This window comes from Legionella longbeachae (assembly GCF_004283175.1).
GTDB classification, from domain to species: Bacteria; Pseudomonadota; Gammaproteobacteria; order Legionellales; family Legionellaceae; genus Legionella; species Legionella longbeachae.
In genome coordinates this window covers 115344-173014 of sequence record NZ_RXNW01000012.1, presented here as the reverse complement: position 1 = coordinate 173014, position 57671 = coordinate 115344, and the positions used below count along the sequence as shown (strand labels likewise).

Genomic DNA, 57671 nt, shown 5'->3' with positions numbered 1-57671 from the left:
CTCTATCCAGAGGCTTATCTGTTTTTTTATACTTCGGTACTTTGATTTTTAACTCTTTTAACCGCTTACTTATGCAACTGAAATTAGGGCAGGAAAGAGGAAACCCCATTAACCGAAATAGAGAATTTATAAATCCTTGGGGTTGCCGCAAAGGTAATCTATATACCTGGCGTATTTCATGACAGGCGATAATCGCAAAATCAGTGAAACGTCTTGGAGTACCTGTACCATCATAAACTCGCTCCCGTTCATACCACTGGGCGACCGCATCAGCAGACAACCGAATGGTGATATCGCCACGACGCATTAATGCGTCATTGTATTCAGACCAATTTCTTAATTTATATTTTTGCTTGGGTACATTCCACCCTTTTTTCTTGGCATATTTATCGGGCATTTACTTGGCACTATAGGGTGGTTTCTAATGGTCAACATAATAGTATTAATAATAAGTCGCCCCGAAAGTTGGTTATTTATTGGGTTAGGAAACAAAGCCGTACGGTTATTCGAGGAAAGAGCAATATTAAGGATAACCTATAAATCCAATCAAAATAATCCATCCATAAAATGATGGGTTTGTGGACGGAATATAGTAACGTCATTATTCCTATATTTTAGTTTCTAAATCGGTTCCAAATCTCTATCCTAAAATCAAAGTTTGTTTTGATTTAGAAGAATTAAGTAAATGAACTCTAACGAGAAGCGTTGAGTAGATAATAAGATATTAAAATTGTACATACAGTGATTTAAGCCTTAGTTATTGATGAGTTCAATTTGATAAATAATTATTTTCATAAGATGCTGTAAGAGTTTCTGAAATATTTAAATATTCATCTCGGACTCTTTATTTTTATAAGAGCTCCATTCATTAACGTATGTATACATTTGTTTATAGGGGGATGCCATTGATTCAACATCAGATTGAGGAGGTAAATCTTCAGTCCAGCCATAATGAATGGAGACTAAAGATTTATCGATTTCTTTTTTATTTGATAAATAATCACCCCTTACCCCATTAAAAATGAATAGAAATTGTAAAATACAGCCAATAACATTGGGTGAGATATTGCATAAGCATTTTCGAGATTCATTGTGCAAAATTTTCCCATCATATTTTTGGTAATTTTCTATACCATAAAAAAATCGATAATCGTCGATATTTTTCATTAAATTATATAATCCTAATGAAAAAGCATTAAGTTCCACACAATATAGCTGTCTAAATTCAAAATTACTTATTTTTATAGCAATATTATGAAAAGCAGCTAATTGTTCGATTAGAATACTCCAAGTAGATGCATCATTATTTTTGTTAAATGACAGTTCTGTAAGTTGTTTAATTATTTCTTTCATTTGAGGGATAACTTTTTGAAATAGCATTTCATCGGTTCTAATTTGTTCTGCTTTTTTCAAGTGCCAAAGGTTAAAAACCCCCAACCCTGCACTTATGAGAATTCCTACTGTTGTTATCCATTTATTATTAAAATGGGCTAAAAAAAAATTTTTAATCTCACCGAAAATATTTAAATCCATTAGTCAAAATTCCTTTTAATTAGCTTTCTGTTTGGATCTGGGTCATACCCAATTGATTATAAAATGAAAATATAAAACTTATTCTAAATAAATTTTTAATTCGATCTAGTCTGACCCATTGATTATAACTGATTGATTACTATTTATTTTCATTGTATTTTCAAAGGCACCATTGCGGCACGCAAAATTACATTACAAACAGTAAGGTATAACCACGCTTTTAATCAAGAAATGCTTTTGTCTTTTCCCAGTTGGGAACCACTTTGCTAGTCAGCAATTAGGTTGTTGGAAGCACAATCATATGCGCGAAATTGAATAATTGCCCATTAAAAACGTGCCCTCAAGCTAAAGAAATTTACATCATTTATTTTGAATATCTTTTATCCATGTCTTTGAGCAAAGCCAGATCTTTTTGTGATATTTGGGAGCTTACATTACATTTAGATAACTTATTTAACTGTCCATATTTCTTAGACAGTAGATTAAACTTTAATAAATCTATACTGATTTGATGTTTTAGATCGGTGTTAAAAAAAATAAGAATATTTTTAGTTTCTGTATTTAAATTTTTTTTGAGCAGAATTTCTTTTGCATTTTCAATTTGGTGTTTAATAATTGGCTGTACTTCTTTAATTGACTCATTATAAACCTTTGATAGACATTCTACATATTGTCTAACACATAATGTTAAATTGATATGAATTGAATCTGGAGGTAATATTGAGATTTTAAATTTTTTATTCAACCTCAATCGTTCAGTGTCAACAAAAGGCATGACTGTTGTTATTGAATTCCCGGAAATCGAGGCGCTATTGAATTTTAAAATATCGAGAGGATCATCTGAATGCTGGGTTGAATTTCTCAAAGCTTCTATAAGGCGATAACTAAAAAACTTATCGTAATAAAAATGAGTTCTTTTGGTAAAATAATCGTTATTTATTATTCGTTTTATTAATGAATGACCTTTATCTATAAAAGCCTTACTTGTAGAAAATAGATTAATTAATTTTAAATTTATTTTCCTAATGTTCTCTTCGATAACTGCTCTATCATAAGGATAAGTTTGATATAAAAGGGAAGCTTTATATAATTCCAATTCAAAATCAACGTAATTTTGTATTAAATAATCCATATTAAATAAGAACGACCTGTTCGAATTAATCAATCGACGAATTTTAATCAGTTCTTTTAGCTCCTTCTCAGATAGTGCTTCTACTTTTTGTTGATTAAAATAATTTTCATTAGTAGTTATCCAATACATAATAAATTCCCTTTAATGTTAATTTTAAGTATGGACTAAGAATAAAAACTATTTGTTCCATTTTTGTAATAAAAGATTATTCTAGGTAGGCTATGAATAATTTAATTATTTTAAAACCTGTTTTTATACAAATTGAGTACACTCTTTTGATAGAAAACATGAATCCATAAAACCGTTTCAATTAAGGGTATTTATAAAATATTTGGCGTAGGAAAGACCACACTTTATAAATATATTAATGGTTAGTGTTCGGCAAAAGAAGTTACAAATGATGTTTTTTGAGCCAGGTTTTAGAGGTTAAGGTTAGACTTCAGTTAAGCACCTAATCTCTTAACCATAACACTATCTGGTACAGCTAGCTTGATAGAATAGTATACAAGTCTATAATTTAACTACTTTCAAAGGACTTGAAAACAAGTTTGTGAAAAAATCATGGACATAGATACTGTAATTTTATCCCAAAGTGCTCAATTTTATAAACCTAGAGAAGGTGTATTTTTTAATGATCTTAATATTAAAGAAATTCTTGATACTGCTTCAAGCAATAAGAAATTGGAAGCTGATTTCCTGATTGATAAATTTAGGGCTGCACATAGATGTAATGGAATAAACTGTAAAGTTTCAATTCGGGTGTTTTTGACAGAAAAAAAAGTATTTTTTCTTGATGATTCTCAATTGAAGGATCAAATTTATGCTTTTATCGTACTGATAGAAGTTAACGATTATTTAGTTATTCTTAAAAAAAGCTGTTCTTCATTTAAGACAACTTTAGAACGGTATTTTAGAAATATCGAGTATAAAAAAATGGTAGATATGATTGGGAATACATCCTCTTTTAAAAAGCTGTCTTTACGTAATATGAGTATATCTAATAAGGCACTTCGATCCAGAAGTTATGAAGCGAGTGATCTAATAGGAGTATTGTCAACCCACTCAGCAGGTAGTTCGATTCCATATTATTTTAAAATAGCGGAAAAGGGTAGCGTAAAATCAGTTACAACTAGTTCAAGTAGAGTTACTGAGTATTCCACGAGAAAAACTTTGGATGAAATTGTTTTCTGGGCTAATGAACAAACGAAATTTTTGGATCAAGGAAGAACGAATAATTTTTTAAAAACCTTCGCCAAACCTATTGAAATTGCTCAAGTATTAGAGATTTCAAACCCTTCTGCGATTTTGATTGAAACGGATGCATTGTTTGATGCTCTGAGAGAGGAAGATAGTGAAATTTTTCATATTAACAAAGACTCTAAAGTTATCGCCAAAATCACTCCAAGATTATACGACATATTAAAGCGTAAATTAAGTAAGGTTTATGAAATCGAAAATGATGTCGTAAAAGGGGTTAGATCAACTAAAATCAACAGGAATAAAGGTACACTTTCATTTGATTCATTTCCATTGCATAGGTTTAAAATCAAGAAGGAAGATAAACTTGACTCATTACAGCGTTATATAATTAATAAAGGTTTATTTACAATTTGTTTTGATGACCCAAAATACATGTACTATATGAATTTTTGTTTTGAAAATGTATCTGGTATTTCTGAAATTAATAGTATATTAGAAATTTTTAGTCCTACCCAAGACCTTCAAAAAGCCACAACTGAAAAAGGTGAGGTAAAATCAAATTCTACATCCTTTGACGAAAACTCAGTCTTTTCGATTGTAGAGAACATATATATAAATGAAGATTATCTCTTTTGTGATGACCTCGGAACTGAGTGGGCTGATCACATTAGTTTTAACTCATCAAATCCTAGTATTAATTTCATACACTCAAAATATGGCAAAGAAAGTACTTCAGCCTCAAATCTTCATGAAGTGGTAGGCCAAGCAATAAAGAATCTTGGAAACATGTACTTTTCGCCCGAAGGTTTTATAAATCAAAAAAAGGCAAAATTTATTAAAAAATATAAAGATTCGAAATCATGTATCGCAAGAGTAAGACGTGGAGATTTAAAACTTGTAAAAGAATATTTGATAAATATTCAAAAACGCCCTCAATTATATAGGAATTGTATATTAGTTTGTTCTTTTTTATCCTATCAAGAACTAAAGACTAATTTTAATAAAATACAGAAAAAAGAAAAGGTTAGAGGGCACATCATGCAACTTTTGTGGATTATCTCTTCCTTTGTCCATGCAACTAAGGAAATGAATATTATCCCCAAAATAATTTGTAAACCATAAATGTAAAGACTCGCCTATAGCATCTTTTAATGTTAAAGAGCAACATGATACTGGATATATCGAGAAAGTAATACTTTGTTTGCGTTGTAGTTTTTGCAACCGAGTCTGTTATTCAATCTACACTCCCTAGTTCTGTTAGGCTCTAATTAGATTAATTTCGAAATTTATTTGATTTCCTTTTACTTGCAAATTTTCGGCACCAATCAACTCCAAATATTCTACGTTCACAGTCTCTGGACTACTAATATCTGCGTACATGAAGAGACTCGAAGGTGGTAGACTTAATTTGGAAATATCTAAATTAATACAAATATTATTGTCGTTATGGATTATTCTTGTTTCACCCAAGTTGAAATTTTGTATATAGGCTCCTTGCTCGCTGTTACTAGGATCTTTGTAAATCAAAACCTGTGGAATACGGAGTGGTAATTCTTCTAAGACTACAAGACAGTCAATATGTACTCTTTTCACCAATTTGCCGGATAGAATAAATTTCTCAATAGCTAAATTTGCTTGATAGTGAGTTGTTTTCCCTAGCTTTTCACGTAAAGTTAAACCGCTGTTATCTTTAATGTTAAAATGAGTTGTTAATAGATTATGAAGATATGGATGTTTTTTCAGTTCGTCCATTACAGTTAATTTATTTAGACTCTCTAAATCATTGCTATCGAAAAACAAATCTAGTTTAAAATTAATAAACCTCCAGTAAAATAATGAAAGTTTTATAGGCCTAGACCATGTAAGAATTTCATTGCTTGATAACTCATCAACGTTTCTTAAATTTATGCCAAATTGCTTTGCTTTGGCAATGGCCCCTTTTGTAAATCCAGACGATGAAACAGCAATTATTGCATGAGCCCTAAGACTTAGTTGTCTTCCAATAAGTTCTTCTATCCATTTGACATCCTGTGGAGCTTTATGCAAACGACATTCAATTAGGGTTTTAAGATTGTCCTTTCTTACTAAAACATCAATTTGGCGTTGCTGAGAAGGATTATCGGGATCAGCAATTTTTTCATTCCACGTGACTTCAGCTTTATCTCCTTCAAGAAGAGTGGTAATTTGGGACACCATTATTTCAAAGTTTTCAGCATCAGAATATTCATTATTTCTTTGATTCATTGATATTTATTACCCTATAAGTTGTTTCGATAATTTTATGTACTTATATAAAGTGGGTTTTGATATCCCCATTAAATCGCATATTTGTTTGATACTGTGATTTTTTTGATTATAGATTTCAATTGCTAGTTTAGCTTTGTCCATAGAAAGCTTTTTTGGTCGACCACCTTTTCTACCTCTTGCTCTTGCCGCTTGTAGTCCAGCATGAGTTCTTTCACGAATTAGATTTCGTTCAAATTCTGCTAATGCGCCAAATATATGAAAAATTAGTTTTCCTGAACTAGAGGATGTATCAATTGATTCATGTAGGCTTCTCAATCCAATTTTTTTAGAATCGAGTAAAGCGACCATTTCGATTAAGTCTTTCAGCGATCTACTTAGCCGGTCTAGACGCCAAACAACAATTACATCCCCACTGCGAGCAAATTGTAAAGTTGCATCTAAACCTGGGCGCTGAATTTTACTTCCTGTCATTTGATCATCAAAAATTCGTTCGCATCCGGCATTTTTTAAAGCATCATGCTGTAAGTTTAAATTTTGATCGTCAGTAGAAACTCGGGCATATCCGATTAGCATAATATGGTTTTGTAGTTAAATATCTCGATAAAATAAATAATAAATTAACATAGAATAATTTACCATATTTATTTACCATCATTAGTTCAAAAATATGAAGTTTTTTAGTGAAATTAGAAAAGTAAAATAAACCCCCGTTTTATTTCCTAAGAACTATAATTAAATTATTCAAATGATAACGGTCTTTCTATGGAATGGATTTTAGGAAAGGTAGAACCCCATCAATATCTCTTAGAGTATCCTAAAGATGAGCAATTATTGTTCAAAATTATGACGATTGAGAATTTTTACGCTCTGTGTTAGGAAGGTATTTATATTTTAATCGAGTTGATAATTATAAAGATTTTAAAGGGGCTGATTTAAGTGATGGTGAGCAGCTTTCAAATGACCGTGCTGTTAATGCCAATGGAATATTTGAAAATGACCCAACTTATACTGCTGAAAAATATTATGATACAGCACGTAGCAGAACATATGCTTGTTGCTTCTCCTTAGAAAATTCAGATTTTATTTGGAGAAATTATGGCAAACATGGGAAAAAAGGAAAAGTTTGCTTGGTTTTTATTTTTTTAAAATTAAGAGAACAATTAAATCAAATTTTTAAATCAGGAAAGATTTTGATAGGTGGAAAGAGTATTAAGCAAATATTTGATATAAATTATGGAATTATAAAATACATCAAAAAGTCTGAAATTATAAGTACAGAATCGCGTAACCCTATAGAATAGGGCTATTTTAAAGACCATAAATATAAGAAAGAAAAGGAATTAAGAGTTTCTTTGAGCGCATTAGGTTTGGGACATTATGTGCTAAATAGTGGAGAAAAGATAACTTTTCCTCCAGGGGTTCAGGTTGAGTTTGATTATAAAGCTGCCTTAGAGAATGGAGCAATCTTAAAGATTTTAACCTACAAAGAAAATGTATTTAACTGTATTCCTTGATCAATAAATTCATCGTTATGTTATCTATAATTGACAGTACACCCAAAAAGGTGTGCTATTTGAAATAAAAGAGATTTATTGTGATCACAGAAGTCCAAATTACAAAGAGTGCTTTGAAGGATTTAAAAAGGACTCCATTATATATTTTCGAGCATGGCTTGTTGCAGTAAATAAAGCGGGGCTTGAAGAAACAAGAAAACGTCCTGGCTGGCATGATGAACCTCTTTTAGGTAATCGCAAAGGGCAACGCTCTATTCGATTAAATAAACAATTGCGAGCTATTTATATAATTAAAAGTAATGGAACAATTGAATTTGTAGAAGTTATGGAGGTAATGCCACATGAATACTAAACCTAATGACGCATTAAATGCTTTAGATGCAACCAAAGATATTTGGAATGAGATGACCTTTGGTAGCTTGATTCATTCATTGCGTATAAGTGATGAAATAACGCAAGTTGAATTAGCAAAGAGAGTAGGGGTTTCTAAACAATTCTTAAGTGATGTGGAGCATAATAGGAAAGATGTTGGGATTGCATTTGCAAAAAAAATTTCTGATGCTCTTGGGTACTCTATAGAGCCTTTAATTGAGCTACTTATACGAGATCAGCTGAGACGCCAACATTTAAATTATATAGTTGAACTTAAACATGCATCTTGATTAAATAATTAATTAAAACTGCACAAGGGAATGAAAGTGGGTAAAAGAAACTGTATAAATGGTTCTAATTATTATTTATTTCACAAGCAGAAATCCTGACATGATAAATAATAATATGCAAGTAATGATAACAAACCAAAAATGTAAGGTTTCTGCAAGTTTGCAGAAACCTCACCGAAGATCTAATAATATAGCTTGGAAAGGGCTCGTATTGTTTTTCTCTATATAGAAATCCATATAAGTTATCTCAAGTGTCTATAATATTAATATATTAAGTTTGTTTTTAATGAAGCTGGCCATGAAAGCCCTTAATAATATGAAAGTGTATACTTCCTATTTAGGGAGTCTCTATCAACATATTTTCGTAAATACTCCTATATTTTGCTGGGGCTACTTCTACTATGATTTGAGTGGGCGTTGTCTGCAGTTAATGTCTGATAAGCCACTTTTAGAGGCATTCTTTAAAAATGATTTATTTATTAATCAAATTTTAAGTAATGATATCAATCCGAAAGAATTTTATGCCTCAGATATTATACATGATGAAATGTTGGAAAATTCAATCAAAAAGACTTTAGTTGATCAAAAATATACTTATTTTTTTGACATTGCCTATAATCATGAAAATTATACAGAAGTTTATACTTTTGCATCAATTTCCAGTGCCCATAAATCCAATAATTTTATTCTTAACAACATTGATATCCTAAAAGTTATTAGTCAAGATCTTGCAACGCGCAGCAGGCGATTATTAACTAAAGACAATACCCTAATATTGCCTCAAGATTTTATAATTGAAATAAATTCAAAAAAAGCAGCATCGCGTATACCCGATAATTCTTTAAATTTAAAAAAAATGATTTTAGAGCGACAAAGGAGTTCGTCAAAACTAAAAGAAATGGTAAATGATAACGTTTTCGATTTTAATAATCTGCCCTTTAACTTTATGTCGGCAAAACAATTGACCTTAAAAGAGAAAGAAGTTGTTTATCTCTATTATCATGGTTTTAATGTACATCGTATTGCTGATATATTGGATATATCGAAACGAACAGTGGATAAACATTTCGAAAATATCAAGAGAAAACTTGATTGTGATAGCATAGGCCAAATAATTCCTATATTGATGCGATCTAACATTTCTATAAATCAATTCATACAAAGTTCTTAAATTCAAAGGAGAAAACAAGCACTCCCCCCCTTAAAAGAAGTGAAATAACCTATTACATACCCTAAAGTAAATCGCAATCGGGGAAAATCTGCATACGTTCATTTTAATTATCCAGACAAATAGCACGATGGGAAACATTCAAACTTATTTTCTGACATCTCCAATACCAAAATCTATTCTATTGATTCTGTAAGTTCCGGAAATGCAATTTTGAGAAATACACCTTAATAATTGGTTAATATATGAACAATATAATTTCTCTTACCTGTTATTACAATTTGAATTAGGAGATTATCATGCCTAAGAGATCAAAACCCCAAATAGATCCAGCAATCTATGATCAAAAAGACTTTGAACTGATAAAAGCTCAAAGTACGCTCTTTAAAGCCAGTCAGGAGAAAGTTAGAGATTCTTTTCGCCGTTTCTTTACCTCCGGAAGCTCAGATCCCTACGAGCCTAAAAAACGAGGTTATGCGGGTGAGCACGCGGATACCGAGCTTGAGCAAATTAATAATGAAGTTAAAGCTATATCTAGAGCAGTCATGAGATACCCTAACGATGAAGTTAAAGAGCAACTCTATCGAATTCATGAAAAATTGAAATATCAGTTTGCAGGGCGTAGTGTTGAAGGAATTGAATGGCTTCTTGGTGGTGCAAGTGCAATGGCTCGTGGTGGATTTAAAAATGCCCAAAATTTTAAAAATTTTCTAAACACAGATCCTAAAAAAATCTCACCGAGCCGCCTTATTACAGGTATAGAAAGCGTACTCACAGCGATAGGATACCGAATGATAAATGCAGATTGGGCTATAGCACCCTTTGATCCTTTAAATGACCCGATGAGTACAGAAGAACAAAAACTTATGCAGCATACAGTGATAGGACTGAGAGATTACGTAAGCGCTATAAAGGATTTTGAGGATAAACACCATTTGGTTGACAGTATAAATGCCGTATATAAGAACCGCTGGTTTGATGATGTTGGACAGGCTACGATTTATGATGCTCAAGATATAATTCAGAATGCAGTAGATGTATCAGAGGCATCTGAAGCAGACCAAGAAGATTTATTGCCGCAAACTCCCTTACCTGAGCGGAAATTCCAAAGATATAATGACGGTACAAATTTATCCTGGATAGGTGCTGCAGATGAAAGCAATGTTCCTGTTCGAGCCCACACATCAGGAACAGCCCCGCTTACTCTTGCAGCAATGGATGCAGTACTGAGTTCCCAAGGAGGACCAGATTATTCCCATGACACACAAGACAGAGATAAGCTTCGGACTCTAGCTGGTGCATTGATTATTCCAACATTTCTTAGAGGAGATTTTCATTCTATTGCTGAAACCTACGCAGGAGTTGAATATTATGTTGAAGCAAGGAGTAAAAAAGCAACGGGTTCTACCGTTACAATTCAACCAATTCAACCTTCTGATGCTTTTAGAGGAGCATTGAAACTAATGGGAAATGCGTGTACAACAGACAAGGTAAATGGCTCGGCTATGCCTTTACAAGCAGCTGTTAAAATTGTATCAGAAGACGTAGAGCAGTTAATACACGATCACGATGCACAACTTACAGAACAAAAAAGATCCAAAAGAATCTAAAAATTCGAAAAAAACATGTTCCAATACCTGCCTCACATCAATCCATTTGAGCAATATTACACCATAACAGCTCAAATGGATTAAATTTTACACGTAATGATACCTAAATTTTATATTCGAAATTAGACTCATAAACAGTATCTTGGTGATTACAAGAGCTGGAATGAAACATACTATAAGTAGAATAGACTGGGTTTAAAGATTCTCTTTGAGTTAGATTCGACATATATTCTATCTGTTTTTTATTCAGCTGAATTTGATAATTTATTTTTCTAGAAGAATAATAATCAACTAAAAATAAAATTATCTGATCATGTTTTTGTTGAATAGCAACCTTTAAGCTTTGAAAATGATTAGCCGCTGGATCTATACGCTCGTCTTCCAGGAGCCGCTTAAGAATAGGTACACGGTTATAGCGGGCAGCATGCTCTATAACAATAGAATTTACATTTGCCGGATCAATTCGAGGATCTCGCAGTAATACTTCTACAACATCAAAATGTCCATGTATCACAGCAAGTTGTAACGCTTGATTTGTTGTTCTTGAAGGGTTAACGGCCCATTCTATTGCCTCTCTACTATATGCAGCCGGGTTCACCCTGGAATCATTCAATAAGTGTTTAACGAGTTGAATATTTCCTAATTGAGCAGCAAGTTGGAACCCCTCATTGCAATCCAGTATCGAAAGAGCATTTTCATTTTGTTCGGATAAAAGCTCATTTATTTTCATCCAATTATTGCTTTTAATTGCTTCTAAAAATTCTTTCATTAACGACTCCTCTTGAAAATAGTAAAAATTTTACGTTCATTTTAAAAATTTTCTCTTACTGAAAAAAAGTCTCACAACTCATCTCATTCAGATTCAATGTTGTAATTTTTATATCATTATGAGAAAAACTAATTTTTCCAGGGATCATTCTTTTCCAAGAGTTTTTTTAAAATCTTTAAATGAATGGTAATGGTTGGTAATTTTGTTGATTTTATCGGTGCAAATTCATTCATATTACTTACATAATCAATATCAATCTGTAGTGCCAGTTTTTTAATCAGGGGATAGGGGGTATTTGTGCATAGCCATCTTGTTGCACTCCTCCATCCAAAGCTCCCTCTAAAATAGAAGGTATCAATTTTATTTTTAAAGAATTAAGGTTCGCTTAAACTGCCTACGCAATTATTGCAACTGGGATACTTAGAGAATGTAATGACAAATCCCAATCGCGGACTTAAACAAGTTAAAAACCTGGCGCCCGAAGATTCTTCTATTGTCGATGAGGAAAGAAAATTATTGGCAGCGAAAAGATCATCCACCTCAAACACTATTTAGTAATCTAACCCCTATTGATGTCAATAAACCATCCCAGAATCAAATATAAAGCTTAAATAAAAGAGGCGAATTCTAACGCGTTTCAATCTTACTCAATAGTTTGGAATGGATTTAGCTAAGAAACATTGGATTACATTATGATTTTCAAGCGATCATTTTTAGCACGGCAGAACACTCGATTCTTATATTTAGGCTACCTAATATTTAGAAGACAGATAAAGACCAAATAGATCTATACTTACACTTTCAGTACTATAATAAATGTCAGGACGAATCCCAATATTATCGACAATAAAAAAGTTTCAGATGCACTGAATATTCATCGTGGTTTTGGAATCGGAAAGACGGGCTCTTACAAAGAAACCGTAAAGCAGATTAAAGAAGCCAATCTGCTATTAGAAAGAACAGATGAGTATCAAAGCATACTAAAGTTGGATTAGATATTGAGCATATCTTTTCTGTTGTTGCCAAATGCAAACAACAAAAGCGTGTCCGGGGATCTCAAGTCCCAGGAACTCACTCGCCAACGCGTTAATTAATACCTCAACTTCTCCAATATTAAATATTAATGCAACCACCTGAACATCTTGAGTTCTCTCTAGTTTTTATAACATGATTATAATCAATTTTTCCCTGTGCAAATTACTCGATATCCTCTCCAGCATCCATACTTAGGATCTCGTATATAATACCGGCTAAACTATCCTCTAGAAATTCGTGGAATCCTAATTGGCTGATTTTATAAAGCGGTTTTGCAAATGCTCACTTCGATGGAGGGATCACTTTTCCTGTAGGCTCCAATAATTTACATTATATCGCTAAACTCTGTTTCACTATCTCAAATATCATAGAATATACCAAAGAGAATAGAAGCTTTCTTTTGCGTTTAAAGCTTTTTTCACTAATGGCTACTTGGGATTGAAAGTATTGGCAATCAATTTTATCCCTCTTAATGTTTGTAAAAATAATTGACGTTGTTCTTTAATTCAAAATTAACCAATTGATATTTAATTCTTAATTTATTAAGTTAGCGCCATTACGTGAAATTTTACGTTAAAACTAATTAATTATAAAATTCAAAAATTATATGTAAAGGTGCCTTGAGCGACGCAGATAGTTAGCACGCCGCTTCTTTAGATCAATGGCTGATAAAATATACTTACTACAAGCTTAATGAATCTATGGGCTCATTAATCTCCTCTGAAACAATAGTCTTGCGGGCATTTTTCATTGTTAACCCCTGAGAGAGGAAAAAAGTAATCACCCGATGCCGTTCTTGATAATCCTTAAGTTGCAGTACTTTCTGGTATTCAGGTGTTTTTCTTATATTCTCAGTACAATACAATGACGCAGATAAATTTGAGCGTAAAGCGCGCAGGGATAGGTTAAGATCCCTTTGTTGACTAGGAATATGTTCCAATGCCAAACCATATTCTTCAACGGCAGATTGACGCATATCATAATTTTCTTTCAAACGTGGAGAAGCATACTGTATTGCCCAGCCCTGTTTATTCGCTATAGCTTTAAATACTACGTCACCATCATCTTGCATCAAAGGAGAGGCAAATGCCAACGCGTTACAATCGTCTTCTACCGCAGCCAATACTGTTTTCTTGTCATTTTGAAGGGGATATACCGCCCATTTTAGTTCACTACCGCGAAAAGATACCACATGGTAAACAAGCCGTTTATCGCTTCTTACAGCTTCCGAACGATTTTGCAACATAGACAATGAATTAATCCCATCACGGAAAATCTGTACGTAGGCATTACTAAAGGCATTATAAAAATTCGTATTTACCTCTGGCATTTCGGGAAAATAAAGTCGATATAAAACCTCCCAGCCCTGATGATTATGTTTTGCAGGAAGTGCCGGTAAATCCAAATCAATCAATTTGTGATTTAAAATTCTTTCGATAGTCGCATTTTTCAATAGTTTATTCCTTATTTTAGCTTATTAATTTTACAGCGAGGAAAAAATGCTTTTATTTCATTTAATTGTCAATAAGTGTTTAAGTATTTTTGCTATTTAAACGACGGTAGGCTTCAACAAGATACTCCATAAAAATTTTATGGTGGTAAGACATATATTGGTTACGGGGATGTATTAACCAGACAGTGAGAGGGGGGCAACGATAGTTTACTAAAACCTCCACTAACTCTCCATTATCTAAATGATTTTGAAAAAAATATTGTGGGAGTCGAGCAATGCCTATGCCTTCCATAACCGCTTCCAATGCTAAAGCAGAATTGTTGACGCGTAAATTTCCAGAGGCGGTAACAGAGATTAATTGATTATTATCATCAAAATCCCAGATTTCGCCCTCATATAAATTAATTTGATGAATAATACAATTATGATCAATTAAATCATGAGGATGCTCGGGCATCCCATGATGCTGGAGATAGTGAGGTGAAGCACAACAAATCAGCTGATGCTCAATAAGTTTTTGGGATTGTAATGTGCGTGTGTGAATTTCTTTATAACGAAAATAAAAATCAAAGGTATCCTCAATGAAGTCAGGATAAATATTGCTTTTGAAATAATTAATTTTAATCAGTGGGAATTTTTTAATGAATTCCGAAATAATGGGGATTAACTCCATGTAGCCTGAATAGGCAGCAATACTGAGATGAAGCGTACCTTTGGGTGATTTAATTTTATCAGCAATACTTTGGTGCAATTCTGACACTAGTCCGCTAATCATTTGACAGTGTTGATAACAATACTCGCCATAACTCGTTAATGAGAATCGTCTGGTGTTTCGGTTTAAAAGAGTGACACCCAGTGATGCTTCTAATCTGGCAATTTTTCGAGTGACCGATGCAGGCGACATCTTTAATACATTTGCCGCTTTATAAAAACTGTTGCTATCAACCACTTGTATAAAAACTTGAATCTCAGAAATCATACCACATTGATTATTGCAAATATGAAATAATATATTACTGAAATAACCTATTGATTACAAATAAAAAAAATAAAAAATAGTCTTGCTTTTAACAACAAAAGGACAAAAATGGATAGATTAAATGAGCAAATTTCCAAGCATACAAAAGAGGCGTTTTCACCTAAAAAAATACGCAAATTAAGTGAGACTTTCTTAAGACAAGGGATGATTAAAATACCTGATGTGGTTAACAATGAACTTAAATCCCTTGTTCATATTGAAATCCAACAATTATTAAAAAAATATGCCGAACGCCGTGATTTGATTTTAAAAACAACCGACAATACCCCACGATATTTAAGCGTAGTAAGAAGCGAACTCATTGCGGAGCATAGCACTTTATTAAGCGAAGTCAGGGAGTCTCCCGCATTATTGCAATTTTTGGCGATGCTTAGCCAAGAACCACTTTTCACTGACGTGAAAGAAGATGAAAAATTTGTTATCACAAAACAAGAGTTCAGTGGTGATACTCATGGGTGGCATTGGGGCGACTATGGCTATGCTTTAATTTGGATTGTAGAAATGCCTCCAGTAGATTGCGGTGGAATGTTGCAATGTATTCCTCATACCAGTTGGGATAAAGAACAACCTGATGTTTATCAATACCTTTGCGATCATCCTATTTATACCTATTCTTTTGTTCCTGGTGATGTGTATCTCTTAAAAGCTGATACTACTTTGCACCGCACAGTTCCCTTACGTTACGATGCAACGAGAATCATGTTAAATATGACTTGGGCCAGTATCCGTGATACAAACAAAAGCTCCCATGAGGTAGATGACCGTTGGTGGGATAATGCAAATGCAACGGCGGCTCGTCATGTCGCATAAAGTCCTCCTAGCTGATCCCGCTGTTTTACAGCGGGCAAAGCTGCAATTATCGAGTTATCCTACTTTTGCCGATAAGCGCCATCACTTTATAAAGACCATCCAATATAATCAAGAATGGCGAATGAATCGGTGTATCAATTTGGTAGCAGCAGAAGGCCCATTAAGCCCAATGGCGAGATCTTTATTGTCTGGTGATCTATGCATAAGGACAGCAGGAGGCCATATTGGCGCGAAGCAGCGTTATTTTGCCGCAACTCATTGGATTGATGAAATGGAAGCTTATACTTACGAAAGCCTCAAATCACTTTTTCAATGCCAATTTTGTGATTTTCGGCTTATTGGCGGTACGCAGGCATGTCAAGTGGTCTATTCCCTCCTTACGAAACCAGGCGATACGGTCATAGCTGTTATGCCGGAGCAGGGTGGGGATTCCAGTCATAGTGAACAAAGTATGCTAGGGTTATTGCAACTCAATGTAGTACCTATGCCTTTTTTGGAAGATAACCTTAGCATTGATCTAAAACGGCTGGAGCAATTGGTTTATCAGCACCATCCATCTCTGATTAGTCTTGGATTATCGGTATCTTTGTTTGAACTGCCATTGCAAACAATTCAAACCATCGCCCACCAGCACGGTGCCAGGGTTTTTTACGATGCAGCGCATGAATTAGGATTAATAGCAGGGGGCTGTTTTGCCAATCCTTTTTTACAAAAAATCGACGTGGTAAGTGGTTCCACAAGAAAAACATTCAGTGGTCCTCAAGGCGGGCTTTTGTTATGGAATGATCAAACGCTTAATGCGCGTTTTTCTTCATTGATTTTTCCTGGTTTTGTCGGTACGTACCAGTTAAATCGTGTTGCTGCATTAGGGTTAACTGCTCTGGAGTTTTTAGAGTATGGTCATGCGTACATGTCGCAAGTCATTAAAAATGCCCAGGCATTGGCCCAATCTTTGGATGCCTATGGGCTGACTGTTTGGGCAAAAAGCAAAGGGTTTACTCAATCCCATCAAGTCCTTCTTGATATGACCGCCTATGCAGGAGGGTGGGATGCTATCAGACGATTAGAACGCTGTGACATCATTGGAAACCCTGTTTTTATTCCTGGAGCAGCATCTACTTTACCCACAGGCTTAAGATTAGCGACAACCGAAATGACGCGCCGAGGCATGAAGGAATCTGAAATGAAAATCATTGCAAATCTTATCGCCAGAGCATTATGCACGGACGAGTCAAGCAGTCAAATTGCGCATGACTCAAATAAGCTGGCTTCCTTGTTTCAAGAAATCCATTACTGTTAAGGATAACAAAATGACTTACTTTTTTATGATGGCTGTTTTATTAAATATAATGCCTGGGCCAGCGATGTTCTACGTGATGCATCACAGTATTCAAAAAAATAATCGTAGGACACTATTATCGCTAATTGGAATTGAGTGCGGTACTTTTGTGCATACTATAGCGGCTACCCTTGGATTAACCGTTCTACTGATTAAAATTCCTTTCTTTTTGATAGGAAGCCAATATTTATGCGCCGTATTTTTAATTTATCTTGGAGCATCGGCCTTAAAAAAGGAAACATTAAAACCGGCAAATAATTTTTATTTAGTCAGTAAAGATTATTTTATATTTTGCAAAGGTGTAATTATTAATCTTTTGAATCCCAAAGTTCTTCTTTTTTTTATGGCAATTTTGCCGCAATGTATCACCATTGATGCACCTGATGTGAAATATCAAACTTTTTTACTCGGTTTCTTATTTTGTCTGTTTGGCATCATTATTCGGGGAGTTATTAGTATCATCCTAATGATTACATTGCCAAATCAGCTTAAAAATCCATCAGGAAAAATATCCTGGTTGGATAAAAGCATGCATTCTTTATTTATTTTATTTGGAGTTCTCTTATTAACCTGGCCTAAGTAATTTTACAAATTGGGCACTAAATATATAAGGGCATTATGAGACCAGGTAATATCGATCATTATTTAGCAGATGCAATCCATGAATCCATGGTTGATAACGTCTCGTTATGAAAAGAGAAAATGCCAAACCCACTTCTCACCAGACCAAGTGCTTCGGAACTTGCGCTCCGATGCAGACACATTATGTAACCTAACTTAATATGATTTTTTTTGGTCATCACAAGGTGTATCATGTAGTAATAATTCCATTTTTGTTTGCCAATACTCAATAATCTCAGCTGTTTCTTGAGCAAGTAACTTAGATTACCTTAATCCAGAAAGTTTATTAAAAGCTAATTTACAATGTTCATCGATACTATTGGAACCAATATCTGTAAGATCATTGATTAAAGTATTATGAGTAAGTTGCGGAGCCACTAAATTGACACGGATACATGCCTCAATTAGTTTCTCCATTATCAAACAGAGATAAGTAATATGTTAATTAGCTTCTTAATTTATAGCGTCTTTTAACTCAGCTAATTCATTATGATTAATTCTCTCTATTAAACATAAATGATAAACCAAACACAAGTTGTTGATTTATAAATAAAATTATCAATTTTATCCATAAGAATAGGATTTAATATAGTTGTTTGTCTGGATGAGAATGGCAACTCATTAATTTGTTTAATCTGCAAAAGATTGTCATCAAGAACTATCCATGTGACATCACATGTGCAGCTCCCCAGTGTGGTGACCAAATATAATTCATAATTTTGCCGCCCACACGACTATAATATTAAGTCTGATTATCGAAATAATCAGACTTAATAATTGAAGTTAAACGCGGACACTACTCTTTTCTCAGGAATTGATTTAAAATTAATTCAAGAAAACAAATTAATGGATCACTTAAATGATAAGGCATGTCGTTCTCTTGCCCTTTAAAAATGAACTTAATGATGATGAATGCTTGCAGTTATTAAAAGGACTAGGGGCACTAAAAGAAATAATCCCGGAAATAAAATCTTTTAGTTACGGAAAAAATAATAGTCCAGAAAATTTAGATAGAGGATATTTATTTGGATTTATTATGGAGTTTCGTACTGCAGAAGATAGAGAAGTGTATTTAAATCACCCTGCTCATATTAACTATGCAACTAATAAAATAATACCGAATTTGGTTCATGGTATCAATTCGCCTATTGTTTTTGATTATGATCTTTGATGAGGCAAAAATATATACAGTTGCAGAGGTAAAATTTAAGTCAAGTGGAACAATGGAGTCTACTTAAATTGATCCAGCGTGAGGCTCTTGATAGAAGTGAAATCCCTCCAAACTTTAAATTCGCTCATATTAAGGCTTCTTGCTGCACTGAGAATTTTCATCATTAATAGAACAGTGTTTTTTTAAAACGCCCACTTTTTTAAACAATTGTTGGCATTCAACGAATGCTAAGCTATTTGTTTTCTGTTGTAATATCGCTACTATAGATTGCATGAGGTTTATGGGAGTAGTAAGCCCAATAACGATCACCATAAGACCAATGCCAATATTCCGTAGGATAATTGACAAAACCCACACGACTTAATACCTCACTCATAATATGCCGGTAGTGTTTTGCCTCTTTTGAAATAACATCAGAATTTGTCAAAGATAATGTACCGTTTAAATCGGCCATCCAATCCTTTGGATGAATACCCATATCCACTTCTTCACCATTTCCATTAATTAAATAGACATCGATAGCCCCACCTGTTGAATGAGGTGGGACATTTTTTGAAGAATCCAAATTAATTACCGGTGAAACCAATTTAGTAGTTTCATGAAACAGCTGTGCTTGCGACCAGGCAGGATGTTGTTGTTTAACTTTTGCATATCGCGCATCAAATAACATTTCTTGCAGTTGTAAGCTTCGATACCCCTCATACAGACAAAAACGTAATCCTTCGGGCAATAATTTTTGTGCTTGTTTTAATTTCTCATAAACAGTCTTTCTAAGCTTTGTATAATCGGTATTATTCGGAATTTCAGGTGAAGGACCAAAAGCAATTTCATGTTGGCCTTTTAAATCAATCATCTTTTCATGATTATCTATGATGGGAATTGCTACTATTTTTGGATCGGCAATTAATAAAAATTTGTATTGATCAGCAATACTGGACACCATAACTCCCCATAGGACACTTACTATCACATATTTTATTGCACCAAATTTCATTTTTCTATTCTGTTGATTCATGATGAATGAATTGAATTCAAAAAAAATACACAATTATGAAATAGAGGAGTAGAATTATTCAAGGAATAATTTTTTAAAGAGTAGAGGGAAATGTACCTAGAACAACATACACTGATACTGAATACAACGGGACGCAGTACTTTTGATATTACAGACAAAATCAATCTATTAAGCGCAAATTTTCCCTCCCAAAACGGACTGTGTCACTTATTTTTACAGCATACAAGTGCATCATTAATGATATGCGAAAACTATGATGCACAAGTACGCGAAGATTTGGAAAACTTTCTGAAAAAGCTTATTCCAGATGGGGACACGTTATTTAAGCATACAATAGAAGGTAAAGATGATATGCCGGCACATATCAGAACCATATTAACTCAAACAAGTCTGAGCATCCCTATACAAAATAAGAAACTCGCATTAGGAAATTGGCAAGGAATATATTTGTATGAGCATCGTTATGCTCCACAACAACGGCATTTGCTTATAACATTGCTGGGATAAGGTACCGAGTATTTTAAGTGATATTAAATATTGCTATGCGTAATAGCTAAATGATTCTTATATAAACATATTGTTATTTTTATAGTAGATTATAAATAATTGCTATGTTAGTGCTACATCATCTTTTCAAGTTTCCCTGACTGATCCCCAAAATATCAATCAACCTATCCTTATCAGAGTAACAAAAATTATCTCGGAAATTTCAGGGATCAACGGCTAGACGCCTTATTTCATTTCATTAATATCATTAGTCGGATTATTTTTTTCAGAGTCTTCTTGAATCCTTTGAATATTATGCTGAAAAAAAGTTTCGGTGAATCTCTGCCTATCGCTAAATAATTCATCTCCGAATGTATTAGGTCTGGTATTAGAATGCTCCCTAGAGTTTTCTGTATTAATTTTATCTTGCCTTTTATTAAGTTTATATTTTATCCGTTTGATGCTTAAAAAGGGATTAGGCACACCATCAGGGTTAAAAGATTCAATAGAATTTTTATTTAAATATTACGATCGTCACCGGGTACAATTTGTTGCGTTTTACCACTGAATTTTGCACCTAAAGATAACAGGGCAGGAAACTGTTGTATGATAGGCAGTAACAATGCCCTACCCCAAGGTTTTAACATTGCCAAATGTGCTAAAAAAATTGAAGCGTAGATACGGTGAGCAAAATATTTACGCCATTGTTGTGTATAATATTTACCAGCATCGTTTAGATTATTATTCTGTTTCATGTTGAATTGAATCAAACTTTGTGAAAGAAGCCATGCCGATTGCATTGCCATGCTAATTCCCTCTGCCACAACAGGATGAGCCTCACCAGCAATATTACCCACAAAAAAAATACCATTTTTATAACAGGTGCGAATACCAGGTTGGATTGGACCCGCAGCCAACCATTTATCGTCAATATGTGCGAGCTCAAATACCTCACGAACCCCTCGACAATGTTCTTTAATATACTTAAATACTGCCTCACCTGCGGGTAAATCAGGGGATTTAAGCCGCAAATTTTTCAACGTATCACGCCGAATACAACATGAAAGAGCGACTTGTTGTGGGCTACTATGCACAAGACCTCCATATCCGCCAGGAAAAGCCAACAAGGGCATCATATTTTTTGATAAACTGCAGTTTTTGAAATGTGCTTTAAATGCTAAAAGATCGCAATCCTTGTGTATTTTGGCATCTGAAGAATCAATTTTTTTGCCCCAGGAACCATAGGCCATCACAACACGCAAAGAGCAAACAGTCTCAGAAATTTTAGCTTCTTTTTTAATAGTACAAAAAAATAAACCATTTTTATTCTGTAGATGTATTGCTTCACAAGGTTGCCATATAGTGACACCATTTAACTTAGCCTCATTTATTAAAGCAGTGTCTAAATATTCACGTCCCAGTGCCCTTCCATATGGGTTTGCTGAAGAATTCATGTGTGGCATATTAGCTGTCAAAATGACATCACCAGCATACAAGCCTACCCTGGTAACCTCGGGGCCCCCATTTTCAAAGTAAAATTTTTCCAATCCTAAGATTTGTAAGAGTGGCAAACTTGTGGCCGAAATAAATTCGCCACACACTTTTTTCCGTGGAAATTCTTTCTTTTCAATTAAACCTACTGACCAGCCCGCTTTAGCAAGTAAAATCGCGGTTGTAGCACCAGCAGGCCCTCCTCCAATAATCAGCACATCCAATGTCATTGATTTTAAACCTTATTATTTTAAAATAAGAATACTCCACCAAAATGGAAAGTGCCATTTTATACGGTAATTATGAATCTTTGCTTGTTTCACTATAGTTTTTAACTCTTTTCGAGTAAACCCTTTCTGAATCGAAATAAGCCCATCATGCGTAATCAATCGATTTTTAAAAAAAATTGGACTGATGATTTTATAAAACCAATAAGCGATAAAACTTCGCTGCAAATCATTAATGATTATCGCATGACGAACTGCTTTATTTGCTTTGTACAAAAACTGAACCAATTCATTATCATCTAAGTGGTGGCATACTAAATTGAGTACAATGATATCCACGCTATTTAAACTCAAATCTAACTCTGGTTGCTGCTGGATTTGAAACTCAATAAAATGGGTTTCATCAGAGGGGAGCCAATTATTAAGTTCATCTTGAGCCAGTTGTATCGCTTCTTTAGAAACATCTAAGCCTAATAGATGCATTCCAGGATAATATTTGTATAGATTTATCAAAAACAAACCGCCACCACAACCAACATCGACTAATACAGCATTAGGAGAAAATTGTTTTAACACATGGACCGTATGTTTAAAAATACCCATTAGCTTATTGATTTTAAAAAGTTGTTTTAATGAATGGATGTATTCTTGCGGTGTGTAATAATCTTGCCCAAGATCAATTAATTCTTTTTCTTTTGATCGTTTTGTAAGTTGAGTCATGATATTTTAACAATAGGGCAATTTTTTATTGTGCAATAAATAAATACTGCAATTAGTCTTCCTCCCTATAAATTATGGTATAAATTTGATTCTCTGCACGGAACTATTTTTAAAAAGGAAAAAATGCAATCAAAAATTACCGCTATTGGCATAGCAAATCCACCTTTTAAACGTACACAATTGGAAGTTGCTGAACTGCTCGTTGAAGCATTTCATCTTGATAAGCGCCAAGAAAAAATATTGAAAAAAATTTATAAATCATCAGGAATCAATACTCGATATAGCATCTTAAGTGATTATTGCAAATTACCTGGAGAATTCGAGTTTTTCCCCAATAATCCTGAGGATGCTTTTCCTTCAACAGCAAAACGGATGCATTTATATAAACAGCACGCTCTTCATTTAGCGATCACTGCTATTGAAAATTGCCTCAATTCGATTGAATTTGACAAAAAAAACATCACACATTTAATCACTGTAAGTTGTACGAGTATGTATGCTCCTGGAATTGATATTGAAATTGTTCAAAAACTGAATTTAAATCCCGCTGTAAAACGTACAGCAATTAATTTTATGGGATGTTATGGCGCGTTTAATGGATTAAAGGTAGCTAACGCATTTTGCCAAGCAGAACAAAACGCTAATGTATTGTTAGTTTGTGTTGAGTTATGCAGTATTCACTTTCAAAATAATTTTAATCTGGAAAATATGGTTTCAAATGCTCTTTTTGCTGATGGAGCTGCATCTGTGTTGATTCAAAATCACTCAAAACTAGATAAGTATTTCTGTATTCAATCATTTTATTGTGATCTGGTGCCACAAACTTCTCATGATATGGCATGGAGTATAGCAGATTATGGATTTGATATTGTGCTGAGTTCCTATGTCCCTGAGGCGATTAAATCTGGGATCTCCATGTTTACAGAAACCCTACTGAAACTGTCCCATTATTCAATTGATGATATTCATCACTATGCAATTCATCCTGGCGGTATTAAAATTTTGCATGCTTGTGAAGCAGCATTAAACATCCCTATTCAAAAGAATGAACATGCTTATGAGGTATTAAGAAATTATGGAAATATGTCTTCTGCAACCGTACTATTTGTTTTGAAAAAAATGTGGGATAAATTAGCTATTAAAAACAACCATCAAAACATTATTAGCTGCGCATTTGGGCCAGGCTTAACCCTGGAGGCCATGATATTAAAAATACACTGTAATTAAAAACCGATGTTTTTAACTATCTAATTGGACATTAATATCGCGAGCTGCAGATTGTCCATGGTCATCAACTGCTCTAACAACAAATTTACCAGGCTTAGCTTTCCATAAATATGATTCTCCTGCTTTAGTTTTTGCAATGAATGTTTCATTGATAAACCAATATACATAAGCAACGCCTGCATCTGTCACAGCAGTAAGTGGAATAGTATTATTTTGCTGAGAGTCAGCACGAATCACATAAGTAATTCCATTTTGAGGGGAAGTTATGTGTGGATTAATACTCGAATTTCCAGATAGTGCACAATCAGGTTCAAAAAAAGGTGGGGAATGTCTTTGAATTCCAGCTTTCTTAAAAATATTGAGTAAATCAGAAGGCCAAAATTCGAAAATTTCGAAACGTGTATTTGCATCAATATGACACGTCCGCAAACCTGTTTTACTATTAATGGCAACCTCCCGATAAATCGTATCGGTCTTTATAGGTGATTTCCCTGGTATAAACCAGCCCCATTCAGTATCTTGGCAATAGCGAGTTGGTAACATCCCGGAAGCTTTGCAGATTTCTATCTTTTTCAGATTCATTTGTTCTGGAGATTTTTCTAATGCTCGGACCGGTGCCCGTTCCTGTCTTAATGCATCAATAAGTTCAAAGAACAAAGGAGCAGCAATATCCTTACCAATAAACGCAGGGTTGGCTTTATTATCAAAGTTTCCTATCCATACAGCTAAAACATAAGGTCCGAATACGCCTACAGTCCATGCATCGCGATAACCAGACGATGTTCCTGTCTTCCAAGCCACTGGTAAATGTGTTCCTCCCCGAGGTTGATAATCCATTTGTGGCGTATTTTTTAGCATATCTAGTACAAGGTAGCTTGATTCAGGACTTAATAAACGAATACCTTTGGGCTTTTCTTCATCTCTAATGCTACGAAGGGGATACCAAATACCATCATTAACTAACATGGCATATAATCCAACCAATTCTTTCATGGTTAACTCAACACCACCCAAGCTTAAAGAAAGGCCGTAAAATGATTCCGATCGCAGCTGGCTTATTTGTGCTTTCTCTAATAATTGATGCAGCGTTGGATTTGTCAATTGACTTGCAAGATAAATTGCAGGAATATTTCGACTGAGAACCAAGGCATCTTTAGCCTTAATTGGCCCCATAAAATCATAATCAAAATTTTCTGGGTTATAGCCATTAAAGCTATGAGGTACATCTTTTAAAACAGTATTTGGGTGAATTAAACCTTGATCTAAAGCCAAACCATAAATAAATGGCTTAAGCGTTGACCCGGGTGATCGTTTGGTTTCTGTACCATTAATTTGACCGCTAATGCTTTGGTTAAAAAAGTCGGCAGACCCCAACATCCCTTTAATCCCCATATCTCGAGTATCTAAAAGTAAAATCGCCGCATTATTTACGCCCAGACTTTTTTTTCTCGCAAGGTAATGGCGTGTAATTCGCTCTATAATCCTTTGCGCACGGAAATCCAATGTCGTATCAATATCCTGTTGTTTGAGTGATATATCTTGTAATAGAGTATTCGTAAAATGAGGTGCATTAAACGGTAGCGTATGGATATTTTGCATGACTAAAGGCAAGTCAAACATCCCCTTTTTATTAACATCCTCAGGATGTTTATAGAACCAACGCGCTAATAAATGCGCTCTGATCTTGCTCAACTCTTTATTGTTAGGTGTTCTTTTTCCTGGGTTTTGAGGAATGATGCTCAACGTTAAAGCTTGTGGTAAAGTAATTTTATTTACCGAAGTTCCAAAATAAATCAAACTTGCGGCTCCCACTCCTTCGATATTGCCTCCATAAGGAGCCAAATTTAAATATGCTTCTAATATTTGCTCTTTGCTATAATGCATTTCGATCTGTATGGCACGTATAATTTGAATGAATTTACCCGTAATCTGTTTTGAATTTAAACCATATTGCATGCGTGCAACTTGCATCGTTATAGTTGAAGCGCCGACTCTACGTGATTGCACACCATAAGTTTGCCAAATTGCCTTTATCATAGCCCAAGGATTGACCCCATAATGCCAATAGAAATACTGATCCTCTTGCAACAGGGTCGCATCAATAAGTTGTTTTGAGATTTGTGATAGTGGTGTAAAAAGCCGAAATTTTTCGTCTTGACTTAATGTTAACCTTAATAACTGATGATGATCATCATAAACAGCACGTGAAAAACTGCTACCTTCCAATAACATTGGTTTTGGTAAAAAAAATATTATCAAATATGCACTGACAAATAACCCAACAAAGATTATGCTTAGGTATTTAAATGTTTTGTTCATAGTCGCTATTATGCACTAAAAAGTATAAAATAGATGCAAAAATTTTCAATCAGTTTTCACCACATGGGATAAACTATGACTAAAAGTCCACTCTCTTTAATTCTAAATGCATTTTCCTCTGTATTTGGCAAATTAAATTGGCGAAGCCCCCCATGGATGAATTATCTTTGCAATAAATCAAAATCATCCCCTAAAATGTTTTGGGGAAGTAGTGTTGTACTCATTCTTGTTTTAATTGCAGCAGGCTATACAGTGCATTGGTATAAAAACTTACCCAAACCCATTTATACTACCGCGCAAATTACAATACCTGATATTACACCAAATACTGAAGAACAATTAGTCCCTAATAATTTAATCATTGATTTTGGAATAAAAAATAATGGATTTATTAATCAATCTGTTGCTCCGCTGAGTGAAATAGGTAAAACAGTCTCTCATGGTATAGAAATGAGCCCTAATATTCCTGGAACATGGACTTGGAATACAGACAGCCAATTAGTCTTTACGCCCTCTGAAGATTGGCCTGCGGGACAGAAGTTTACAATTCATTTTGGATCCGATTTTTTCACATCCAATGCGAATATGGAGCGTCATGATTACTCTTTTAGCACAAAGCCATTCCAAGGAACAATTACTGAATTTAAACTTTATCAGGATCCAGTCCATGCCGAAATTAGAAATGCAGTAGCTACAATAGAGTTCAATTTTCCGGTAAATCCCAAAGCTTTAGAAAAAAATACATCGTTAATGTACCAGGCTCAGCCAGGCTCAACTGCTGCAAAACAGTCTTTCACATTAACTTACGATAAAAACAAGCGAGTTGCTTATCTGCACTCCGAAACAATAAAAATAGATAATTTAGCTCGTTATTTAAGGTTAACCATAAATAAGGATGTAACATCTTCAACCGATTCAGCTCATTTACAACATCAGCTCACTCAGAATCTTTTAATACCCAGTGCCCAAGATTTTTTAAAAATTATCTCTGCATCAGCCTCAATTGTTCGCAATGACAAAGACAGGCCTGAACAAGTTCTTACAATTGAAACATCTTTAGGGATCAATGAAAGTCAATTTAACAAATCAGTTCATATATTCTTACTTCCTAAAAATAAGCCTGCAACTGTCGCAGAAGAAGCTCAAGAAAATTATCAATGGCAAAATCCAGGCGAAGTGACCCAAGCAGTACTCTCTTTAGCAACTCCTTTAAATAGAGAAGCCCTTCCCACAGAACAGAATTATTCAACCCTACATAGTTTTAAATTTAAGGCCGAAACCCCAAGGTACATTTATATAAAAATAGATAAAGGAATGCTGGGATTTGGGAACTTTACTTTAGGAAATGAATACGCAGCAGTCATACCAGTTCCAGCTATTCCTAAAGAAATCAGTTTCCTACATAAAGGTTCATTATTAGCCTTGAGTAGTGAGAAAAAACTTTCAGTACTTATTCGCGGAGTACCTGCAGTAAAATTTGATTTTGCTCGGGTTTTACCTGAAAATGTGAATCAATTAATTACTCAAACTCAGGGCGACTTTAATAATCCTTACTTCATTAACCCCACCTTTAATCAACAAAACATCAGCCAAATCTCTTCAGAAATTCAAGAGTTTGATGCCACTGATTTAGCAAAGCAACAGTATACTGCTCTTGATTTTAATAAGTATCTTAACATGAGCACAAATACCATGGGCCCACAAGGACTCTTCTTACTACAAGCAACAGGATGGGATATTGCTAATAAGACTGCATTAGATGTAAAAGCCAGTCGCATGATACTCATTACAGACCTGGCTTTGTTGGTAAAAGATAATAATGATGGAAGCCATGATATTTTTGTTGATTCTATAACCCAAGGAACACCGGTTGCAAATGCAACTGTCACTGTTTTGGGTAAAAATGGTTTGCCTATCTTGTCTCGAGTAACAGATGCTCAAGGTAGAGCTACCTTTCCAACGTTAAAAGATTTTGTTGATGATAGAGAACCAACCGTTTATTTAGCACAGTTAAATAATGATGTTTCATTCATTCCCTATAATAATGCAAATCGACAATTAAACTTCTCTAAGTTTGATATTGGAGGACTTTATACCTACAACCAAGAGCTGCATAGTTTAAGTGCTTATCTGTTTTCTGACAGAGGTATCTATAGGCCAGGAGACTCTGTTCACATTGGAATGATAGTAAAGCAGGCATATGCACAACCTCAACCTGCAGGATTACCTTTGCAAGTTAGTGTAGTTGATTCAAGAGGAACCACAATAAAAGATGAAAAAATTACCCTCAATGATTTAGGGTATATGGATCTTGATTTTACAACCAATGCTAACTCTCCTACTGGTCAGTATATGGTTAATTTATATTTAGTCAAAGATGGTTATCCACAAAATCTTCTTGGTTCAACAACCATACGCGTTTCTGAATTCTTGCCTGATAGAATGAAAATTACTACACAGTTGTATCCAAAACCCTCTTCAGGTTGGAGTTCACCAACAGGATTAAAAGGTGAAGTCAATCTTTGGAATTTATATGGTGCTCCTGCTGCTCATCGAAGAATAAGCGCTAAAATTTTACTCGTACCACAAAAAGTTGAATTTGAACAATACCCTGATTACGTATTTGTTGATCCATTATTGGATCCTAAAAAACCTGCAAAAGTATTTACAGAAACACTATCTGACATTACAACAAACGATAAAGGTGAAGCAGAGTTCGATTTAAACCTAGATCGTTATGAGAAGGCAACCTATCAACTTACTTTCTTCGCTGAAGGTTTTGAATCAGAAGGTGGTCGTAGTGTAACAAGCCAGTCTAAAGCTTTAATTAGCCCCTTGCCCTATTTTGTTGGATACAAGCCGGATGGCGACTTATCATTTATTAAACAAAATAGTACGCGAGGGATTCATTATATTGCTGTAAACCCCCAATTGAATAAAGAAGAAGTAACGGATTTAAAAATCCAACTTATTTCGTTGCAACCTGTAACCACTTTAGTTAAAAAACCAGATGGAACTTATCAATATCAATCTGTTATTCAATCTAAAATATTGAGTACCTCCCCTTTTAACATTACAGAACAAGGCACTGACTATACTTTACCCACACAACAAATCGGCAATTTCTCCCTAAATGTTTTAGGTAAAGATGACACCGTCCTTAATCAATTAAAATTTAGTGTTGTTGGTGCAAGCCAACAACCCTTGGCCAGGAATGCAGAACTATCGATTAAATTAAATAAACCAGAATACCAGGTCAATGAGGACATCGAAATCCAAATCACATCTCCCTACACAGGATCAGGTTTGATAACCATTGAACGTGATAAAGTTTATGCTGCACAATGGTTTAAAACAGATACCACCAACTCAATACAAACCATTCATATTCCTGCTGATTTTCAAGGAGATGGTTACATTAATGTTGCCTTCATCCGCGATTGGAATTCACCTGAAATTTTTATCAGTCCACTCAGTTATAGTGTTGTTCCATTTACTGTCAATCATGATAATCACGATATAAAAATTGACTTACTCACTGAGAAAGTTGCACGTCCTGGTGAACCATTTACCATCAATTATCATACAGATAAACCAGGTAAAATTATTGTTTTTGCAGTAGATGAAGGCATTCTCCAAGTTGCGCGATATGAAACACCTGATCCATTAGCTTTCTTTTTTCAAAAACATGCACTTGAAGTTTTGACACAACAAACAGTAGATCAAATAATGCCGAAATTCATTCAAGATCGAGAACTTTCTGCAGTTGGTGGTGATAATGGCGAAGAAGGCATGGCAAGCCGTCTTAATCCGTTTAAAAGAAAGACTGAATTACCTGTCGCCTACTGGTCAGGCATCGTAGATACAGACCCCAGTAATCATCAATTAATCTATCAAATCCCTGATTATTTTAATGGCACATTACGAGTTATGGCTGTTGCCGTATCTTCTGACTCTGTCGGTTCACAAGAAACTTCTGCCGAAATACGAGGGGATTTTATTATTAATCCCAATGCCCCCACATTTGTCGCTCCAGGGGATGAATTCGAAGTATCTGCATCTATTGCTAATAATGTCAAGGACTCGGGGGATCATGCATCGATTCGTATTGATTTAAGTCCCTCACCTGAACTTAAAGTTATTGGCTCAGCAACACAAACTTTAGAAATAGCTGAAAACCATGAACAAACCGTTCATTTTAAACTAAAAGCAACATCTCAATTAGGTGGGACAAAGCTCAACTTTAAGGCGAGTATGGGTGATAAATCCAGCTCAATGAGTGCCACACTGAGCATCAGACCCGCAATGCCCCTTAGTACCTTTATAACGAGTGGCAAATCAGTAGAAAAGCAAAAAACAATAGATATCATGCAAACATTGTATCCTGAGTATCGAAAAGTGGATGCCAATATTTCGACAAGCCCAATGATACTTGTTTTTGGCTTACAGCGTTATCTTGATAATTATCCTTATGGCTGCACAGAACAATTAACCAGTAAAGCCTTACCCTTGTTAGCCATGAACAACCAAAATGGATTTGGTGAGGAAACAAAAAAAGTACATGAAAAAGTAAATGCTACAGTTCAAATGCTAAGCCAACGCCAGATGTCTAATGGGGCTTTTAGTTATTGGCCTGGTCTTGGCGACAATCATAGCAACGACTTTGCAAGTGTTTATGCAATGCACTTCCTGACAGAAGCAAGAACGCAAGGATTTAATGTCCCCAATGATTTATTTTTTAATGGTATTAACTTTCTTAAAACGTTAGCAAGTCAAAATGTTTCAGATATGGAAGCAGCTAGAGTTCAAGCTTATGCGATTTATATTTTGACTCGAAATGAAATTGTAACCACAAACTACCTGTCAAACCTGCAATTGTATTTAGAAAAGGACAAAACAAAAGCATGGCAAAAAGATATTACTACAGTTTATATTGCCGCTTCTTATCAATTACTGCAAAGCCATGATGAAGCAAATCAACTGATTGGCCTATATAAGCCTCAGAATAATCAAGCTTATGTGACTGATTTTTATAATAGCGCTATAGCAGATGCTCAATACTTGTATATTGTCGCGAAACATTTCCCTAATCTATTGCCCCAGGTAGGGGATCAATTATTAATGCGATTAATAGAAACAATCAATAATAATGAAATAAATACAGTATTGTCCGGTTTTACAAGTCTTGCATTAGGTGCTTACCATCAAAACTTATCTTATGAGACGTCATCAGCTTTATCGATGACAAACATTATGAAGGATAATCAGGAAATTAAGCTCCCTATTACTCATTCAAATTACCAAAAAGCTGAAATTGATGATACTGTGCAAAAAATACGATTTAATAATCCTGATAAAAAAACATTTTTCTATCAGGTTATGCAATCTGGTTTTAACCGGGTTATGCCAGATTCACCTTTAAAACAGGGCCTGGAAATTTTCCGGGAATATAGGGATATAAAAGGGAATGCGATTAACTCAACAATCCTGGGAAGTGAAATCGAAGTTCATATCCAAATTCGTGCTCTGGAAAGTGATTATCTACCTAATATCGCAATTGAAGATCTTTTACCTGGGGGATTTGAAGTGGTAACCGATTCAGTAAAAAATAATACTATGGATTATATAGACATACGTGAAGACCGAGTAAATTTCTTTGGTGGCATAGATTCTTCTGCCAAAGAAATTGTTTATAAAATTAAAGCGGTTAACGTTGGAAAATACATTGTACCTCCAGCTTATGCAGAAGCAATGTATAATCCTAATACTAAAGCCCAGGGTGTTTCCTCGGTAATTACAATTACTGACGCTCAGTAGTCAGGTAACTTAACGCAAAAGCCTTAAACCTGCCCCAGTTAAATCGCTGTACAATGGGGCTTTTTAAGGACACTCATGTATGGGATTGATTTATCAATGATGTTAATCATATATTTCTCAAGTTAATAACAAAATAAACAAAGAGTGTTCAAAAAACTTCGGCATTTACATGTTCCTAATTTTGATCAAAAAAGAGAACGATATGTACCTTTGAGGTAAAAAAGATGATGCTTGAGTACAACATGGCAATGCCCCTAAAACAATTAACAAATAGTTTGATATCACATATTAAAATAAACGATTAACTTTTACCTCCATCGTATTGATTAATATACCCTGATTAATCAATACGATATAAATAAAATGCATAATAAATTTGAAGAAAAATGGATTAAATATTGTTTAAACGATGTTGAGTGTGATCGAGAAACTATTTATCAAATGATACAAAATAAAAATTTATATGCTTATCTATATGTTGTAACGAACTTTTAGTATAGAAATCCACCTCTACAAATAACCATCGTCTCCATTTTATCGAGTTTGCTGTGCTAGAATCTCTTTTTAGATTCGCAACCAAATTAGAATTACCTAATGTTCCTTGATAGACATGAGCCATTATTACAATTTTTTTAATAATACAGCCTCCTAAAATCAAAAATAATTCATTGGAAACATTATAGGAAAGGCAACATTGAGCATTACTTATACCGATATATCAGATCTTAAAGATTTACTAAAAATTCTCATAGTATTGCTATTGCAATAATTTTTATGTGCTAAATTGCAAGATGTTAAGACTATGTTAATAAATAAAAACTATAATGACTATGTATTAACCATGCCTATCATATTAGGAGTATGTATGCTTGAGAAGCAAGATCATGAAATTCTTAAATATCAAAACGATGACGCATTGCTCGACTTAACCATGCTATCTGCATCTGATATTGATACCCAGATCACACAGGCATTAACAACCCTCATTAATAACCCTGTAAAAAATTTAATAATTCAGGGTAATGAAATGACTGCTCCTCAGGCACAAAAAATACTTGATTTTTTAAAAACACACTCACAAATTACACTGAATATTAATCTTCCAGAACATTTGGAAAACACTAAAATACAAATTGAATTGGACAATCTTATCTCCAATTATCGTTTAGAAAAGAACAAACAAAATTTAGAAAATAACCTTCCACAAGCAATACAGTCTTCGTCAAATAAACCAGAAGGCAGAACTCTTCCTAAAGGAAAAATAATACCTCGAATTGAAATTACTCTACATGAAGAGATGGGTACAGAAATTCAACCAATATCTATAACAGAAGTTGAAAATACTTCTACCCTAACACTCACTAATGATTTACCTAAACTGGATCGCTCACCAATCGCCACCCAGATCCTCACTGAGATTTTGTCACTACCAACTCAAAGGGCAAATCTGTCTTGTTGGAAAGAATTAACGAATAGAAAAGAAGCTGAAAGATTCAAGAAAGATATAGGTCTTCAATTTAATAAAGAAAATCACCCCTTACCTGAGCTCATCAAAAACAACAGAGAAGTGGCGCAGGCTTTTACAATGTGGAGTGCGAAACTTAAATTTGATAAAGAGCAATACAATGCACTTCTCGATGTTTATGGGCAATATGGAGCGCCTGGATTAAGTCAGTTATTTAGCACATGGGAAGAATACAATAAGGATCCTTACAAAGGACCAGCATTCCTAGATACGTATGCTTCTTTGTTTAAATTCATGCCATCTTTTTTGCCTTTCATTGACAATAAAGAGTTCCAAGAGACTCTTTCCAAAATTGCAAATCTGAGCAAGGAACATCGCAGTTGGTGGATGGCTCTTATCCATAATCATAGCCGTAAAACTGGCTACAGTGATTTCCCTGGTTTATTTAAACAATTTACTAGTGCAGTGAACATCATTGAACAGATGGGGTTAAGCTTCCAGGAAATAAAAACGATTAAAGATGAAAAAGAGTTTTCCTCTGCACTCACTGCAATCGTAGATCTTTTAAATAAATGTCCTCCACAAGATCTAGCCGCACAATGGCAGTGTATCAATAACATCACCATCCCAAATCCTAATGTATACCATTTCATTATCCCAGAAATGCAAGTAGAAACTAATTTGGGAGAAAGAGGTGAACTTGAATGGATAAAAAGGTTATTAACACAAGATAACAATAGCAACCCTGAATTGGTTAAACCCGCTTTTTATCGTTATCTTGCTACCCAAGAGCAACACTTACCATTAGAACAATATAGAAAAATTATTGATGAATTGTTTTCAAATCAAGAAATCAATAATGAAGCTAAGATACGTATGCTTTATATTTTAGCCAAATCAACAAGCACGAATTCGAAAACTGGTTTTGACTCCAAAGCAGTACTTGAAGAATGGGAAAGCTTCCAAACAAGAATGATAAAACTAGACTCTCTGGAACGACTGAAAGCGAATCGTAGTGCTATGGGAAGAGCAATATTCTCGACAGGCATCGAAAATCAAGGAGGAACTCCAGCCGTACGTATTCAAACATTAAAACCTGTTATGGACATGCTTGTTACTCCACCCATGAGTTATTTAAACAAATTATTGAAACTTTCTGAATACAAATTCCTCGATCCGAAACTTAGTCTAGTAATGTTAATAACTGTCCAAAAGGACATGATGAAAACAATGGATAAGGCGGCGTCACTCTATAAAGATTATCCTGAGAGCATGATGCATGCAATACGCCTAATTAAAACAGAAACCGTCAAAGCAAACCAGGATGGCCAATATTTTCCTGAACCCCAGGATATCACTCTTCTGGAACAATTCATTAGCGCATGTGAGTTATTGACCGATTCAAGCGTTAATACAATAAATCCTGCGGAATTAAATCCAAAAGAAGTATTATTACCCCTACTTACTTCCTTTCATTTAGAATATGAAAACAAAACACGGTTAGCCCACGAAATTATCGAGCCTTATAAAAGAAGACTCGCAAATCCAAACAATGCTCAGTACCAAGAAAAAATCCAAAACCTGTTACCCTATGGCTTATCCTTATTAAAATTAATCCAAAACAGAAACCATCCTAATAAGCTCGACTATACCGTACTCAATAAAATCCAGGATGATTTAATGAGCCTGATTTGCCGTTCTAAACCAACAACTAAAAAAGAGATCCGGGAATGGATGCATGAAAATTATGGTAAGCATTTTAATGGTACAATGTTGCTTGATCTTAAAGATGCAGTAAATTTTAGTACACTTTTCAGAGAACTTGAGTGTACTCAACAAGACACCTGCCTATATATTGAGCAGTCGGTCAGTAATTTTGACAATGAAGAAGAAAAAGATCAACATGAAACTCTTGTAAGAAGCCTGGTAAGTCTCACTAAAGTTTTAACCCCTACTCAAAAAATCAGATTTTTTGAGTTCTGCCAAGAAGCATTTAAAACTAATGGACTGTTGTCACGCAATCAACATCCTGGTCCACCAAGTTACCTGACACAATTTAAGGCACTTATTGATAGCATTACAAAAAATAATTCTTTTGATGAATTTGAACAGTATATGAATATTGTTCAAGAACATCGATCAAATAAAGGTGATATAACCAATTCGCTCGCAAAATGCACTTACTTGTTGGATATTCTTTACCCTCAACTCATGACACAAAAAATTCCCCGTAAGGAAGCATTTAATTTTTCAGCTGAAGTGGTATGCCTGAGCACACCTGATTCGCTCTATAAGTATCATGAACATGCAAAAGTTCCTGAAGCAATAGACTATCCACAAGAGCTAAACCAGTTAAGCGATTCTATTTCCGATTTAATAAACAATATTAACTCCGGCATAAAATCAATTGATAAACTCAAAAAAATTCAACAAGATCTTGATGCAATTCTAATGCTTTCAGTAAATGACAAAGAATATTTTAAAGACTGTCAAGCAATCAGTGCGCGCATTACTGAAATCTTCAAGGCAGTAGAGGAGCGCTCTACTCAACAAAAAAATAGAAACTTGCTCCAAAATGTTTTAAGCTATTTATGGAATACCTCTGCTCGCTCTGATGATGTCACTGAGGAAGAACTAGATAGCCTGGAGTCATTTGGACTTATCCCAGAATTGGTAGAAAAAGACTCAAGTACATATAAAGATCTTCAGGCAATCAGGAATAAAGAAAATCACAATTTCCCAAATATAATCCTTCATCTCCATGCAAAAAAAGAAGAATTAATTCAAAAATATAGCAATATTGCCACTCGCGCGAATCATTTTATTAGTATGGCACTTAAGAACTCACCAGATGATGTGAGCAAAAATCATAACGACATATGTCAGCTTATTGATAAATTAGTCGCTCTTGATCATCAAAACCTTGTTTTAAGTCTCATGTACCACTATTCAGGGGGGCTTCCTGATCGCGGTGTAAAAGAGTTAATCGAGTTGTTTAACTCCAAGGAATACAATGAATTACCTCAAAATCTGCAAAAAGATTTTATTAATGCTGTAATGACGCAGATGAATAATTCAGTGAAATGCAATAAAGCAGATGTACACAATTTTCTAAAATTTATTCATGAAAATAAAGAAAATCATTCAATCACGAAGCTCCTTAACAATTACTATCAACATGCCCCATTTCCGCCTTTATCTACCTTTATAGATTGGACTAAAACACTTCGCTCAGGATCAGAACCATCCGAAAGAAAAGTCGAGGAAAAATATCAATATTTCGACAAACACCCTTGCGCCACAGCCAGCCATAATGGACGGGAAAAAGAAAATGGATTCAAGCTCGATGCTGCGAAAAAAACGCTGAAACAGATGCCTGAAGTCCAACAAATCTTTACTCAAAAATATCTAGATGAAATTAAAAAGGAACAAGAACGTGCCAAAAACTTATCTACCCAACAAATATTAGACCAACTTAAAGTATTTAAGGAAAGACCGCCTGAAAATCATATTAAAATGGTTATGCTCGCAGCAGAGTTATTACATCGTTGTAAAGGCCGTCCTCCAGAGTTTGTGGGTAAAAGCCAAGTACCTGGCCGTTCTTATGAGCTGAATACAACCCAAATTATAGCCATTCTTTCCCTCTTGGAGACAGGTAATAAAGTAACTGCTGAAATAGGAACAGGTGAAGGAAAAACTCGAATCATGATGATTCTAAATGCGTGTCAATTCCTTAAGGGAAAAACAGTTGATTTCTTGACCAGTAACTTGGCCCTCGCAGAACGAGATTACCTTGAATCACTGCCTTTTTTTAATTCACTAGGCGCTGAAGTTAATTTCATTACCTCTTCATCTAAAATTGAAGACTATAAGATGGGTGGAATTAATTTCTCTGATCCTGAAAATCTCTGCCTGTTTCGTAATAAGGCATTCAGCCAAAATAAATCGGAACAAGTACTTAATAAAGATCCTGAAAAACGAGCCTTATTACTGGATGAAGCTGATGTAACATATTTTGATGTTGCTAATTTAAAATACAACTACTCTTCAACAATACCCAAGCAAAATATCGATTTGCTAGCTCTTTTTCCACTACTGATGGATTTTTTTGCCCAAGATGAAACTGAAAAAACTTATCTGGAAAACAAACAACGTTGCAATGAACAACTACTCACCTTTATTGAGACAAGAAACACCAGATTATTTCAAATTATTAAATCATTACCTGTCTCGCAACTGGAAAAATGGCAAGATGCAGCTTATACAGCCCGTCATCTGGAATATAACGTTGATTATACCGTTGTCTCCGATGCCACCACTCCCACTCCGCTTGGTGATAAAAAAGTAGCTGCTGCGATGTGTCTCATTGGTTCACGTATCAGCAAAAACTCTAATTTTGGTGATGGAGTACATCAATGCTTACATGCCGAACTCAATCGTCTCATAAAAGCACAAAACCCTAATATAGAAAATCCCTATCTAAAAGAGGCACTTGAGCAATGTAAAAGCAAAAAGCGTGTTTTTAATATTGATCCTATAAGAAAGATTACTTTTAGCAGCTCTTCTAATACCCTGCTTAAAGCTTATAGCCAGAGTAGCTTACATGCCGTCACGGGGACTATAGGTTCAAAAATGGAACAAAGAGAAGCTCAATCTGAATTTGGAACGCAATTTATCTTTGTACCAAGACATAAAGGATTACGTCGTTTTGATCGCCCTACTCGCATTACTCAAAATGAAACAAAACAATTGGATGCCTTAGTCGATCATATATTGGAATCGAGAGAAAAACATCAACCAATTCTTTTGATTTGTAAAAACGATAATGAATCTAAAATACTTCATGATAAATTAGAGGAGCGTTTAAAATCAAAAAGAGATCAAGAGGGTTTGCCCAAACTGACTCGCATCCATGCTGGAATCGATTATGATGAGTCTATTTCTGAAGCAAGTTATATTAAAAATGAAGCTGGAAAACCAGGCCAAGTCACTATTACCACTGAAATGGAAGGAAGAGGTGTTGATATTGAACTTAAAGAGCAAGCCCATAAAGCAGGACTTAAAGTCTTACTGACTTATCTTCCTCATGGAGAAAGAAGTTATGGTCAAATTATCGGCCGTTCGGGACGATATGGTGCTATTGGTGAGACTCAAATGGTTTTAAATCTCAATGAACTTAAAAAAGATTTTGGTATCAACCAGGTTAATACTGATTTTTATCTTAATCCTGAAGACTTTATCAGAAAACTGCAAATTTTTGCAACCCATACGAAAGAGCTTCGTCGTCTGTTTCATCGTGCTTATGACAATTATTTATCATATTTTTCAGAACGTTATGCAGCACTTCAATCTGAAGATAATGACTTAACATTAGCTTGGAGCGAGTTTTTAGAAAAATATAATCACAGTAAAGACCTGACTCTTCAAATAATTGAAGCTCAATTAGAACAAAAAAACCCCAATATTGACATCATCCATGAGCAACTGAAACAACATAATCTAAAAGCACAAGAAATTTGGCGTGAATTTACAGAACAATTACCCCCAAAACAGAAAGATATAGAACAAAACACGCCTATTCAAAACATCAAAACACCAAAACTATTGAAACGATGGTTAAGCGAATTAAAACAAATCAAACAAAATTCTGTAATCGTTGAAGATGTTCAAAAAGTACGACTGCAAGAACATTATGATCCTACTGCAGCAGGTAGCGTACAGATTGTAAAAAATCCCAATCTTCTCGTCGGATTTTTTGCAGACATTCGTGCTGCGTGGCGTGGTGAAGGAATTTTATTTCCAAATCTTCGTGCATGGTGGGCTGGCCAGCTATCTTTTGCCAACTTCCTCAGCCAACTCCCTTTCTTTCGCTGGATCATTACTCCTAAAGAGGAAACCCATGTTGTTAAAAAAGAGGTTCCTGCTTCTCATGCAATTTTGTACGAAAAATTAGTCGATGAACATGAGAAAAATTCTTCTAATAAAAATGACAATGAAGTAGAGCCTGAAGCACCGTTGCATTCATTACCTTTATTTCAGCAACCAACAACAAAACCAGAGCAACAAAATGAGATGCAACAGGAACAAACTCACAATAAGAAATCTTAATTCTTCGGAATTTTAAATATAAATGTTATGTTCTGTGAAAACCTCCTTTGATGCCCATCGCCATCCCCGCTTTGCGGGGGTACAATTCTCCTATAAAGAATAATACCGTACTTAATTGAACTTGTTAGCTAGAATAATTATTTTAAAAGTTCTAAATCAATCTAAGGTAAAAATTTTTTTAAATTCCACACTTGATAAATTAAGGCGATTTGACAACTCATCCCTGCAGCCTACGTGCCGTAACTTGTTCGCGGCATCTCGGAGATAGTCCTAATAAAAATGAACCCGATAGATTATCTCTAATTGATTGATAAATAAGAGCAACCTCATAATAGAACGATTCTCATATTAAGTATACAATGAGTTTGTAATGACTAGACTGATGCTCAATAATGAGCTGTGGTCAAACCTAAAGGAAAGCACGCTTCGACATCAGATTTATGACAAGCCTAATCTTCGTATGATTGTTGGGGCAATATTATACCGTATGCGTGTTGGCTGTCCCCTTTGCAAGATCTACCCATACAATTTGGATTCTAGAATTATCTCTAGCAACAATTCAATCATTGGTCCTCAAATAACAACTTGATGAAGATTTTTTTAAAGACCTGATACATGATCTTTATCTTGAATGGGAATTTATTGATGCCAGTATCGTTTGGATGCATCAACGGAACTCAGCTATGAACATCAAGCGATTGGGAAATTCGTTGCTGGCACTACAAAAAAAATCCATATGTCAGTTGATGCGTGTGGCTTTCCAATTGAATTTCAATTAACTGGAGGTAAAGTACATGATGCTAAAGCAGCTCCTCAGGGCAACTGAAGTGCTCACATCACCTTGAGTCCAACACGACTCAAACAAGGAAGAACGATGCAATCCTTTTATGTTTATATTATGGCAAGCAGTCGGAGTGGTACACTAGATACCGGTTCAAGGTCAGATTTAATGAACCGAGTCTGGAAACATAAAAATAATAGGGTCCCAGGATTTACAGCCCGGTACAATGTGCATATATTGGTTTATTATAAGGCTCATGAAGCTTATGTAGCAATTGCTCGACGTGAATACGTTGCAAAAATAGGCGCAGACAATAGAAGTTAAATAGGATTGAGGAGCTTAATCCAAAATGGCGTGATCTAGATGAAGAAATCTGCTATTGATTAAGATCGCCTGGATGTCGCGAACAAGCCAGGGCACATAGGTGTTTGGGACAACTGGTCAACTCGTCTTAAAGTATCAACATATAAAATGCAGTAGAATAATAAAATTTTTAATGAATAAAAGGTGTATTAAATGAGTAATTTAAAAAGAGGAATTAGTCAGTTTATTTTTATGGGAAGGTGGTTACAACTTCCATTATATTTAGGCCTTATATTAATCTTGGCTGTATATGTTTATCGTTTTATGTATGAATTGTTTCATTTAATAATTCATCTTAACAGTTTTGATGATACTCTCATTATGCTCGGTGTGCTGGATCTTATTGATGTTGTCATGATCGCAAACCTCCTTATCATGGTTGTCATGGGAGGATATGAAACTTTTGTCTCCCACCTTGCACTAGATTCACATCCTGATCAACCTGAATGGCTTGATCATCTTGATGCTGGTGCTATGAAAATTAAATTGGCACTTTCATTAATTGGTATTTCATCGATACATTTATTAAGAACTTTTATTGATCCCAATAAACTCAGCAACTACTCCGTAATGTGGCAAGTCATTATTCATTTAACCCTGCTCATTTCTGCTTTAGCAATTGCTTTAACAAATAAAATGCTTGTCCAAAGTAAAACACATTAATCTATTTGCATCTAGGTACAGTGGCTTGTACCTAGATTGGATCCTATTCTCATCCTATTAAAACAAAAAATAATACACTTATATAATGATTGACTTATAATCGCTTAATGTGTTTTTGTTATTAAATGACCGCTTAAAACATACGAGATTAATTATGTGGTATTTAGAGATAATGCGCCAATTACTGGAAAAACTCCCACAGAAAAAAAGAAAAGGTGGAGAAAACTTTTTAAAGGCACTTTTTTTGTGTATTGGCAAAGTAGATGCAAAACCTGAAATGGAGTTTTTTTTAGGACTTATTGACAAAGCATTTTCTAAATTTGGGGATAAGGCACCTAACTCAGTCAGATTAACTGAGTTTTCAAGGTATCTTTTCGGACTCACCCTCTTGTATATTAAATCAAGCAATGATTTTGCGATTTGGAATTCAGATTTTATTCCGGCCTTAGATAGAATTGCGAGTTTTTTAGTCATAGACAGAGACAAAAAAACAATTATTAAATTTCTAAATCAATTAGAAATGGATATTTTTGCAGGTTTAAATTATAAAATTGATATTAACTTTGATCAATTAAGGATAATTTTACAAAAATACAGCACGCTAAAAACGGCTCGATCTTTTATTGATGCGTGTAACAACTTAAATAAAACTGATGCTTCCCCTGGATTTAAAAATTTAGTTCGAGATGCAAAAAAAATAGTAGCTAGTGCTGAAGTTAAGGATAAAAATTCTGTTGATTTCTTACTGCAGTTTTCTCTGTTAACCAATAAAAGTAAATCTCATCGATTAAGCACATTTCAAGCTACTACAGATTCCCATGTTTCATCATCTACTGAAAATACTTCTCACAAGTTTCAATAATTTGTTTGTTTATTTGGATGCAGCCTTTATCATTTACTGAATACAAGCGTGTCGCTACCTCGTTAAAAATTCTGGGACATCCAAGTCCCCAGAATTCACTCGCCAACGCGACAGGTTAAAGGCCGCGAGCGTCCTGTTTCCGGCACGTTTGCTCTGAACGAGCAAAGCGTATGCCTACACCAACGACTTAACGATTGCATAAAGATTTACTCCGCATCCCTACGGGCTGTCTGCGTAAATCGCACTCTATCGCGGACTATGCGCCTCGGCTTTCAGCCTTCCTTGGCGCACAGCGAAGGCTGCAAACAGTTATCTAGGGATTAGATATATTTGAATTGGAAGGAGTTTGGTCTTGTACTATATCGTTTGGAGGAGTTTGAACCTCCTGTTTTGCTTTGAGTTCACTCTTTAGCTTTTTTTGATCTGGAATATCAAGTAATGATTTTCCAATGAATGCAGTTCCATAGGTCGTTTTTGCAGCATTATTAGAACCAGAAACTACCGCCGTTACAATAGGTAAAGAAGAACCCAACACTGCATTAGCCCCACCGGCAAGTAATGATGTAGCAAGTAGTGCAACTATTATTTTTTCACCAGCTTTAGGCGGAATTTTATATCTTAAATAATTTTCCGCGCTATTACAAATAGAAATAGTTGTTCCTGCCAGGCCACAAGCTACTGCACCAGCGCCAAAAATCACAGCACCAGTCGCTGCTGGAGGAAATATAGGAGTTATAGCTGTAGCACTAACAGCAAGTACACCACTAGTTATTCCACCAATTCCGAGACCTAATTGAGTAAGTTTTCGTGCCTTTTGCTTTGTTGTTTCGCCACCAGTAGGTAATGCAAAACTAAGATTGCTTTTGTGTTCAAAGCATCCTACGGCTGAATCAATTTCACTATTTATTTTTTGCACATACTTGTTCATTAAACATTGATTTTGGGCAAGCTCATCAATATTTCCTTTTATTTCTTTATAAAGATCGACAACATGATTTCTTAGTCTACCAGCATCTTTGGTAGTATGTTTGTCTAAAGTACCATTAGTCAAAAAATCAAGGGAGTATTTTTTAAAAGCATCTTTTAGCTGATTAATACAATGAATAGTTTGATCAAATAATATTTGATCATCACTATTTGCATTAGAGTCAATATATATTTCCGTGAGATGTCGCTCAAATTTAGATAAATAGTCAATCGCCCCTATTTCGGAAATAACTGATGTAGCCTGCAAATTTAACAAATCTACATAGCCTCTGAGCTGTTTTATCTCTTTCTTATGGCTATCAGTAGCAATTTTTTCTGCTTCCTTAAGTCTAACTTTTAAATATTTAAATAAATTCTCTCTTCCAACTTCGTTCGGTGATATCGTTTCTCTTGTACCAAGAGCAGAGATATCATCATCCCGATTAGATACTCTTAGAGTAATATTGGGCGAACTACGACCTGTGTCAGGAACAACATGTCTGAGTGACCAGTTATCTGGATTGGTAATCTTATCTTTCGAAATCTTACTTGTTGGATTATTTGCCTTAATAATATCAACTAACGCTTCTAGCTCTCCAATAAATTTTGCTTGATAATTTTGAAGGTAACTCTGATTATCTTGGTCTAAGTTTGTAAAATCAATAGCAATATCTTTACCCATTTATTTCTCCAGTACAGCTAACTCTAATCATTAATAGAATTTAATGGATATTTTTTATTCATATTGCATTATCTTTACATAAACTTGTTTGAATAGACAATAATTTTTACAAATCTCGATAATATCCAATTCACTTAACAACTGATTCAATTTAAAATTATTTTATAAAATAATGAGCAAATTGAGGCTGAATATTAGGAGATTATTTAATGATTCTTGATCATGTTGGAATTACGGTATCTAATTATGAACGCTCCCAAAAGTTCTATTGCCTTATTTTAGAACCGCTAGGCATTACTTTAATCAAAGAACAAAATCAGTGGGCGGGATTTGGTAAACAAGGTAAAGCCGAATTTTGGTTTGGCGAAGGAAAAAGAAGCGACTATTTTAGCCACATTACTTTTGTTGCAGAAAATGAAAAAGCAGTAGAACAATTTTACACTATAGCCTTGCAACAAGGGGCTACATGCAATGGCGAACCTAAATATCGAACTCATTATTATCCCAACTATTATGGTGCTTTTATCATTGATCCGGATGGTCATTACATAGGGGCAATCATGCATACCCACATGGCTCCATAAGATGCTACAAAGTAAACGATGCTGGTTTAAAACTCGAAAGTCCCAAGAACTATTGTAATAACCATTTTGATCTTATATTGTTGCTTCTGAATCTAACATGAATTAGGGAGTTTTCATGAAAAACCATTCTGGCATATTTAGATTAGATGACTATCAGGTTCTTGATTATTTAGTAAAACATGTTGATTTAGAAATTGACCTTTCTAAAGAACCAGTACAATCAAAAGCTTGTTTGATTATTGAACCAAATCCAAAATCATCCTCTTATTCCGTTAATTTGGAATTAGATGGTGAGAATATGACCCTGGAGTCAATTGCCCTTAATGGGAAAATACTTCTTCCCGAAGAATATGAGATCACAAAAGATTCTTTAGTAATCAAAAATGTTCCTCAAGGAAAAACATTTAAACTTGAAACGATAACTCGTTTAGGTAAAAACACCGATTTATTCGGTTTGTATGAAACGGAAGGAACAATTCTTGTTAAAGCTGAAACTGAAGGCCTTAGGCGAGTTTTATATTGCCACGATCGCCCAGATAATCTTGCCACATATAAAACAACGATTATCGCTAAAAAGATAGATTATCCAATACTACTCTCTAACGGAACACTGATAGAGCAAAAAGACCTAAACGATGAGCTCCATTCAGTAACATGGTTTGATAAGGTCCCTAAACCCAGTTATCTTTTTGCTTTAGTTGCAGGAAAACTGCAAAAATCGGTAACTTATTTTAAGACTCGTTCTGAGCGTATGTTACCTATTGAATTTTACGTACCTCCCCAAGCCACTACAAAGTGTGATTTTGCTAAAGAGGCTCTAAAAGAAGCAATGCGTTGGGAAGAAAACATTTTTAATTTAGAATGTGATTTACCGCAACATATGGTTGCTGGTGTTGATAAATATGCCTCAGGAGCGTCCGAACCAACTGGATTAAATTTGTTCAACACTGCAAATTTATTTGCAACTCCAGAAACACGTACTGATAATGATATTTTAAGAGTATTAGAAGTTGTGGCTCATGAATATTTTCACTATTGGTCAGGAGATCGCGTCACAATTCGTGACTGGTTTAACTTACCCTTTAAAGAAGGATTAACGACATTTCGGGCTGCCATGCTTAGGGAACATTTGTTTGGTTCCGATTTAATCCGTATACTAGACGGTAAAAATCTTGATGAGCGCGCCCCACGCCAAGATACATATACTAATGTGAGAAGCCTCTATACTCCCGCCGCCTATGAAAAAAGCGCTGATATTTTTCGCATGATAATGTTATCTTTAGGCGAAAAAGATTTTTATGCCGGCATGACTCAATTTTTAAAAGATCATGATGGCGAAGCGGTTACCTTAGAAAATGTACTCGATTCATTAAGCACATTCACCGCAAAAGACATACATCGTTTTTTGAAATGGTTTACTGAATCAGGCATTCCGCAAGTAACTGTTACTGACGCATATAATGCAGAAACAAAAAGATATACATTAAAATTTGAAACCAGGGAAAATAAAGAACGTCCCATTCCTGTAGTAGTAGGATTACTCAACAATGATGGCGCAGAAATTCTAAATGATACCCTAATTACGGTGGATGAACCTGAGATGGAATTTCATTTTGATAATATTAACGCTCACCCTACCCCATCTTTATTACGTAGTTTTTCAGCACCTATTATACTTGAGTTTACATACAGTACAGAACAATTATTGTTATTAATGCAACATGATACAAATTTCTATAACCGATGTGAGGCAGCCAAAAAACTGATCACGCGATTGGTGAGCGATTATTGCTTGGGTAAATCAATGATACTTGAATCTCAGTTTTTTCAGGTATATCGTAACTTACTCAACGAAAGCACTCATTCTTTAAATTATTGGTTACTTGCCGAACTTTTAACCATACCTTCAGAAGAAATTTTATTTGCTGAATTACAAAATCAAGATTTTGAAAAAATTTCACAGGCTCGTCAATTGATACAAAATCAACTTGCAACCGAATTGAAAGAAGACTTATTACGTGCGCAAAAAAAACCAGCTGGGTTACCTATACCAGGAAACGCACCATTTAAGTCATTTGATATTTTCGCTGCAGGTATACGCCGCTTAAAACATGTATATCATGAATATCTGCTTTCTGTGCAACCCGAAAAAACCGAACAAGAATTAGTTGAACAATTTAATAACTCACTAGGCAAAAACATGACGGACTGTATGTCTGCATTAAATTTGTTACTTCAGCACAACAGCAGTAAATCAGATTTATTACTTGAACACTATTATCATTATTGGCAAGATGATGTAAGTGCTGTTAATTATTGGTTTAATGTTCAAGCAGCAGCGCATACAAAAAATGTAGGAAAAAATGTGACTCAATTGATGTCACATCCAGCTTTTGACTTATCCAATCCCAATAAAGTCAATGCATTATTGGGTACATTTATCAAAAATCCTTATGGCTTTCATGCTTCATCAGGTGAAGGTTATCAATTAATTGTTGATGTTATTTTGCAGTTAGAAAAAATAAATCCCACATTAGCAGCTAATTTGACAGAGAAATTTAATAATTGGGATAAATATAATGAGAAGCGACAAAAATTAATACTCCATCAATTAGAGTTTCTTAGTGCTCATGCCCTAACCACTGATGTGAGAAACATGGCAAAAAAGGGGTTAGACAAGAAAGGAAAGCTTGAGCCTCCATTACCCATAACACAATTTTTTTTTAGTTCCTCTTCGTTAATAAATTTGCCCATTGAAGAAGAAAAAACATATTCTTATCCTTAAAATGTACTATTAATTTACCTGGGTACAGCGGAACTGAGTTTTAGGTGAATATAAAATTCATAAACCTTGGTTCCATAAATAGCTTTTCAGAAAAATAGATTTTTTCTTATCTTACGGTGGTAAGGAAAATGCAAAAAACGAAGCTTTATTCAATCACAAGAACAACGAAATAATAAATTTGCTGAAAGACACAAAATATCTTACTCTCAAAATAGGGATAAGCAACCAGGATAATATGAATGACACGCAGCCAACTAATCACGGCAGCTCTGGCAGGATTGATCATAGGTATTGATAATATTATTTCTATAGTTGCTTTTTCCTCCATTATTTATCAAGATACTTTGAATAATTATGTTCCAATAATAATCAAGTTATTTATCCTCTCATTAATTATCATTGGGGCAAATAGTTTATTGCGCTCAAAAATTAAGTATGCAATCGCCCAATTTCAAGATGAAGCGGCCATTCTATATGCCACTTTAGCAATTATTATTTATCAAAGCTTGCCAGTAGGAACGAGCACGGATGTTATTTTTACAACGACGCTCATAATAATAAGCATTACTACTTTTATTGCCGGATTAACTTTTTATTTAGTAGGTAAATTCGAACTGGGTAATATCATTCGATACTTACCCTACCCTGTTATTTGCGGATTTTTTGCAGCAACAGGACGGTTGATTTTCTCAGCAAATCTAAATTTACTTGTGGGCCACCCAATAGACTACTATCACTGGATTCAATGGTTTACTCCTGAAATACTGATCTATTGGCTTCCTGCTTTTTTAGCTGCATTTCTTATCTTTTTTTTAAAAATGAAATTCAAGTGCCCGTACATTTTGCCGGGTATTTTTTTTCTACTGATCGTTTTATTCTATCTTGTACTACACACAATGAATATTACAATTGCGGAAGCAGACACCCACGGTTTCATGTTGGTATCATTTAATAATAGTTCAACACCACAATCATTAAACCTGCATTTGAGTTCATTTCATTTTTTCTTTTCATTAGATTTGTTAAATTGCGTAGGACTTATCATTTTATTGAGCTTTATTGCACTATTGCTCAACGTAAGTAGCTTGGAGTTTGTTACAGAAACATCAATTGATTTGAACCAGGAATTAAAAATTACTGGCCAAGCTAATATGGCCAGTGGATTACTAGGAGGAATTATAGGGTATCTTTCGGTGGCAGCAACAAGCTTCGTCAAAGAACAAGGAAAAAGTAAAATCACAGGATTTATTGCTCTTACTCCCTCGATTATTGTCTTTTTTTTAGGTGCACAAACTATAGCATTTCTACCCAAATTAATTATAGGCGCCTATTTATTTTATATTGCGATTAACTTTTTATATGATTGGCTCATAGCGACATGGAAAGTAGTGAGTTTCTCTGAGTACTCTATTATATTGCTTATTGTTGCTACTTCTATTTTTTTTAATATCATTGTTGCGGTAGGATTAGGTATTATTATTTCTACCATTCTTTTTGCCTTTCGTTACAGTATGGTAAACCCTATCAAGCACCAATTTTCAGGCACTGTTTTTCATTCATCTTTTATAAGAAAACCTGATTTAAATAAAATATTAGCGCAGCATAGAGACAAGATTCAGTATTTTAAATTACAAGGATTTTTATTTTTTGGTTCAGTTTACAACATTACTAAAACAATAGAGAAATTATCTAATATTCACTACATTATTTTAGATTTTGAATTAACCACCAATATAGATTCTTCACTAGTCATTTTATTTAAAAATTTAAAACAATTGGCTTTGAAAAATGACGTCAATTTTGTCTTCTGTTCAATGAATGACTATATGCAGGTAAGCATCACTAATCTCTCAAATTTAGAGAAAGATACAAATTGGTTGATATTTTTAAAAGATCGTGAACAAGCTTTTCAATGGTGTGAAAATCAATTGATTGATAAATACCTACATCTTCATTTACAAGATCCAAACATGGAAACTCAATTATCGGATATTGGATTTTCCTCAGAACTGATAAAAATTATTAAAGAAAGTATCCTACCCATTTACTATAAAGAAGGTGCCCTTATTTGCGAGGAAGGGGAAAAAGCTTCGAATGTATTACTTGTCCATCGGGGTCAAGTAAATGTTTATGTTGGACATAAATTAATACTTACTGTTGATTCAGGAAACATTCTAGGTGAAATCGCAATGTATACCGATCAAAAACGAAGCGCCACCTTAATTGCTTCTCAAGCGACCATTATTTATGAAATTGACATTGAATTTATTCAAAAAGTATCAACAACCACTCCGGAATTAATAGGACAATTTCACGAATGTATGGCAAAAATTTTGTCAGGTAGAATTATCGCTCAAAATAAGCGCATGAAAGTATTTGACCAATTTTAGTTTATTTATCAACAATACCATTGTTGACTTTTGTCACGCCTTTACGTAATTGACTCACTGTCAACTATGATTAAAAAGCTGTTTCCTTGGCTGCTTCATTATATGGAGATTGAAATGAAAAAAAGAAGCTTCATTATTGCCGCTACAGCAGCTGCGTTGTTCACTTCAGGTATTTATGCATCTTCCACCCTGGATAGTAATGGGGCTAATACTAACTCATCTACTAATCTGGCAAAGAACAATTACAAAGGAAAAAACTGCTGAAAAGGCACAAATAAGTGCAACGGGAAAAATAGCTGTAAGTCATAATATGTCACGTGAATTGATTGATCTCCCATCCAGGAGAAAACAGATGGAAAAGAACGCACAGACCCATTATGTAAATCATTCGTCTTTAGGAATGGGATTGGGTTTACGAGCAGAGCCTTACAGTTATATTTTAGAGCACGAGCCGAAAGTAGAATGGTTTGAAATCCTCACCGAAAATTATTTGGTTGATGGGTGAAATCCTCTTTATTACCTGGATAAAGTGCGCGTAAATTATCCTATTGTAATGCATGGTGTGTCACTATCGATTGGAAGCACCGATCCTCTGAACCTTGAATATCTTAAGAGAGTCAAACAGTTGGCAGATAGGATTCAACCTAAATGGATTTCTGATCACTTATGCTGGATGGGTGTCCATCAGCGCAATATGCACGATTTATTTCCTCTATCTTATACAAAAAAAACATTAATCATATTGTTGAACGAGTTAAATACGTGCAGGATTTTTACCAGCAGCGAATATTGCTAGAAAATGTATCCAGTTATATTACTTACAAAAAATCCGAAATGACTGAATGGGAGTTTCTCTCTGAAATAGCCAGTCAGGCAGATTGTTTCATTTTATTAGATTTAAATAATATTTATGTAAGCACCTATAATCATGGATTTAATCCTGAAACTTATTTGCAAAACATTCCAGTTGATTGGATACAACAATTTCATTTGGCGGGACACCTAAATTGCGGCGATTACATTATTGATACACATGATCATCCAGTCATAACAGAAGTCTGGAGCCTATACGCCCAGGCAATCAAACGATTTGGAGACGTATCAACGATGATTGAGCGTGATGATTATATTCCATTATTTGAAGAATTATGGCAGGAATTAGGATATGCAAAAGCAATTAAACAAAGTAATTTATTGCATGAAAAAATGGATTTAGCATATGAAACTTACTGAAATACATACTTTATTTCGAGACTCGATCCTAACGTCCGAACCACTCATTAATCCTTATCTTGATTCTCCTCCTAAAGGCTCTATTGCAGACAGAGTGGCTATCTATGTCGATGGGTTTTATGCGCGGCTAGAAGAAGCATTGATGAGCGATTATAGTACGTTAGCTGCGATAGTTGGTGAAAATCTCAGTCAATTTTTAACAGAAACCTTACCCTATAAGAAAAAGCCACATTTAGCGGAAATTGCTGAGTTTGAATGGTCAGAATATCAAGCCATTGGAGCTCGTGATGCAAATTTATTATCGGTATTCGATTTGCAATCTTTACCATTACATCAATGGCCAGAAATGAAATTCAATCTGCATCCCTCATGTAAAATACTCATCATGCATTGGAGTACTCTTTACCTTATTAAAGCCTTACGAAGTAATAAATCAATTCCAACCTCCACGAAACTTAAATCACCTCAATTTATGCTTATATGGCGTCGACAACTTGACGTACTATACCGTAAGTTAGAATCTCCTGAACTTACTATGCTTAATGCAATAATGCAAGAAGCACCGTTTATGGATATCTGTGAAATATTGAGTCATCAGATGCCTGAAGATAAAGTTGCAACTTATGCTGTAAGAGAATTACATGCATGGATTCAGCAAAATTGTCTTATAAATAACAGTTAAAAAACCAGAGAAACAAAACTGTTTATATATTGTATTCGTGCTGACAAAGATTGGCGCAGTTTACCACTTCCATTCGTGTAATCTTTTAATTAACTCACTAAACAAAAGTAAGATTAAAGCATCGTCTATATTTTAATTGATATCGTTGAATAACATAAATGAGCTGGATGATGGAACTTTTATGAGGGAGTTCGCTGGAGTTTTCTTTTGGCAACAGCCCCAATAAAGCCATGGTACTATTTTTAGTTCTTAAGAGCTCCAAGAATTAAAGCAGCAATTTGAACTTTGCTGCTTATTATAATGTCTGTGATAATACTGATAGCATTAAACTTTATTCATGATCTGGATGCACAACAAAAATACCTGGTGCATTGCGAAGATACTCATTGTAATCCATGCCATAACCAAATATATAATGATCTTCTACTTCTAAACCGACAAAATCAGCTTTTGATAAACCATTTGGTACGCGTTTGCGATATTTGTCTACTAAAACAGCACTATATACTTTTGCTGCACCTAAAGCCTTTATTTCAGAAATAATTGATGCCAAAGTAACGCCTCCATCAAGAATATCATCAACAACAAGAACGGTACGTCCTTTTAAATTCTCTGATGGCCTTACTTTCCAAACTATTTCACTGCCAATTAGCCCGCCTTGATAACGAGTCGCATGTACATAGTCCACTTCTAAAGGAAAATCTAAACGTGGCAATAAATTACCTAAAAGAACCAGACCTCCTACCATAACACAAACAAGCACAGGATTTTCAGCTTGTAATTCCTTGTGAATATTAATCGCCATTCTATCAAGAGCAGCCTCAACTTCATTTGTCGTATACAAGCAAGTTGATTTCTCATAAACATCTTTAATTTTATCTGGAATAGTCATTGTAAATCCCCTAGGCAAAATTGGTTCTCGCTAAATCTATTTATTAATCTTTTATTTTCCCTGTTCCAGGAAAAGGACTGACTTTGCTGCCATAGCCTGGATTGTCTTTGACTTTGGCTGTTCCTTGCTTTGTTACTTCATCGATACGATAAATTGAATGCATGGGAATAAATGTTCGTTTGACACCATTAAATTCAATTTTTAATCGCTCTTCAGAAGGATCAACAACCAATGAGGTTTGCTCACCGAACACAAGCTCTTCAACTTCGAGAAACCCAAACATATCACTTTCCTTTATAGATCGAGCATAAATTTCATAAATTGCTTCTTGATTAGCAAAAGTGATTTTGAATATTGTTTTCTTATTCATAAAACTAACCTTATCTTATGAGAATGCAAAGTATACAAAAACACAGGTACTCTGTTCAAACTAAATTAGCTGTATAAAGGATAAAATGATACCTTACCTATTGTAATTATTGGCTCTAACTCGCTTTTCATTACATACCTGCTACTCTTTAAATGATCAAGAACTATTTTAATTTCTTATGATGAGAATAAGATTTTAGTATTTAGTGAGGCTATGTATATGACACAAAATCTTCAAGATCAAGCAGAAGTAGTTCCCTTAAGTAAAATGATTTTTTTTCAAAATCTATCTCTAGGGTCGCAGCAATCACAGTTCATCGATCATTTTAAATCAGAATGTATTGCTTTTGAAAATAATGAATTAATTAAAAAGAAACGTGAACAACTTCTTTTACAGCAACCTCCTATTCTTTCTTTTTATAATGAAGATCAGGAAAAAAGATTTTATGAACATGAAGTCAAAAAAAATGAGCGATTTTGTTGTGGAAAAATAACGCCTATCAGTATCGCATTTATGAGTGATATAGTTTTTTCACCTAAAGATCATTACGTATATTCTCCCGGAAACGGTAAATTTTATGCAGGAAGCCAAAAAGCAATTGGCGAAAGTTTAAGGCAAGATATCAGACAAGCATCTTTTGGCAGCGCTGATCAAAATGAATTAATGAACGATTTAAAAACATTTGATGCTACAATTTCGCAACGAAGCCAATCTAATGCATCAGTGGAGATAGATGCTCCGTCATTATCTGAATTAAAAAGCCCCAGTCCATTTGATATGAATTTAAAACCCAAAGAGTAATTAAACACATGGTGGAGTTAGATCGATTGCAAATAAAATGTCCAACTTAAATTGGCTGTAATGGTGCTTCATAATTTTTTATTGGTTTACTCATTAATTTTATCTGTAGTGATGGTTCGATGAGTTGATATTTTTGTGCAATGTAACAGTAAAATCCAGATGGAAACGGCCACAGCATTTTACCTATTTCATCTAAAAACGTGAGTTTTTTAATAAGTGTAGGATTACTTACTGGGGGAATATAGCAAAAACTGCTTAGAGAGTATTGTCGGTAACCTCTTTGTAAAAATATTCTATTCAGGTTAAAAGGGGTACGCATATTAACTTTGGTATCATCATAACAATGGAGTAGTCCCATTTTCATAGCACCACCCCACAAGCTCCAAGGGTTAATACCTAATAAGATAACAAAGCCCATAGGACTAAGTAAGCGATCAATTTCATCGATAAGGCTAAGACTGCTTCCGAAAGGCTCTAATGTAAGTGGAGCAATAATACAATCTATACTATTACGTTCTAAAGGAAGTTGATTTAAAGCACACTCTATTTGTGATTTTTTGTTAGCCAAATAAAAGGGAGAAGCAATCCATTTATGCATGTAATTTAATTTTTTTAACCAGGGATTATCACCACAATTTCCTAATTGTAGTAATATCTCACCATATGAATACTCCATTGTAGAATCTAAATTAACCAAAAACTCATGGGCAGTAAAATGTCCCAAAGGTGAATGAAACCATTTATTCAGGGCGCGATATTGTCTTATTTGACGTTCAATCAACAAAATAATGCCTTTTAAAATAGTTAATCCTCAATTAAACTACAATACAACGAGTTTTGGGTACAGACAATTAATTTTATTTTACGACCAGCTTTGCAAGAGCCTATGATTGGCATCAAATATGACTTTTCATAAATTATGACCAAAGTTTAGTACAAAAAGAGCGAGTTATAGGGAGTTAGGAACGCCTCTATTAGCCCGGACTTTTGGATAGAGTTTAGGATGAATTTTTTTCATAGCTCTTTTGTTCTCAATTAGAATGAATCACCTCGCCTTGATTAAAACTCGTGCTTTTATTGAATGCATTAACTATAGTTAATATTATTATAAAGCTAAATGGAATTTATGTTAGGAAGCAATGATTTTAAATTATATGGGATAGGTCAACTTTTTGTCTTAGAGAAACTTTTAGAAAAATCTGAGGCCATAGAGTACTATAAGCTTGCCGATGCTGAAAAAATCTCATTAGTTCAATACCTTGTTAAAAACAACATATTATCAGCCATACAAATTGCCCACACAGCATCGCAAAATTTTGGTGTGCCTATGCTGGATCTCGATTGTATTGATATAGAATCACTCCCTACAAGTTTAGTGAATGAGGCATTAATTCGGCGTCATTCAATGATTCCGTTATTTTGTCGAGGAAATCATTTATATTTAGCCACTGACGATCCAAGCAAACAAACTTCATTGAAAGAGATCCAATTTCAAACTGGACTTAATACTTATGCGATCGTAGTAGAAACAGATAAGCTCAATGTCCTAATTGATCATTTGCTCACCACTAAAGAAAACCAATGTTTATCCGAGTTTGTTGGTGATACTAATGAGATGGATGGACTCATTATTAATGAAGAGGAAGAGCATGAACTCAATGCGCCCGCCTCGATAACAGAAGATGCTCCAATCGTCAAATTTGTCAATAAAATTCTTCTAGATGCCATTAAACAAGGAGCGTCTGATATTCACTTTGAACCCTATGATAAAGAATATCGTATACGATACCGCCAAGACGGAATTTTGCATGAAATAGCAACTCCACCTGCAAGATTAGCAGCCAGAATTACTGCCCGCATCAAAATAATGTCTTGTTTGGATATTTCTGAAAGGCGTATCCCACAAGATGGTGGTTTTAAAATGAAATTATCTAAAACAAGAACCATTGATTTTCGTGTTAGCACCTGCCCTACCATTGCTGGTGAAAAAGTAGTAACTCGTATTCTTGATCCAGGTTCTGTTAAATTGGGGATTGAAGCTTTAGGTTTTAGCCCTTTGCAAAAAGATCATTTTATCCATGCAATTGAACGTCCCCAAGGCATGATTTTGGTTACTGGACCGACTGGAAGTGGCAAAACCGTAACCTTATATACCGCATTAAATATACTTAATACCAAGGAAGTGAATATTTCCACCGCGGAGGATCCTGTAGAAATTAAAATGCATGGTATTAATCAAGTGAACATAAATCCTAAGGCAGGATTAACATTCTCTAATGCCCTACGATCTTTTTTGCGCCAAGACCCCGACATCATTATGGTGGGAGAGATACGTGACTTGGAAACAGCAGAAATAGCGGTCAAAGCATCACAAACCGGGCATTTAGTCCTTTCGACCTTGCATACGAATAGTGCATCTGAAACATTAAATCGCTTGGTGAATATGGGAATTCCAACATTTAATATCACCAGTTCCGTCACTCTCATAATTGCGCAGCGTCTCGCCCGTAAATTATGTGAACATTGTAAAATTTTAAGAGATGACTTCACTAAATCAGGCTTACTCGAATTAGGATTTACAGAAGCAGACGTACAAGAAATCAAGTTATACAAAGCAGTAGGTTGTAATAAATGTACCGCTGGTTACCGAGGAAGAATAGGATTATTTGAAGTATTACCCATGACTAAAACCATTGGTCAATTAATCATGTCAGGAGGTAATGCCCTTGATATTCTAAAAGCGGCACAAGATGAAGGCATGCTGACTATTTACCAATCTGGGCTTGAAAAGATAAAACATGGTATTACAACTATAGAGGAGGTCAATCGGGTAACCGTTGATTAACTACATAATAAAATGAAAAAAAATGCAAATACTACATTAACTTTTCATTACACAGGAGTCAATAAAGCTTCGCAAAAAATCAATGGGGATATAGAAGCTAGAAGCCTTGCTTTAGCTAAAGTAGAACTACGTAGACAAGGGATTATTATTAGTAAAATTGTAAAAAAACGATCCCCTATTTTAAAACGAAATAGCAAAAAAGTTAAATCTTCAGACATCACGGTGTTTAGCCGTCAATTAGCGACAATGATTGAATCAGGTATCCCTTTAGTTCAATCTTTTGATATTGTAGCTAAAGGGCAAACTAACACACGCCTCAAAGAGTTAATTGAGCAAATTAAGCACGATGTTGAAACAGGATTAACACTTTCTGAAGCCTTAAAAAAACATCCCTCTCATTTTAATGATTTATTTTGCAATTTAGTCGATGCTGGTGAAAAATCAGGCTCTCTCGATATCATGTTGAATAAAATCGCTACTTATAAAGAAAAAATAGAAACCATAAAAAAGAAAATCAAAAAAGCATTAACCTACCCTATGGCAGTGATCGTTGTAGCTCTTATTGTTACTGCAGGATTACTTATTTTTGTGGTG

General features: G+C 34.6%; 41 protein-coding genes and 3 pseudogenes (2 of these 44 cut by a window edge). 27 read left to right on the top strand and 17 right to left on the bottom strand.

Features of this window, described 5'->3' with window-relative positions:
* From EKG34_RS13305 to EKG34_RS13295, 3 genes are all read right to left on the bottom strand, one after another.
* Nucleotides 1-397, bottom strand: partial view of an IS5-like element ISLlo3 family transposase gene (locus EKG34_RS13305; protein WP_004450362.1) — the beginning only. Its footprint begins 581 nt before the window's first position; 397 of the gene's 978 nt are visible here — the first part of the coding sequence; the start codon lies at nucleotides 395-397; its stop codon lies off the left edge, out of view.
* Between the two features lie 425 nt (nucleotides 398-822).
* Entirely contained in the window at nucleotides 823-1533 is a 711-nt protein-coding gene (locus EKG34_RS13300) for a hypothetical protein (protein WP_004450363.1), read from the bottom strand.
* A 364-nt stretch (nucleotides 1534-1897) separates the two neighbouring features.
* Entirely contained in the window at nucleotides 1898-2794 is an 897-nt protein-coding gene (locus EKG34_RS13295; RefSeq protein WP_004450372.1) for a hypothetical protein, read from the bottom strand.
* A gap of 432 nt (nucleotides 2795-3226) precedes the next feature.
* Between EKG34_RS13295 and EKG34_RS13290 the strand changes: the two genes are divergently transcribed.
* Nucleotides 3227-4987 (top strand): hypothetical protein, encoded by a 1761-nt coding sequence (locus tag EKG34_RS13290; RefSeq protein ID WP_004450374.1) that lies wholly within the window; start codon nucleotides 3227-3229, stop codon nucleotides 4985-4987.
* Nucleotides 4988-5122: 135 nt separating this feature from the next.
* Here the strand turns inward: EKG34_RS13290 and EKG34_RS13285 are convergent, their stop codons facing one another.
* Nucleotides 5123-6109 carry a restriction endonuclease gene (locus EKG34_RS13285; RefSeq protein ID WP_004450376.1) on the bottom strand — a complete coding sequence of 329 codons (987 nt, stop codon included), beginning with the start codon at nucleotides 6107-6109 and terminating at the stop codon, nucleotides 5123-5125.
* A 9-nt stretch (nucleotides 6110-6118) separates the two neighbouring features.
* Nucleotides 6119-6685, bottom strand: coding sequence for a recombinase family protein (locus EKG34_RS13280; protein ID WP_004450378.1), 567 nt, complete (start codon nucleotides 6683-6685; stop codon nucleotides 6119-6121).
* 296 nt (nucleotides 6686-6981) lie between these two features.
* Between EKG34_RS13280 and EKG34_RS13275 the strand changes: the two genes are divergently transcribed.
* From EKG34_RS13275 to EKG34_RS13255, 5 genes are all read left to right on the top strand, one after another.
* Nucleotides 6982-7413, top strand: a complete 432-nt coding sequence (locus tag EKG34_RS13275; protein WP_003631571.1) for a hypothetical protein — start codon at nucleotides 6982-6984, stop codon at nucleotides 7411-7413.
* Between the two features lie 265 nt (nucleotides 7414-7678).
* Entirely contained in the window at nucleotides 7679-7978 is a 300-nt protein-coding gene (locus EKG34_RS13270; protein WP_003631574.1) for a hypothetical protein, read from the top strand.
* Nucleotides 7968-8288, top strand: a complete 321-nt coding sequence (locus tag EKG34_RS13265; RefSeq protein ID WP_003631575.1) for a helix-turn-helix transcriptional regulator — start codon at nucleotides 7968-7970, stop codon at nucleotides 8286-8288. Before EKG34_RS13270 ends, EKG34_RS13265 begins: the two co-directional genes overlap by 11 nt.
* Before the next feature lie 298 nt (nucleotides 8289-8586).
* Nucleotides 8587-9459: a helix-turn-helix transcriptional regulator gene (locus EKG34_RS13260; RefSeq protein WP_003631576.1), complete on the top strand. Its 873-nt coding sequence runs from the start codon at nucleotides 8587-8589 to the stop codon at nucleotides 9457-9459.
* Between the two features lie 296 nt (nucleotides 9460-9755).
* A complete protein-coding gene (locus EKG34_RS13255; protein WP_003631577.1) occupies nucleotides 9756-11066 on the top strand; it encodes a hypothetical protein in 1311 nt (436 codons plus the stop codon).
* Between the two features lie 103 nt (nucleotides 11067-11169).
* Here EKG34_RS13255 and EKG34_RS13250 read toward each other — a convergent pair whose 3' ends face one another.
* From EKG34_RS13250 to EKG34_RS13240, 3 genes are all read right to left on the bottom strand, one after another.
* Nucleotides 11170-11835, bottom strand: coding sequence for an ankyrin repeat domain-containing protein (locus EKG34_RS13250; RefSeq protein ID WP_003631578.1), 666 nt, complete (start codon nucleotides 11833-11835; stop codon nucleotides 11170-11172).
* A gap of 1717 nt (nucleotides 11836-13552) precedes the next feature.
* On the bottom strand, nucleotides 13553-14323 hold the full coding sequence (locus tag EKG34_RS13245; protein ID WP_003631582.1) for a DUF4116 domain-containing protein: 771 nt from the start codon (nucleotides 14321-14323) through the stop codon (nucleotides 13553-13555).
* A gap of 79 nt (nucleotides 14324-14402) precedes the next feature.
* The gene (locus EKG34_RS13240) at nucleotides 14403-15302 is read right to left on the bottom strand and encodes a LysR family transcriptional regulator (RefSeq protein WP_003631583.1); all 900 of its coding nucleotides are present in this window, start codon (nucleotides 15300-15302) and stop codon (nucleotides 14403-14405) included.
* A 108-nt stretch (nucleotides 15303-15410) separates the two neighbouring features.
* Between EKG34_RS13240 and EKG34_RS13235 the strand changes: the two genes are divergently transcribed.
* The 3 genes from EKG34_RS13235 to EKG34_RS13225 are packed head-to-tail and all read left to right on the top strand — an operon-like array spanning nucleotide 15411 to nucleotide 18094.
* Nucleotides 15411-16172, top strand: coding sequence for a HalD/BesD family halogenase (locus tag EKG34_RS13235; RefSeq protein WP_003631584.1), 762 nt, complete (start codon nucleotides 15411-15413; stop codon nucleotides 16170-16172).
* Nucleotides 16162-17472, top strand: a complete 1311-nt coding sequence (locus EKG34_RS13230; protein ID WP_003631585.1) for an aminotransferase class I/II-fold pyridoxal phosphate-dependent enzyme — start codon at nucleotides 16162-16164, stop codon at nucleotides 17470-17472. The genes EKG34_RS13235 and EKG34_RS13230 overlap by 11 nt, the downstream gene beginning before the upstream one ends.
* Before the next feature lie 10 nt (nucleotides 17473-17482).
* Nucleotides 17483-18094 (top strand): LysE family translocator, encoded by a 612-nt coding sequence (locus tag EKG34_RS13225; protein WP_012979096.1) that lies wholly within the window; start codon nucleotides 17483-17485, stop codon nucleotides 18092-18094.
* Between the two features lie 302 nt (nucleotides 18095-18396).
* Here the strand turns inward: EKG34_RS13225 and EKG34_RS18270 are convergent, their stop codons facing one another.
* On the bottom strand, nucleotides 18397-18549 hold the full coding sequence (locus EKG34_RS18270) for a hypothetical protein (protein WP_003631589.1): 153 nt from the start codon (nucleotides 18547-18549) through the stop codon (nucleotides 18397-18399).
* A 442-nt stretch (nucleotides 18550-18991) separates the two neighbouring features.
* Here EKG34_RS18270 and EKG34_RS13215 point away from each other — a divergent pair, with 442 nt between their 5' ends.
* Complete coding sequence (locus EKG34_RS13215) at nucleotides 18992-19303, top strand: Dabb family protein (protein ID WP_003631591.1); 312 nt, start codon at nucleotides 18992-18994, stop codon at nucleotides 19301-19303.
* Nucleotides 19304-19535: 232 nt separating this feature from the next.
* Here EKG34_RS13215 and EKG34_RS13210 read toward each other — a convergent pair whose 3' ends face one another.
* The gene (locus tag EKG34_RS13210) at nucleotides 19536-20297 is read right to left on the bottom strand and encodes a M15 family metallopeptidase (RefSeq protein ID WP_223800017.1); all 762 of its coding nucleotides are present in this window, start codon (nucleotides 20295-20297) and stop codon (nucleotides 19536-19538) included.
* Between the two features lie 111 nt (nucleotides 20298-20408).
* Between EKG34_RS13210 and EKG34_RS13205 the strand changes: the two genes are divergently transcribed.
* Nucleotides 20409-20825, top strand: a complete 417-nt coding sequence (locus tag EKG34_RS13205) for a secondary thiamine-phosphate synthase enzyme YjbQ (protein WP_003631595.1) — start codon at nucleotides 20409-20411, stop codon at nucleotides 20823-20825.
* 497 nt (nucleotides 20826-21322) lie between these two features.
* On the opposite strand, the gene EKG34_RS13200 is transcribed toward EKG34_RS13205, so the two are convergent.
* Nucleotides 21323-22525 (bottom strand): NAD(P)/FAD-dependent oxidoreductase, encoded by a 1203-nt coding sequence (locus EKG34_RS13200; RefSeq protein ID WP_003631598.1) that lies wholly within the window; start codon nucleotides 22523-22525, stop codon nucleotides 21323-21325.
* A 15-nt stretch (nucleotides 22526-22540) separates the two neighbouring features.
* Nucleotides 22541-23242, bottom strand: a complete 702-nt coding sequence (locus tag EKG34_RS13195; protein WP_003631599.1) for a methyltransferase domain-containing protein — start codon at nucleotides 23240-23242, stop codon at nucleotides 22541-22543.
* Between the two features lie 123 nt (nucleotides 23243-23365).
* Here EKG34_RS13195 and EKG34_RS13190 point away from each other — a divergent pair, with 123 nt between their 5' ends.
* A complete protein-coding gene (locus tag EKG34_RS13190; RefSeq protein WP_080619789.1) occupies nucleotides 23366-24469 on the top strand; it encodes a type III polyketide synthase in 1104 nt (367 codons plus the stop codon).
* Nucleotides 24470-24481: 12 nt separating this feature from the next.
* Here the strand turns inward: EKG34_RS13190 and pbpC are convergent, their stop codons facing one another.
* Entirely contained in the window at nucleotides 24482-26788 is a 2307-nt protein-coding gene (gene pbpC / locus EKG34_RS13185; protein WP_003631601.1) for a penicillin-binding protein 1C, read from the bottom strand.
* A gap of 75 nt (nucleotides 26789-26863) precedes the next feature.
* Between pbpC and EKG34_RS13180 the strand changes: the two genes are divergently transcribed.
* From EKG34_RS13180 to EKG34_RS13160, 6 genes and pseudogenes are all read left to right on the top strand, one after another.
* The gene (locus EKG34_RS13180; RefSeq protein WP_003631602.1) at nucleotides 26864-32605 is read left to right on the top strand and encodes an alpha-2-macroglobulin; all 5742 of its coding nucleotides are present in this window, start codon (nucleotides 26864-26866) and stop codon (nucleotides 32603-32605) included.
* An 865-nt stretch (nucleotides 32606-33470) separates the two neighbouring features.
* Nucleotides 33471-40178 carry a preprotein translocase subunit SecA gene (locus EKG34_RS13175; RefSeq protein ID WP_003631604.1) on the top strand — a complete coding sequence of 2236 codons (6708 nt, stop codon included), beginning with the start codon at nucleotides 33471-33473 and terminating at the stop codon, nucleotides 40176-40178.
* A gap of 370 nt (nucleotides 40179-40548) precedes the next feature.
* Nucleotides 40549-40995: pseudogene (locus EKG34_RS18645) on the top strand (transposase); the annotation flags it as partial.
* 57 nt (nucleotides 40996-41052) lie between these two features.
* Nucleotides 41053-41342: pseudogene (locus EKG34_RS13170) on the top strand (GIY-YIG nuclease family protein).
* A gap of 133 nt (nucleotides 41343-41475) precedes the next feature.
* Nucleotides 41476-41985, top strand: a complete 510-nt coding sequence (locus EKG34_RS13165; RefSeq protein WP_003631606.1) for a TIGR00645 family protein — start codon at nucleotides 41476-41478, stop codon at nucleotides 41983-41985.
* Nucleotides 41986-42139: 154 nt separating this feature from the next.
* Nucleotides 42140-42847 carry a hypothetical protein gene (locus EKG34_RS13160; protein ID WP_003631607.1) on the top strand — a complete coding sequence of 236 codons (708 nt, stop codon included), beginning with the start codon at nucleotides 42140-42142 and terminating at the stop codon, nucleotides 42845-42847.
* Between the two features lie 313 nt (nucleotides 42848-43160).
* On the opposite strand, the gene EKG34_RS13155 is transcribed toward EKG34_RS13160, so the two are convergent.
* Nucleotides 43161-44495, bottom strand: coding sequence for an ECF transporter S component (locus tag EKG34_RS13155; protein WP_003631608.1), 1335 nt, complete (start codon nucleotides 44493-44495; stop codon nucleotides 43161-43163).
* Nucleotides 44496-44704: 209 nt separating this feature from the next.
* On the opposite strand from EKG34_RS13155, the gene EKG34_RS13150 reads away from it, so the two are divergent.
* The 6 genes and pseudogenes from EKG34_RS13150 (at nucleotide 44705) to EKG34_RS13130 (ending at nucleotide 52169) form a co-directional block, all read left to right on the top strand.
* A complete protein-coding gene (locus EKG34_RS13150) occupies nucleotides 44705-45079 on the top strand; it encodes a VOC family protein (protein WP_003631609.1) in 375 nt (124 codons plus the stop codon).
* A gap of 115 nt (nucleotides 45080-45194) precedes the next feature.
* Nucleotides 45195-47864, top strand: coding sequence for an aminopeptidase N (gene pepN, locus EKG34_RS13145; protein WP_003631611.1), 2670 nt, complete (start codon nucleotides 45195-45197; stop codon nucleotides 47862-47864).
* A gap of 239 nt (nucleotides 47865-48103) precedes the next feature.
* Nucleotides 48104-50254, top strand: coding sequence for a SulP family inorganic anion transporter (locus EKG34_RS13140; RefSeq protein WP_003631612.1), 2151 nt, complete (start codon nucleotides 48104-48106; stop codon nucleotides 50252-50254).
* A gap of 114 nt (nucleotides 50255-50368) precedes the next feature.
* Nucleotides 50369-50518, top strand: coding sequence for a hypothetical protein (locus EKG34_RS18260; protein ID WP_003631613.1), 150 nt, complete (start codon nucleotides 50369-50371; stop codon nucleotides 50516-50518).
* Nucleotides 50454-51487: pseudogene (gene bufB, locus EKG34_RS13135) on the top strand (MNIO family bufferin maturase). The gene EKG34_RS18260 and the pseudogene bufB overlap by 65 nt, the downstream one beginning before the upstream one ends.
* A complete protein-coding gene (locus EKG34_RS13130; protein ID WP_003631616.1) occupies nucleotides 51474-52169 on the top strand; it encodes a putative DNA-binding domain-containing protein in 696 nt (231 codons plus the stop codon). Before bufB ends, EKG34_RS13130 begins: the two are co-directional and overlap by 14 nt.
* 331 nt (nucleotides 52170-52500) lie before the next feature.
* On the opposite strand, the gene EKG34_RS13125 is transcribed toward EKG34_RS13130, so the two are convergent.
* Together EKG34_RS13125 and EKG34_RS13120 are read right to left on the bottom strand one after the other, a co-directional pair.
* A complete protein-coding gene (locus EKG34_RS13125; protein ID WP_003631618.1) occupies nucleotides 52501-53061 on the bottom strand; it encodes a hypoxanthine-guanine phosphoribosyltransferase in 561 nt (186 codons plus the stop codon).
* Between the two features lie 43 nt (nucleotides 53062-53104).
* A complete protein-coding gene (locus EKG34_RS13120; RefSeq protein ID WP_003631619.1) occupies nucleotides 53105-53431 on the bottom strand; it encodes a DUF1820 family protein in 327 nt (108 codons plus the stop codon).
* Between the two features lie 219 nt (nucleotides 53432-53650).
* On the opposite strand from EKG34_RS13120, the gene EKG34_RS13115 reads away from it, so the two are divergent.
* A complete protein-coding gene (locus tag EKG34_RS13115; protein ID WP_003631620.1) occupies nucleotides 53651-54232 on the top strand; it encodes a hypothetical protein in 582 nt (193 codons plus the stop codon).
* Between the two features lie 46 nt (nucleotides 54233-54278).
* On the opposite strand, the gene EKG34_RS13110 is transcribed toward EKG34_RS13115, so the two are convergent.
* Nucleotides 54279-55016, bottom strand: coding sequence for a methyltransferase domain-containing protein (locus EKG34_RS13110; protein WP_012979093.1), 738 nt, complete (start codon nucleotides 55014-55016; stop codon nucleotides 54279-54281).
* A gap of 342 nt (nucleotides 55017-55358) precedes the next feature.
* On the opposite strand from EKG34_RS13110, the gene pilB reads away from it, so the two are divergent.
* Nucleotides 55359-57077, top strand: a complete 1719-nt coding sequence (gene pilB / locus EKG34_RS13105; protein WP_003631623.1) for a type IV-A pilus assembly ATPase PilB — start codon at nucleotides 55359-55361, stop codon at nucleotides 57075-57077.
* A gap of 12 nt (nucleotides 57078-57089) precedes the next feature.
* A protein-coding gene (locus EKG34_RS13100) for a type II secretion system F family protein (protein WP_003631624.1) crosses the window boundary here: on the top strand, nucleotides 57090-57671 show its 5' portion. Its footprint extends 639 nt past the window's final position; only the first 582 of its 1221 coding nucleotides appear in the window; it begins with the start codon at nucleotides 57090-57092; the stop codon falls past the right edge of the window.

Bases quoted from the DNA above. Each gene is read 5' to 3' on its own strand.
- EKG34_RS13300 (WP_004450363.1), bottom strand. From the start codon at position 1,533: ATGGATTTAAATATTTTCGGTGAGATTAAAAATTTTTTTTTAGCCCAT.
- EKG34_RS13295 (WP_004450372.1), bottom strand. From the start codon at position 2,794: ATGTATTGGATAACTACTAATGAAAATTATTTTAATCAACAAAAAGTA.
- EKG34_RS13290 (WP_004450374.1), top strand. From the start codon at position 3,227: ATGGACATAGATACTGTAATTTTATCCCAAAGTGCTCAATTTTATAAA.
- EKG34_RS13285 (WP_004450376.1), bottom strand. From the start codon at position 6,109: ATGAATCAAAGAAATAATGAATATTCTGATGCTGAAAACTTTGAAATA.
- EKG34_RS13280 (WP_004450378.1), bottom strand. From the start codon at position 6,685: ATGCTAATCGGATATGCCCGAGTTTCTACTGACGATCAAAATTTAAAC.
- EKG34_RS13265 (WP_003631575.1), top strand. From the start codon at position 7,968: ATGAATACTAAACCTAATGACGCATTAAATGCTTTAGATGCAACCAAA.
- EKG34_RS13260 (WP_003631576.1), top strand. From the start codon at position 8,587: ATGAAAGCCCTTAATAATATGAAAGTGTATACTTCCTATTTAGGGAGT.
- EKG34_RS13255 (WP_003631577.1), top strand. From the start codon at position 9,756: ATGCCTAAGAGATCAAAACCCCAAATAGATCCAGCAATCTATGATCAA.
- EKG34_RS13250 (WP_003631578.1), bottom strand. From the start codon at position 11,835: ATGAAAGAATTTTTAGAAGCAATTAAAAGCAATAATTGGATGAAAATA.
- EKG34_RS13240 (WP_003631583.1), bottom strand. From the start codon at position 15,302: ATGATTTCTGAGATTCAAGTTTTTATACAAGTGGTTGATAGCAACAGT.
- EKG34_RS13235 (WP_003631584.1), top strand. From the start codon at position 15,411: ATGGATAGATTAAATGAGCAAATTTCCAAGCATACAAAAGAGGCGTTT.
- EKG34_RS13230 (WP_003631585.1), top strand. From the start codon at position 16,162: ATGTCGCATAAAGTCCTCCTAGCTGATCCCGCTGTTTTACAGCGGGCA.
- EKG34_RS13225 (WP_012979096.1), top strand. From the start codon at position 17,483: ATGACTTACTTTTTTATGATGGCTGTTTTATTAAATATAATGCCTGGG.
- EKG34_RS18270 (WP_003631589.1), bottom strand. From the start codon at position 18,549: ATGGAGAAACTAATTGAGGCATGTATCCGTGTCAATTTAGTGGCTCCG.
- EKG34_RS13215 (WP_003631591.1), top strand. From the start codon at position 18,992: ATGATAAGGCATGTCGTTCTCTTGCCCTTTAAAAATGAACTTAATGAT.
- EKG34_RS13210 (WP_223800017.1), bottom strand. From the start codon at position 20,297: ATGAAATTTGGTGCAATAAAATATGTGATAGTAAGTGTCCTATGGGGA.
- EKG34_RS13205 (WP_003631595.1), top strand. From the start codon at position 20,409: ATGTACCTAGAACAACATACACTGATACTGAATACAACGGGACGCAGT.
- EKG34_RS13200 (WP_003631598.1), bottom strand. From the start codon at position 22,525: ATGACATTGGATGTGCTGATTATTGGAGGAGGGCCTGCTGGTGCTACA.
- EKG34_RS13195 (WP_003631599.1), bottom strand. From the start codon at position 23,242: ATGACTCAACTTACAAAACGATCAAAAGAAAAAGAATTAATTGATCTT.
- EKG34_RS13190 (WP_080619789.1), top strand. From the start codon at position 23,366: ATGCAATCAAAAATTACCGCTATTGGCATAGCAAATCCACCTTTTAAA.
- pbpC (WP_003631601.1), bottom strand. From the start codon at position 26,788: ATGAACAAAACATTTAAATACCTAAGCATAATCTTTGTTGGGTTATTT.
- EKG34_RS13180 (WP_003631602.1), top strand. From the start codon at position 26,864: ATGACTAAAAGTCCACTCTCTTTAATTCTAAATGCATTTTCCTCTGTA.
- EKG34_RS13175 (WP_003631604.1), top strand. From the start codon at position 33,471: ATGCTTGAGAAGCAAGATCATGAAATTCTTAAATATCAAAACGATGAC.
- EKG34_RS13165 (WP_003631606.1), top strand. From the start codon at position 41,476: ATGAGTAATTTAAAAAGAGGAATTAGTCAGTTTATTTTTATGGGAAGG.
- EKG34_RS13160 (WP_003631607.1), top strand. From the start codon at position 42,140: ATGTGGTATTTAGAGATAATGCGCCAATTACTGGAAAAACTCCCACAG.
- EKG34_RS13155 (WP_003631608.1), bottom strand. From the start codon at position 44,495: ATGGGTAAAGATATTGCTATTGATTTTACAAACTTAGACCAAGATAAT.
- EKG34_RS13150 (WP_003631609.1), top strand. From the start codon at position 44,705: ATGATTCTTGATCATGTTGGAATTACGGTATCTAATTATGAACGCTCC.
- pepN (WP_003631611.1), top strand. From the start codon at position 45,195: ATGAAAAACCATTCTGGCATATTTAGATTAGATGACTATCAGGTTCTT.
- EKG34_RS13140 (WP_003631612.1), top strand. From the start codon at position 48,104: ATGACACGCAGCCAACTAATCACGGCAGCTCTGGCAGGATTGATCATA.
- EKG34_RS18260 (WP_003631613.1), top strand. From the start codon at position 50,369: ATGAAAAAAAGAAGCTTCATTATTGCCGCTACAGCAGCTGCGTTGTTC.
- EKG34_RS13130 (WP_003631616.1), top strand. From the start codon at position 51,474: ATGAAACTTACTGAAATACATACTTTATTTCGAGACTCGATCCTAACG.
- EKG34_RS13125 (WP_003631618.1), bottom strand. From the start codon at position 53,061: ATGACTATTCCAGATAAAATTAAAGATGTTTATGAGAAATCAACTTGC.
- EKG34_RS13120 (WP_003631619.1), bottom strand. From the start codon at position 53,431: ATGAATAAGAAAACAATATTCAAAATCACTTTTGCTAATCAAGAAGCA.
- EKG34_RS13115 (WP_003631620.1), top strand. From the start codon at position 53,651: ATGACACAAAATCTTCAAGATCAAGCAGAAGTAGTTCCCTTAAGTAAA.
- pilB (WP_003631623.1), top strand. From the start codon at position 55,359: ATGTTAGGAAGCAATGATTTTAAATTATATGGGATAGGTCAACTTTTT.